At 68.0% G+C, this 55,774-nt stretch carries 53 protein-coding genes and 3 pseudogenes (1 of these 56 cut by a window edge); 14 read left to right on the top strand and 42 right to left on the bottom strand.

What is annotated here, in order from left to right; genetic code table 11:
* From ACM0PK_RS15960 to ACM0PK_RS15870, 19 genes and pseudogenes are all read right to left on the bottom strand, one after another.
* On the bottom strand, positions 1–1,044 hold the 5' portion of the coding sequence (locus tag ACM0PK_RS15960; RefSeq protein WP_414607057.1) for an NAD(P)/FAD-dependent oxidoreductase. It extends 207 nt beyond the left edge of the window; the window shows 1,044 of its 1,251 coding nt (coding positions 1–1,044); it begins with the start codon at positions 1,042–1,044; the stop codon falls past the left edge of the window.
* A 53-nt stretch (positions 1,045–1,097) separates the two neighbouring features.
* Positions 1,098–3,452 carry an MMPL family transporter gene (locus tag ACM0PK_RS15955; protein ID WP_414607058.1) on the bottom strand — a complete coding sequence of 785 codons (2,355 nt, stop codon included), beginning with the start codon at positions 3,450–3,452 and terminating at the stop codon, positions 1,098–1,100.
* On the bottom strand, positions 3,445–4,068 hold the full coding sequence (locus tag ACM0PK_RS15950; RefSeq protein ID WP_414607088.1) for a LolA family protein: 624 nt from the start codon (positions 4,066–4,068) through the stop codon (positions 3,445–3,447). Before ACM0PK_RS15950 ends, ACM0PK_RS15955 begins: the two co-directional genes overlap by 8 nt.
* Positions 4,069–4,070: 2 nt before the next feature.
* Entirely contained in the window at positions 4,071–4,502 is a 432-nt protein-coding gene (locus ACM0PK_RS15945; RefSeq protein WP_014038931.1) for an acyl-CoA thioesterase, read from the bottom strand.
* The gene (locus ACM0PK_RS15940; RefSeq protein ID WP_154351629.1) at positions 4,489–6,039 is read right to left on the bottom strand and encodes an HAL/PAL/TAL family ammonia-lyase; all 1,551 of its coding nucleotides are present in this window, start codon (positions 6,037–6,039) and stop codon (positions 4,489–4,491) included. The genes ACM0PK_RS15945 and ACM0PK_RS15940 overlap by 14 nt, the downstream gene beginning before the upstream one ends.
* Positions 6,029–6,970 (bottom strand): lysophospholipid acyltransferase family protein, encoded by a 942-nt coding sequence (locus tag ACM0PK_RS15935; protein WP_061480637.1) that lies wholly within the window; start codon positions 6,968–6,970, stop codon positions 6,029–6,031. Before ACM0PK_RS15935 ends, ACM0PK_RS15940 begins: the two co-directional genes overlap by 11 nt.
* A gap of 1 nt (position 6,971) precedes the next feature.
* A complete protein-coding gene (locus ACM0PK_RS15930; protein ID WP_053498350.1) occupies positions 6,972–7,742 on the bottom strand; it encodes a glycosyltransferase family 2 protein in 771 nt (256 codons plus the stop codon).
* Positions 7,732–9,417 carry an ApeI family dehydratase gene (locus ACM0PK_RS15925; RefSeq protein WP_414607059.1) on the bottom strand — a complete coding sequence of 562 codons (1,686 nt, stop codon included), beginning with the start codon at positions 9,415–9,417 and terminating at the stop codon, positions 7,732–7,734. Before ACM0PK_RS15925 ends, ACM0PK_RS15930 begins: the two co-directional genes overlap by 11 nt.
* Positions 9,410–9,961, bottom strand: coding sequence for a COG4648 family protein (locus ACM0PK_RS15920; RefSeq protein WP_061480643.1), 552 nt, complete (start codon positions 9,959–9,961; stop codon positions 9,410–9,412). Before ACM0PK_RS15920 ends, ACM0PK_RS15925 begins: the two co-directional genes overlap by 8 nt.
* Before the next feature lie 22 nt (positions 9,962–9,983).
* Positions 9,984–10,241 carry an acyl carrier protein gene (locus ACM0PK_RS15915; protein ID WP_414607060.1) on the bottom strand — a complete coding sequence of 86 codons (258 nt, stop codon included), beginning with the start codon at positions 10,239–10,241 and terminating at the stop codon, positions 9,984–9,986.
* A gap of 17 nt (positions 10,242–10,258) precedes the next feature.
* Complete coding sequence (locus tag ACM0PK_RS15910; protein WP_005411610.1) at positions 10,259–10,516, bottom strand: phosphopantetheine-binding protein; 258 nt, start codon at positions 10,514–10,516, stop codon at positions 10,259–10,261.
* Entirely contained in the window at positions 10,503–11,300 is a 798-nt protein-coding gene (locus tag ACM0PK_RS15905) for a lysophospholipid acyltransferase family protein (RefSeq protein WP_414607061.1), read from the bottom strand. The genes ACM0PK_RS15910 and ACM0PK_RS15905 overlap by 14 nt, the downstream gene beginning before the upstream one ends.
* Positions 11,293–12,036, bottom strand: a pseudogene (locus tag ACM0PK_RS15900) (beta-ketoacyl synthase chain length factor). Before ACM0PK_RS15900 ends, ACM0PK_RS15905 begins: the two are co-directional and overlap by 8 nt.
* A gap of 216 nt (positions 12,037–12,252) precedes the next feature.
* Positions 12,253–13,266, bottom strand: a complete 1,014-nt coding sequence (cydB, locus tag ACM0PK_RS15895) for a cytochrome d ubiquinol oxidase subunit II (RefSeq protein ID WP_414607062.1) — start codon at positions 13,264–13,266, stop codon at positions 12,253–12,255.
* A 1-nt stretch (position 13,267) separates the two neighbouring features.
* Positions 13,268–14,665 (bottom strand): cytochrome ubiquinol oxidase subunit I, encoded by a 1,398-nt coding sequence (locus tag ACM0PK_RS15890; protein WP_414607063.1) that lies wholly within the window; start codon positions 14,663–14,665, stop codon positions 13,268–13,270.
* Positions 14,666–14,878: 213 nt separating this feature from the next.
* Entirely contained in the window at positions 14,879–15,094 is a 216-nt protein-coding gene (locus ACM0PK_RS15885) for a hypothetical protein (protein ID WP_053498343.1), read from the bottom strand.
* Complete coding sequence (locus ACM0PK_RS15880; RefSeq protein WP_414607064.1) at positions 15,091–15,744, bottom strand: RNA polymerase sigma factor; 654 nt, start codon at positions 15,742–15,744, stop codon at positions 15,091–15,093. The genes ACM0PK_RS15885 and ACM0PK_RS15880 overlap by 4 nt, the downstream gene beginning before the upstream one ends.
* Positions 15,745–15,780: 36 nt before the next feature.
* Positions 15,781–16,110 carry a hypothetical protein gene (locus ACM0PK_RS15875; RefSeq protein WP_005414880.1) on the bottom strand — a complete coding sequence of 110 codons (330 nt, stop codon included), beginning with the start codon at positions 16,108–16,110 and terminating at the stop codon, positions 15,781–15,783.
* A 70-nt stretch (positions 16,111–16,180) separates the two neighbouring features.
* Positions 16,181–16,633, bottom strand: a complete 453-nt coding sequence (locus ACM0PK_RS15870) for a hypothetical protein (protein WP_414607065.1) — start codon at positions 16,631–16,633, stop codon at positions 16,181–16,183.
* A 161-nt stretch (positions 16,634–16,794) separates the two neighbouring features.
* Here ACM0PK_RS15870 and ACM0PK_RS15865 point away from each other — a divergent pair, with 161 nt between their 5' ends.
* The 5 genes from ACM0PK_RS15865 to hemF all read left to right on the top strand — a co-directional run bounded on the left by ACM0PK_RS15865 (position 16,795) and on the right by hemF (position 22,808).
* On the top strand, positions 16,795–19,164 hold the full coding sequence (locus ACM0PK_RS15865) for a S9 family peptidase (RefSeq protein WP_414607066.1): 2,370 nt from the start codon (positions 16,795–16,797) through the stop codon (positions 19,162–19,164).
* The gene (locus tag ACM0PK_RS15860) at positions 19,161–19,580 is read left to right on the top strand and encodes an NUDIX hydrolase (protein ID WP_088496995.1); all 420 of its coding nucleotides are present in this window, start codon (positions 19,161–19,163) and stop codon (positions 19,578–19,580) included. Before ACM0PK_RS15865 ends, ACM0PK_RS15860 begins: the two co-directional genes overlap by 4 nt.
* Before the next feature lie 30 nt (positions 19,581–19,610).
* Entirely contained in the window at positions 19,611–20,171 is a 561-nt protein-coding gene (locus ACM0PK_RS15855; RefSeq protein ID WP_227837048.1) for a hypothetical protein, read from the top strand.
* A gap of 387 nt (positions 20,172–20,558) precedes the next feature.
* Positions 20,559–21,857 carry a hypothetical protein gene (locus ACM0PK_RS15850; protein ID WP_414607067.1) on the top strand — a complete coding sequence of 433 codons (1,299 nt, stop codon included), beginning with the start codon at positions 20,559–20,561 and terminating at the stop codon, positions 21,855–21,857.
* A gap of 54 nt (positions 21,858–21,911) precedes the next feature.
* Positions 21,912–22,808, top strand: a complete 897-nt coding sequence (hemF, locus tag ACM0PK_RS15845) for an oxygen-dependent coproporphyrinogen oxidase (protein ID WP_049415973.1) — start codon at positions 21,912–21,914, stop codon at positions 22,806–22,808.
* A 36-nt stretch (positions 22,809–22,844) separates the two neighbouring features.
* Here the strand turns inward: hemF and ACM0PK_RS15840 are convergent.
* Both ACM0PK_RS15840 and polA read right to left on the bottom strand, forming a co-directional pair.
* Positions 22,845–23,012: pseudogene (locus ACM0PK_RS15840) on the bottom strand (YetF domain-containing protein); the annotation flags it as partial.
* A gap of 415 nt (positions 23,013–23,427) precedes the next feature.
* Positions 23,428–26,202, bottom strand: a complete 2,775-nt coding sequence (polA, locus tag ACM0PK_RS15835; protein ID WP_414607068.1) for a DNA polymerase I — start codon at positions 26,200–26,202, stop codon at positions 23,428–23,430.
* A gap of 98 nt (positions 26,203–26,300) precedes the next feature.
* Here polA and ACM0PK_RS15830 point away from each other — a divergent pair, with 98 nt between their 5' ends.
* Positions 26,301–26,585 (top strand): DUF2782 domain-containing protein, encoded by a 285-nt coding sequence (locus tag ACM0PK_RS15830; RefSeq protein ID WP_049443782.1) that lies wholly within the window; start codon positions 26,301–26,303, stop codon positions 26,583–26,585.
* Between the two features lie 147 nt (positions 26,586–26,732).
* Here ACM0PK_RS15830 and ACM0PK_RS15825 read toward each other — a convergent pair whose 3' ends face one another.
* The 3 genes from ACM0PK_RS15825 to ACM0PK_RS15815 all read right to left on the bottom strand — a co-directional run bounded on the left by ACM0PK_RS15825 (position 26,733) and on the right by ACM0PK_RS15815 (position 28,358).
* Positions 26,733–27,179, bottom strand: a complete 447-nt coding sequence (locus tag ACM0PK_RS15825; RefSeq protein WP_005420335.1) for a universal stress protein — start codon at positions 27,177–27,179, stop codon at positions 26,733–26,735.
* Between the two features lie 191 nt (positions 27,180–27,370).
* Positions 27,371–27,925 carry a hypothetical protein gene (locus ACM0PK_RS15820; RefSeq protein ID WP_414607069.1) on the bottom strand — a complete coding sequence of 185 codons (555 nt, stop codon included), beginning with the start codon at positions 27,923–27,925 and terminating at the stop codon, positions 27,371–27,373.
* Positions 27,926–28,031: 106 nt separating this feature from the next.
* Entirely contained in the window at positions 28,032–28,358 is a 327-nt protein-coding gene (locus tag ACM0PK_RS15815; protein ID WP_414607070.1) for a low molecular weight protein tyrosine phosphatase family protein, read from the bottom strand.
* Positions 28,359–28,467: 109 nt separating this feature from the next.
* Between ACM0PK_RS15815 and ACM0PK_RS15810 the strand changes: the two genes are divergently transcribed.
* Positions 28,468–29,205, top strand: a complete 738-nt coding sequence (locus tag ACM0PK_RS15810; protein ID WP_414607071.1) for a hypothetical protein — start codon at positions 28,468–28,470, stop codon at positions 29,203–29,205.
* Between the two features lie 104 nt (positions 29,206–29,309).
* Here the strand turns inward: ACM0PK_RS15810 and uvrD are convergent, their stop codons facing one another.
* The 6 genes from uvrD to rpmB all read right to left on the bottom strand — a co-directional run bounded on the left by uvrD (position 29,310) and on the right by rpmB (position 35,697).
* Positions 29,310–31,502 (bottom strand): DNA helicase II, encoded by a 2,193-nt coding sequence (gene uvrD / locus ACM0PK_RS15805; protein ID WP_414607072.1) that lies wholly within the window; start codon positions 31,500–31,502, stop codon positions 29,310–29,312.
* 9 nt (positions 31,503–31,511) lie between these two features.
* Entirely contained in the window at positions 31,512–32,933 is a 1,422-nt protein-coding gene (locus ACM0PK_RS15800; protein ID WP_414607073.1) for an FAD/NAD(P)-binding protein, read from the bottom strand.
* Positions 32,934–32,978: 45 nt separating this feature from the next.
* On the bottom strand, positions 32,979–34,397 hold the full coding sequence (gene cls, locus ACM0PK_RS15795; RefSeq protein ID WP_414607089.1) for a cardiolipin synthase: 1,419 nt from the start codon (positions 34,395–34,397) through the stop codon (positions 32,979–32,981).
* Positions 34,398–34,522: 125 nt separating this feature from the next.
* Entirely contained in the window at positions 34,523–34,771 is a 249-nt protein-coding gene (locus ACM0PK_RS15790; RefSeq protein ID WP_414607074.1) for a hypothetical protein, read from the bottom strand.
* Between the two features lie 511 nt (positions 34,772–35,282).
* Positions 35,283–35,450, bottom strand: a complete 168-nt coding sequence (gene rpmG / locus ACM0PK_RS15785; protein ID WP_169411268.1) for a 50S ribosomal protein L33 — start codon at positions 35,448–35,450, stop codon at positions 35,283–35,285.
* A 10-nt stretch (positions 35,451–35,460) separates the two neighbouring features.
* A complete protein-coding gene (gene rpmB / locus ACM0PK_RS15780) occupies positions 35,461–35,697 on the bottom strand; it encodes a 50S ribosomal protein L28 (protein ID WP_005411638.1) in 237 nt (78 codons plus the stop codon).
* Between the two features lie 281 nt (positions 35,698–35,978).
* Here rpmB and ACM0PK_RS15775 point away from each other — a divergent pair, with 281 nt between their 5' ends.
* Complete coding sequence (locus ACM0PK_RS15775) at positions 35,979–37,193, top strand: glycosyltransferase (RefSeq protein WP_414607075.1); 1,215 nt, start codon at positions 35,979–35,981, stop codon at positions 37,191–37,193.
* A gap of 13 nt (positions 37,194–37,206) precedes the next feature.
* On the opposite strand, the gene dnaQ is transcribed toward ACM0PK_RS15775, so the two are convergent.
* Positions 37,207–37,716 carry a DNA polymerase III subunit epsilon gene (gene dnaQ, locus ACM0PK_RS15770; protein WP_005420353.1) on the bottom strand — a complete coding sequence of 170 codons (510 nt, stop codon included), beginning with the start codon at positions 37,714–37,716 and terminating at the stop codon, positions 37,207–37,209.
* A 165-nt stretch (positions 37,717–37,881) separates the two neighbouring features.
* Positions 37,882–38,737: pseudogene (locus ACM0PK_RS15765) on the bottom strand (LysR family transcriptional regulator).
* Positions 38,738–38,845: 108 nt separating this feature from the next.
* On the opposite strand from ACM0PK_RS15765, the gene ACM0PK_RS15760 reads away from it, so the two are divergent.
* The 5 genes from ACM0PK_RS15760 to ACM0PK_RS15740 all read left to right on the top strand — a co-directional run bounded on the left by ACM0PK_RS15760 (position 38,846) and on the right by ACM0PK_RS15740 (position 45,473).
* Positions 38,846–39,235: a RidA family protein gene (locus ACM0PK_RS15760; protein WP_072167792.1), complete on the top strand. Its 390-nt coding sequence runs from the start codon at positions 38,846–38,848 to the stop codon at positions 39,233–39,235.
* 167 nt (positions 39,236–39,402) lie between these two features.
* Positions 39,403–39,741, top strand: a complete 339-nt coding sequence (locus tag ACM0PK_RS15755; RefSeq protein ID WP_414607076.1) for a hypothetical protein — start codon at positions 39,403–39,405, stop codon at positions 39,739–39,741.
* Positions 39,742–39,797: 56 nt separating this feature from the next.
* The gene (locus ACM0PK_RS15750) at positions 39,798–41,051 is read left to right on the top strand and encodes a TolC family protein (RefSeq protein ID WP_065185918.1); all 1,254 of its coding nucleotides are present in this window, start codon (positions 39,798–39,800) and stop codon (positions 41,049–41,051) included.
* The gene (locus ACM0PK_RS15745) at positions 41,048–42,253 is read left to right on the top strand and encodes an efflux RND transporter periplasmic adaptor subunit (RefSeq protein WP_139728012.1); all 1,206 of its coding nucleotides are present in this window, start codon (positions 41,048–41,050) and stop codon (positions 42,251–42,253) included. The genes ACM0PK_RS15750 and ACM0PK_RS15745 overlap by 4 nt, the downstream gene beginning before the upstream one ends.
* A gap of 10 nt (positions 42,254–42,263) precedes the next feature.
* Entirely contained in the window at positions 42,264–45,473 is a 3,210-nt protein-coding gene (locus tag ACM0PK_RS15740) for an efflux RND transporter permease subunit (RefSeq protein WP_414607077.1), read from the top strand.
* 95 nt (positions 45,474–45,568) lie between these two features.
* On the opposite strand, the gene ACM0PK_RS15735 is transcribed toward ACM0PK_RS15740, so the two are convergent.
* From ACM0PK_RS15735 to ACM0PK_RS15700, 8 genes are all read right to left on the bottom strand, one after another.
* Positions 45,569–47,338: a DUF885 domain-containing protein gene (locus tag ACM0PK_RS15735; protein WP_414607078.1), complete on the bottom strand. Its 1,770-nt coding sequence runs from the start codon at positions 47,336–47,338 to the stop codon at positions 45,569–45,571.
* A gap of 252 nt (positions 47,339–47,590) precedes the next feature.
* Positions 47,591–47,938, bottom strand: a complete 348-nt coding sequence (locus ACM0PK_RS15730) for a lipid-A-disaccharide synthase N-terminal domain-containing protein (protein ID WP_414607079.1) — start codon at positions 47,936–47,938, stop codon at positions 47,591–47,593.
* Complete coding sequence (locus ACM0PK_RS15725; protein ID WP_005420380.1) at positions 47,938–48,660, bottom strand: glycosyltransferase family 2 protein; 723 nt, start codon at positions 48,658–48,660, stop codon at positions 47,938–47,940. The genes ACM0PK_RS15730 and ACM0PK_RS15725 overlap by 1 nt, the downstream gene beginning before the upstream one ends.
* Positions 48,661–48,750: 90 nt before the next feature.
* On the bottom strand, positions 48,751–49,716 hold the full coding sequence (locus ACM0PK_RS15720) for an NAD-dependent epimerase/dehydratase family protein (protein WP_414607080.1): 966 nt from the start codon (positions 49,714–49,716) through the stop codon (positions 48,751–48,753).
* 85 nt (positions 49,717–49,801) lie between these two features.
* Entirely contained in the window at positions 49,802–50,725 is a 924-nt protein-coding gene (locus ACM0PK_RS15715) for a ParB/RepB/Spo0J family partition protein (RefSeq protein WP_049415931.1), read from the bottom strand.
* Complete coding sequence (locus tag ACM0PK_RS15710) at positions 50,725–51,522, bottom strand: ParA family protein (RefSeq protein ID WP_072167784.1); 798 nt, start codon at positions 51,520–51,522, stop codon at positions 50,725–50,727. The genes ACM0PK_RS15715 and ACM0PK_RS15710 overlap by 1 nt, the downstream gene beginning before the upstream one ends.
* 113 nt (positions 51,523–51,635) lie before the next feature.
* The gene (gene rsmG, locus ACM0PK_RS15705; protein WP_012481632.1) at positions 51,636–52,274 is read right to left on the bottom strand and encodes a 16S rRNA (guanine(527)-N(7))-methyltransferase RsmG; all 639 of its coding nucleotides are present in this window, start codon (positions 52,272–52,274) and stop codon (positions 51,636–51,638) included.
* A gap of 39 nt (positions 52,275–52,313) precedes the next feature.
* The gene (locus ACM0PK_RS15700; protein ID WP_061480448.1) at positions 52,314–52,913 is read right to left on the bottom strand and encodes a 4'-phosphopantetheinyl transferase family protein; all 600 of its coding nucleotides are present in this window, start codon (positions 52,911–52,913) and stop codon (positions 52,314–52,316) included.
* 84 nt (positions 52,914–52,997) lie between these two features.
* Here ACM0PK_RS15700 and ACM0PK_RS15695 point away from each other — a divergent pair, with 84 nt between their 5' ends.
* Entirely contained in the window at positions 52,998–53,249 is a 252-nt protein-coding gene (locus ACM0PK_RS15695) for a GlsB/YeaQ/YmgE family stress response membrane protein (RefSeq protein ID WP_005411656.1), read from the top strand.
* Between the two features lie 72 nt (positions 53,250–53,321).
* Here the strand turns inward: ACM0PK_RS15695 and xth are convergent, their stop codons facing one another.
* Together xth and ACM0PK_RS15685 are read right to left on the bottom strand one after the other, a co-directional pair.
* Positions 53,322–54,089 carry an exodeoxyribonuclease III gene (gene xth / locus ACM0PK_RS15690; protein ID WP_005420392.1) on the bottom strand — a complete coding sequence of 256 codons (768 nt, stop codon included), beginning with the start codon at positions 54,087–54,089 and terminating at the stop codon, positions 53,322–53,324.
* Between the two features lie 169 nt (positions 54,090–54,258).
* Positions 54,259–55,668 carry a coniferyl aldehyde dehydrogenase gene (locus tag ACM0PK_RS15685; protein ID WP_414607081.1) on the bottom strand — a complete coding sequence of 470 codons (1,410 nt, stop codon included), beginning with the start codon at positions 55,666–55,668 and terminating at the stop codon, positions 54,259–54,261.
* Between the last annotated feature and the right edge of the window lie 106 nt (positions 55,669–55,774).

Here is a 55,774-nt window from a genome sequence, read left to right as displayed (position 1 = left end):
GCGCAGCGGGATCGAGAACTCGGCCTCCCAGTCCACGGCCTGGCCGGCATAGCGGCGCTTGAGGCATTCACTGGCGAGCTGCGCGGACTTGAAGGCAATGGTCACGCCGGAGGAGAACACCGGATCGAGGAACTCGCCGGCGTTGCCCAGCAACGCGTAGCCGGGCCCCCACAGCGAACTGACGTTGGCCGAATAGCCGGTGATCCGGCGCACCGGCAGCACCGCCCATTCGGCGTTGGCCAGCAGGCGGGTCAGGTTGGGGTCCTCGCCGACGATGGCCTGCAGCTTCTGCAGGTCGTCGCCTTCGTAGCGCTCGAAGAACGACGGCTCGGCGACCACGCCCAGCGAGCAGCAGCCGTTGGAGAATGGAATCGTCCAGTACCAGACGTCGATGTGTTCGGGATGGGTGGTGATCAAGATCTTGTTGCGGTCGAAGTCGGCTTCGGCCGGAATGTTGTCGCGTACGTGGCAGAAGATCGCGCCGCGCACCGGGAAATTGGATGGCGATTCCAGCTGCAGCAGGCGCGGCAGCAGGCGCGCGAAGCCGGAGGCGTCGAGGATGAAATCGGCCTCGATGCGGTATTCGCTGCCATCCGGGCGGCGCACGCTCACCGCAGGCTGTTCACCGGGTTCGACCGACAGCACTTCATCACCGAAACGCAGCGTGGTTCCCATGCGCTCGGCGCCGCGTGCCAACACGTTGTCGAAGTCGGCGCGCTGCACCTGGTAGGTGGTACCCCAGCCCGGCGAGAACTTCTTCCGGAAGTCGAAGGCAGTACGCGCTTCACCGTGCACGAAGGCCGCGCCGTTCTTGTACTGGAAGCCGGCCTCGACCACATCCTGCAGCAGCCCGGCTGCTTCGATGTACTCCATGCTCTGCGGCAGCAGGCTTTCGCCGATGGAGAAGCGCGGGAACTGCTGGCGCTCCAGCATCAGCACCTGGCGGCCCTGCTGGCGCAGCATCGCCGCGGCCACGGAGCCGGCCGGGCCTGCGCCGATGATCAGGATTTCAGTGCGTTCGACAGCATCCACAGCAGTACTCATCGGGGCGTCCTTGTTGCTCGATCAAGTGGAAAGAAGGAAGTCGGAAAACAGGCTCAGGCCGGCGGCAGGTCATGCGGTGGCGGCCGGAACATTGGCGAGATCAGCCAGACCAGGCCGATGCCGAACAGCAGGGTCAGGCCGAACGCGCGCAACGCCGGGGTCTGCGACAGGCCCAGCAGGCCGAACGACAGCCAGGTGCTGGCCGCGCCCACGCACACGGCCAGCCATGCACTGGCGTCGCCGCGGTGCTCGATCAGGAAAATGCCGTAGTCGATGCCCATGCCCAGCAGCAGCATCAGTGCCAGCACGTTGAACAGCTGCAGCGGCTGGCCGAACAGGCCCAGCAGGCCCAAGGTCAATGCGCCGGCAATCAGGGTCGGCGCGAACACGCGCCAGGCCTGGCGGCGGTAGCGCAGCCACAGCGCGCCGAACACCAGCACGATGCCGACCAGCAGCAGCCCGCCCATCAGCTTGCGGTAGTGGCCCAGCAGCTGCGAGAAGTCGGCGGTGCGATCCACCCAGCGCACACCGGGCAGGCCCTCGGCCGCGCCGCGCAGGGTGGCCAGCGCATCCGCGCGCGACAGGTCATCGACCATCACCACGCTGATCATCTGCCCGCCGACCTCGCCCACCCACAGGTGGCGGAACGGCTGCGAGGCCGGCGAGGCCAGGAACGCCTCCGCGGTCAGCGGCGTAGCGGCGAAATCCGGGCGCGGCAGCGGTTCGCCGACCGCCTCGGACACCGCGTCCAGCACGCCGGGTTCCACCTTCGCGGTCAGCGCGGCATCGGCCTGCTGGCGCGCCGGCGACGGAAGCCAATCGCTGATCGCGCGATAGCCCCCAATGCGCTTCTGGTTGGCCAGTACGCGCAGGCGTTCGGTCAACGCTTCCTCACGCTGCAGCAACTGCGCCGCGTCGGTGCCCTGTACCAGGTAGAACTGCGCCGGGCTGGGCATGCCCAGCAGCTGGCTCAGGCGGATCTGCTGCGCCATCAGCGCGGGCGGCGACGATTGCAGGCTGCGCAGGTCGTCGTTGCTGTGCAGGCGGGCGATACCGATTGCAGCCAGTGCCAGCGTGATCACCACGAACACCGTCACCGGGCGACGGCCATGCAGGCGCGGGAAGCGCTCCAGCGTGTTGCCCAGCCACTGCGAGAAACGGGTCTGGCGGATCTCTCCGCCATCCAGCCACGGGAACCAGAAAATCACCGTAAGGAAGGCGGCGGCCAGGCCGACCACCGAGAACAATGCCATCTGGCGCAGGCCCGGGAACGGGGCCAGGCCCAGTGCCAGGTAGGCCAGCGCACTGGTCAGCAGGGCCAGCCACAGGCCGGGCAGCAGGTGCCGCAGCAGTTTCCAGCGACGATCAGCCGGTTCGGCCTGGCGCGAAGCGAACCAGTGGATGCCGTAGTCCTCGGCCACGCCCACCAGCGACGCACCAAACACCAGGGTCAGCACATGCACCTTGCCAAACACCAGCACGGTCACCGCCAGCGCCACGCCACAGCCGATCAGCAGTGAGGCGGCAACCAGCAGGATCGGTCGCAGCGAACGGAACGCCAGCCACACCAGCAGCAGCACCGCGGCCAGCGAGCCCCAGCCGATTGTGTTGATCTCCTGGTTGGCCTGCACCGCCGCCGCTTCGGCGTGCAGCGGCACACCCGCATGCAGGATTTCCAGTTCTGGCGCCGCCGCCCTGGCGGCCAGCCCGGCACGTTCCAGCAGGCCGTCGAGATGGCGCTCGCCGTCAAGCTGGAACGCCGACCCCAGCGTATCGAACTGCAGTACGGCCCAATGCCTGCCCTCGGCTTCGAGCAGGCCGTCATCGCCCAGCCGCAACCCCGACCCCTGCGCCTGCTGCTGCCACCATTGCGACCACAGCGAGAGTGGGTCTTGCCGCCAATCGGTCAGGCGCGGTGCGCCCATCGGACCGTACAGCGCAGCCAACGCCTGCTCGGCCAACGCGCCCGGCTCGCTGCCCTGCAGCTGCTCGCGCTGGGCCGGGGTCAGCAGGCGGTCGCGGTACGGCGCGTAGAACGCGCGCGCCTCGTCGAACCAGCCTTCGATCGAACCGCTGGGCACCAGCAACGCGCTGTCGGCATCCGCCGCCATCGCCGCAGCGAACGCCGCCTGTGCGCGCTTGGCGGCGGCGCCATCCTTGCTGCCCAGCAGCACCACCACCTGGCGCGAGCTGCCGTCGGCGATGCGCCGTGTGACGTCACTCAACAGGCGGTCATGCGCGTCCTGCGGCAGCAGGGCGAGGATGTCGGTGTCGATCCGCGACTGCTGGCTCCACAGGCGCCATTGCTGCGCACCCAACACCAGCAGGAGCACCAGCCAGGCGATGCCCAGCCAGTGCCACCAGCGCCGCAACCGGTCCGGCCCGTTCGATGCTGCCCCCTCACTCAAAGCGGCGTGCCTCGTCGGCGGTGAGCGTGGCCGGCGCTTCGCTCAGTGCACTGAACTGGATCTGCGTGCGGTCCTTGTTGGCCTCGACGATCTCGACCTGGCGCACGTAGCGGCCACCTTGCAGGGTCAGCGACTGGAACGCCTTGGCCAGCATCGCCGACTTCGGCGTCAGCCGCAGCCGCCAGCCCTGCCCTTCACGGCTGGCCGCCACGTTGAACTGGCCGGACAGCGCCTGAACGTCGCCACTCATCAGCGCGAACATGATCGCGTTCACCGAACGCATCGCCGGCTGCTGCCGTGCATCGAGCTCGACACGGGTGCTGCCATCGCGCTGGCGGCTGAGGATGCGGTCGGCGGTGACCACCACTTCGGAGGGGAACGGCTTGAGCGTGGTCCAGATCACGCCGTGCTGGCGCGCGACCACGAACTGGCCCTGCGAGCGCAGCGGGTTCTTGAAGCCGCTGACCTGCTTTTCCTGGCTGAACTGGCCGCGCAGCACGTCCGGCCGCGCCACCGCCTGGGTGATCGCATCGATGGCGGGGTCGGCGGCCTGCACCTGCGGTGCGGCAATGAACATCAGCGCGCACAGCAGCACGCTGGAAAGACGGGCAAGCATGTTCACGGCGCAGGCACTCCCAGGCGTTCCCACAGTACCGGCGGGCACTGGTACAGCATTTCCTTGCTGGCCGCGTCCACCGCGACCTGGATGGTCATCGCGCGGGTCAGTACCTGGCCGCTCTGCGCATCGACGATTTCGTACTCGATCTTCAGCCGGTTCTCCCATTCCACGATGCGCGCAATCACGCGCAGCGCCTGGTTGAACAGCAGCGGGCGCACGTACTTCACCCGCGCATCGACCACCGGCCACAGGTAGCCCGATTCGAGCATCTGCGGGTAGTCGTAGTCGTAGCGCCCAAGCAGCGCGCAGCGCGCGATCTCGAAGTACTTGAAGTAGTTGCCATGCCAGACCACGTTCATCGGATCGCAGTCATGGAAGGCGGGGGTCAACGCAATTTCGCCAACCCGTTCAATAGCCTCATTCACCGGCATACAGCTCCCAACGTTGCGCGCGGATCTCCACCAGCAGTTCCCGCAGTTCGCGATCCAGCGCGCGGTCTTCTTCAACCAGGGCGATGCGCTGCCCCAGGTCGGCGTACATGCCGGCCAGACTGCCATGCAGCTGCGCGTTCAGGCCAACCCGTTCGCGCAGCGCAAGGCCCTGGCGGGCGGCGATCAGCATCGCGGCCACCACCTGTTCAGTCAGCTCGATCACGCGCAGGCAGTCGCGCGCGGCGATGGTGCCCATGCTGACCTTGTCCTGGTTGTGGCACTCGGTGGAACGCGAGAACACGCTGGCCGGCAGGGTCTGCTTCAGCGCTTCGGCAGTCCAGGCCGACACGCTGATCTGCAGCGCCTTCAGGCCATGGTTGATGGCCGCGCGCGGGCCGGTGGCCGCCGACAGGTTGGCCGGCAGGCCATGGTTGTAACGGGCATCCACCACCAGCGCCAGCTGCCGGTCGAGCAGGTCGGCAACGTTGGCCACGGTGTTCTTCAGGGTGTCCATCGCCAGCGCGATGTGGCCGCCGTAGAAGTGGCCGCCATGCAGGATGCGCTCGCCGTCGGCATCGATCAGCGGATTGTCGTTGGCGCTGTTCAGTTCGGTTTCGATCAGCTGGCGCAGGAACGGCAGGCTGTCCTCCAGCACGCCGATCACGTGCGGCGCGCAGCGCAGCGAATAGCGGTCCTGCAGGCGCTGTTCATTGCGTGGCGGACGCTCGCTGTGCAGGTCGCTGCGCAGGCGCGCGGCGATGCGGCCCTGGCCCGGGTGCGGCTTGGCCGCGAACAGGGTTTCGTCGAAGTGGTGCGCGTTGCCGTCGCTGGCCAGCACGTTGAACGCGGTCAGGCGCGTGGCCATCCGTGCCAGGTAGTCGGCGCGCTGCCAGGCCAGGCAGGCCAGGCCGGTCATCACGGCGGTGCCGTTCATGATCGCCAGGCCTTCCTTCGGCCGCAGCTTCAGCGGGATCATGCCGATCTTCGCCAGCACCTCGGCAGCAGGCTGCACGCGGCCATCGTGCAGCACCTCGCGCTCGCCGCACAGCACCGCCGCCACGTAGGACAGCGGGGTCAGGTCACCACTGGCCCCCACCGAGCCTTCGGCCGGGATCATCGGCAGCACGTCGTGCTGCAGCAGCGTGGCCAGGCCTTCCAGCAGCGGCATGCTGACACCGGACATGCCACGCACCAGCGACGCCAGGCGCGCGGCCAGCACCGCACGGGTCTCGACCGGGTCCAGGTAACGGCCCAGGCCGCAGCCATGGTAGGTGTACAGGTGGTGCGGCAGTTCAGCCACCAGTGCCGGCGGGATGTTCACCGTGCACGAATCGCCATAGCCGGTGGTCACACCGTAGATCACGCCATCTTCGCGCAGCAGGCGGTCAAGGAAGTCGGCACCGCGCTGGATGTGCGCGCGGAACGCCGGCGCGTCGCTCAGTGCGGCCTCGCACTGGCGCTGGGCCAGGGCAACCACGTCTTCGATGGTCAACGGTGCATCGCCAAAGCGGCACACGGGTACGGCGTCAGTCGTCATGCGGAGCCTGATCCCAGAAGGGGAAGAAATTGAACCAGTCCAACGGGGACTGGATGACCTGGAGTTCCAGCCAGCGCGCGAAGCGCTGTGCCTGTTCGGCAAGTGCCGCGTCGCGCGAGCCACGCGGCAGCACGATGCGTTCGGCGAACTGTTCAAACGCCACGCGGTAGCCCTCGCCCTGGTGCAGGCAGGCCATGGTGTAGACCGGGCAGCCCAGCGCCGCAGCCAGCACGTAAGCGCCGATAGGGAACGGTGCGCGGTGGCCGAGGAAATCGGCGGTGACGCTGCGACCGCCCTGCACCGGCGTGCGGTCGCCGACGATGGCGACGAAGCCCCCCGCCGCCACGCGCTCGGCCAGCATCACCGCTGTGGCCGGCCCCATTCCGGTCACCTGCACCAGCTCCACCGCCGCCAGCGGGTCCAGCCGCTGCAGCAGGCGGTTGAAGCGCTGCGCATGCGCGGTGTGCACCAGCACGGTGATGCGGAACCCCGGCACCTGTTCGGCCAGCACCTGGCACAGTTCCAGGCAGCCGATGTGCGCGGTGAGGATCAGACCGCCTTCGCGGCGCGCGATCTTCTGCAGCACCAGGTCGCGGTGCAGGTGGATACGGTTGGCCGGGTAGCGCCCGCCCAGGCCGAGGATCTTGTCCAGCATCGTGTCGGCGAAGGCGAAGAAGTGGCGCAGGCTGTCGCGCCGGGTTGGCGCGCGGCCGAGCACGCCGCTGTATGCCTGCAGCCGCTGCAGGTACTGCATCGAGGCCTGTCGCCCCACACGGTTGCCCAGCCAATGGCAGGCCACCACCGGCCACGCGCACAGGCGGAATGGCCAGCGCCCGAACCAGCGGTGCACCCAGCACAGGAACAGCACGCCGGCCACCGACGTCGATTCGCCGATGTCGGCCCAGTGCGGGGCGTCCTGCGCGGTCGCCATCTCAGCGCTGCCCCTGCAGGCGGCGCCACAGCAGCCGCGGTGCGCGCCAGAGCATGCCGAAGAACAGGCGGGTGTGCATGCGGCTGATGCGCACGTTGTCGCGCCACACATCGAAGTGCGACACGCCATCGGCGGGATAGGTCACGCGCGTGGCCAGGTGCTCGACCGGCAGCTGGCGCCAGTACAGGCGCACCATCACTTCAGTATCGAAATCCATGCGCCGGCCGATGGTCTCTTCACCGATCAGGCGCAGCACCGGTGGCAGGGGATACACCCGGAAGCCGCACATGGTGTCGCGCAGGTGCAGCGACAGCGTGTTGATCCAGACCCAGACGTGGGTGGCGTAGCGGCCATACAGGCGTGCCTTGGGAACACTGGCGTCGTAGGCCGGAATGCCGCAGATCACCGCGTCGGGATGCACACGCGCGGCCTCGATGAAGCGTGGCAGGTCAGCGGTATCGTGCTGGCCGTCTGCGTCGATCTGCAGCACGTGGCTGTAGCCACGCGCGCCGGCTTCAGCAAAACCGGCCAGCATCGCCCCACCCTTGCCCTGGTTGGCGTCCAGGCGCAGCAGGTCAACGCCCTGGCGTTGTGCCAGCGTGCGCAGCACCGCCGCGCACGCGTCATGCGAACCATCGTCGACCAACAGGCAAGGCAGGCCAGCGGCCTGCACACCGTCGACCACCGCCACGATGGCGTGCTCGTGGTCGTAGACGGGAATCACCACCAGTGGCGCGAACGCGGCACCGGCAACGGCCGGGTCAGTCCGCATCGGCGAAAACCACCTTGCCGCTGGCATGCACACCGTGGCTGGAGGTATAGCGGAAGGCGAGCACGTTGCGTGCGGCATCCCAGTCCAGCTGCAGGGTCAACTCATCGCCGGGGCGGGCCACGTGCTGGAACTTCACCGCGTCCATGCGCAGGAACACGCGCGGCATCGCAAATGCCTGGCGACCGAAACGCATCGCCCAGTCCAACTGCGCCACACCGGGCAGGATCGCCGCCTGCGGGAAGTGGCCCTGGAACGGTCGCAGCGCCGGGTCGAGGGTCATGCGCAGCGTGGCGCTGGCGGCGTCGCGGCGGTCCCAGACCGGCACCGGCATCAGTGGCTGGAACAGCGCCGCCAATGCCGCCTGGGTCACCTTGCCCTGCGCGTTGATCGGCAACGCCTGCACCAGGCGCCAACGGCGCGGCCGGGTCACCGCGTCATGCGCATGCGCCAGGCGCGCGCCCAGGCGTTGGCCCAGCGCACGGCGCGCGGCGTCGCCGCCCTCCAGCAGCGCCGGATCGGCCGGAACCACCACGGCGGCCAGCTGCTCGCGCTGCCCGGGCAGCACCAGCACGCGCACGTCATCCACTTCGGTGTCTTCGCGCAGCGCGCGTTCCAGCGCATCCAGCGAGACGCGGCGCTCTTCGATCTTGACGATGCGGTCGGCGCGGCCCAGCAGCCGGAAACGGCCATCGGCCAAGGCTTCCACGCGGTCCTGGGTGCGCCACCAGCCGGGAGTTTCCAGATGCGCCGAGGCCACCGCCAGGCAGCCGTCGTCGTTCCGCCATTGCACACCCGGCAGCGGCTGCCACGGCGGCAGGTCGGTGTCCCAGCGGCGCCAGGCGATACCGCCGGTCTCGCTGCTGCCATAGACCTCGGTCGGCGCCACGCCCAACCACTGCCGCACCTGTCGCGCCGCGTCCTCCGGCAGCGGGCCACCGGAGGAGAACACCGCGCGCAGGCGGCCATGCAGGCTGGCCCAGTCGAGCTGCTCGGGCAGGCGCTTGAGATGGGCCGGCGTCGCCACCAGCACCGTGTCGGTACCGGCCAGCGCACCCACCAGGTCTTCGTGGAAGAACCGGCGCGGATGGATCAGGCGGCCGGCGGCCAGCGGCCACAGCACCCGGAACAGCAGCCCGTAGATGTGCTGGTGGGACACCGTGCCGTGCACCTGCGCGCCCTCCAGCTGCGCGCCGAACGCGGCCTGCAGCGCTTCCACCTCGCGCGCCAGCTGGTCCAGGCGCTTGCCGATCGCACTGGGCTGGCCGGTGCTGCCGGAGGTGAACACGCACAGCTCGCAGGCGCGCTCGTCCAGCGCCTGCAGTTCGTCGTCCAGTGCGGCGTCCAGCGCCGCCAGCGGGCGGTAGTCGGCCGGCACGTCGCCCGCGAAACCGCTCACCTGCGGCTGCAGCGCCTGCAGCGTGGCCGGCAGGTTGTCAGCAGCCAGGAACACCCGCTTGCCGGCATGCCAGGCGCCGAACAGCGCCGCAGCGAAGGCCACGGCGTCATCGAAATACAGGGCCAAGTCGCGGCCTTCGGCCGCCGCAAAGGCGGCGCGCCAGCCCAGCACGCGCTGGCGGAAGCAGGCGTGGTCAACCATGTCTCCGTCGCACAGGCCGACGCTGCGCTGCGGCCGCGCCTCCAGCAGCAGCCGGTCCAGGGCAATCCACTCAGCCATGCGCGTGCGCCGCCTTCACCCGCCGCCGCACCAGCCACTCACCTGCGAACAACACGCCCATCATCACGTACGCCAACAGTCCGTTGTAGAGCATCCAGGCCCGGTCCGACGCGTACAGCGCGGTCAGCAGGGCCAGGCTGCCGTTGAGAACGAAGAAGCCGCTCCACACCTGGGTGACGCGGCGGGTATAGGCCACCGCAAACGGGGGCAGGTCCGGCTCCTGCAGCCGCGCCAGGCGCTCCACCAGCGGCGGCCCGAAACGCAGGCTGGTGCCGAACACCGCCAGCATCACCGCATTGACCAGCACCGGGTACAGCTTCAGCGGCAGGGCCTGGTTGAGCACGGTGGCCAGCACCGCCAGCAGGCCGGTGCCGGCGGCGGCGGCCCACCACAATGGCTGGCGAGTGCTCAGCGCACGCAGCAGGGCCAGGGTGAACAGCAGCAGCGACAGCCAGCGCGGCTCGAAGCGGCCCATCGCCAGGTACACCAGCAGCGGGTAGGCGAGCGAGATCGCTGCCACCACGACGGTACGTGCGCGAGCCATGGCGAAGCCGCCGGCGCTGCGGTCAGGCGGCTGCCTGGTCCGGCAGCAGTCCATGCACGACATCAACGATGTCCTGCACGGTGCGCACGGCCTTGAACGCTTGCGGCTGCAGGTTGCGGCCGAGCAGTGGCTTGAGCTGCACGATCAGGTCGACCGCATCGATGCTGTCGATGTCCAGGTCGTCATACAGGCGGGCCTCGGGGGTGATCCGGGCGGTTTCAATCTCGAAGCTGTCGGTCAGGATGCTGACGATGCGTTCGAACAGTTCATTCTTGGTCATGGCTATTCCTGGCGCCGTTACGACTGGCGGGCGGCGACGAACTCGCCGAGCGCGCGCACGCTGGAGAAATGGCGACGGGTTTCTTCCGAATCGGCCGAGAGGCTGACACCGTACTTCTTCTGCAGCGCCAGGCCCAGCTCCAGCGCGTCGATCGAATCCAGGCCCAGGCCCTCGACGAACAGCGGCGCGGTCGGATCGATGTCCTCCGGCGTGATGTCCTCCAGCGAAAGGGAGGAAATGATCAATTCCTTGATCTCGTGCTCAAGTGCTTGCACGGGGCGGATCTCCAGACAGGTCGAAATAACGAGAAAGGTGCTCGGTGACGCGGCGGGCTGCCAAGGCATCCCCCCTTGGCGAGTCGTCATCGGCCAGGAAGGGCGCGATCGGGATATCTTCGCCGATCTGCAGCCGAACGTGAAAGCGACGTGAGGGGACACGATACCACTTCTGTCCCTTGGTCAACGTGGGCGGGGTGCAGGTGATCCGCACCGGGGTGATGTCCAGCCGGCCGCGGACGGCGATGTTGGCGGCCCCGCGCTGCAGCCGCGGCGGCTGGCCCGGCACGCTGCGGGTGCCTTCGGGGAAGATCACCAGGGTGCCGCCGGCGCGCACCGCCGCCACGCAGTCATCGACCAGGCCAGCGCCATCGTCATTGGAGATGTAGCCGGCCGCCCGCACCGGACCGCGCATGAACGGGTTGCGGGCCACGGCGCGTTTCACCACGCAATCGGCGTTGGGCAGCAGCGAGATCAGGCAGACCACGTCGATCAGGGTCGGGTGATTGGCCAGGACCAGCAAACCGTCGCGCTGCAGGCGTTCACCGCCCTCGATCTGGTAGGTCATCACCCCCAGCGCGCGCATCAGGCGCAGATGGCTGGCAAAGGCAACCGGAACCACGCGGCGCGCCCGGCGGCGACGGACCACCGGGTCGCGCATCAGCAGCAGCACCGGCATCACCAGCACGCCCAGCAACAGGCCACCCATGCCGAATGCGGCAAAGCTCAGGCCGGTGCCGAGCACCCGCCAGGCATGATCGAGACGGCGCAGCGCCTCAGCCACGGCGCCCCCAGCGCCAGCGCTGGCCCTGGGCCACGTGCTCCAGCGCCGGCGCACCGGACAGCAGGAAGCGGTGCAGGTCCAGCGCGTGCGGCAGCGCGCCCGGGGCGGTGGCAGTGGCCTCCGGCGCCGCCTCCCACTGCAGGGAGAGGGTCGGCTGGCCCGGCGTCGGCGCCGTCAAACGCCAACACCAGGCAAAGAACGGGTCGGGTTCGTCGGCGAACGTCGCGTAAATCTCGGGAAGGCGCGACTAATACACCACCACCCGCACTTCGCGGGCGCCATCGGCGAGCAGACCGGCCGCTTCCAGGCAGGCGGTTTCGACCGTAGCCTGGCCGGCGGCCAGCGCCAGGTAGTTGCCACGGTGGCCGCGCGCGATCGAGTACAACGCAGCGATCGCGTTGTGCACCGACAGGCCGAACCCCGTCGGTGACAAGGGCTGATCGTTGGACAGCGCCCCCAGCAGCTCCATCGAACGGGCCACGTCGCCGTGGCGGCTGGCGAACACCAGCGGGACCTGGCTGTCTGCCCCCTGCCCCTCCTCGCACCAGCAGGCGGCTTGGATCGCCATCCGGCCCAGCCGCTCGATGCGGCGGCGCTGCATTGCCGGGATCTCGGCCAGCGCCGGCGTGTCTTCGCCAACCGGCGGATACGGCGCATCGGCCCAGCCCAGCCACTGGCTACGCTCGCTCAGGCCGGGCGCCCAGGCAGCCCAGTCGACGATGGAGAATTCGATCATTTAGCGAAGGTGCTTCAACGGGAGAACGATAGGCACGAGCCATTACGGCGACGCGCGGCGGCCCCCCAGTCCTGCAGCCGTGCGTCCGTCCAGGACGTCGCCGGCTGCCCCCCTGGCTGCCGGAAAGGAGCGCACGCTAGCACGTCCTGCACGGGGTGTGCAGGTTTCACATTCCCCAACACGGGAGCCGGCACTGGCGGCCCCCGCTTCAAACGATCAGTGGTAACCGGTATCGGCGTGCACCTTGCCACGGAACACCCGGTACGACCACGCCGTGTAACCGAGGATGACCGGCAGCAGAATGACCAGGCCAACCAAGGTAAAGCCCAGCGAGGAGGCCGGCGCGGCGGCCTGCCACAGGGTCATCGACGGTGGCAGCAGGTAGGGCCACATGCCCAGTACCAGGCCGAGGAAGCCGAGCACGAACAGGGCCAGGCTGAGCAGGAACGGCGGCAGGTCACGGCGCGGGTGGGTGGCACTGCGCCACAGCGCGGCGGCTACCGCCAGGGTCAGCAGCGGCACCGGCGACAGCCACCAGAAGTTGCCGTCGCTGAACCAGCGATCCATCAACCGCGAGTCGAGGAACGGCAGCCAGCTGCTGACCAGGCCCATCGCCGCGATCACCGCCACCACCAGCGGCCGGGTCATCTGCCGCGCCAGCGCCTGCACGCGTCCCTCTGTCTTCAGGATCAGCCAGGTGCTGCCCAGCAGCGCATAGCCGGCCACCAGCGCGGCACCGGTCAGCATCGCGAACGGGCTGAACCAGGCGAACGGCCCGCCCTGATAGACACCGTCCACCAGCGGGATGCCCTGCACCAGCGTGCCCAGGATCACGCCCTGGGCGAACGTCGCCAGCAGCGAACCGAGGCCGAACGCCACGCTCCACAGCCGGCGTGACCGATGTGCCTTGAAGCGGAATTCAAAGGCCACGCCACGGAACACCAGCGCCACCACCAGCACCAGCACCGGCAGGTACAGCGCCGACAACAGCACCGCATAGGCCTTGGGGAAGGCCGCCAGCAGGCCGGCCCCCCCCAGCACCAGCCAGGTCTCGTTGCCGTCCCAGATCGGCGCGGCGGTGTTCATCATCAGGTCCAGCTGCTCCTCGTCCTCGGCGAACGGGGCGAGGATGCCGATGCCAAGCACGAAGCCGTCCAGCACCACGTACATCAGCACGCCGAAGCCGATCACCGCGAACCACGCCACCGGCAGCCAGGTCATCAGGTCCATGTCAGCGCTCCTCCAGCGGTTCGTCGGCTGCCGACAGCGGGCGCGCCGGGGTGTGGCTGCCGTGGTCCAGCGACGGCCCTTCGGCGTAGGGCTGCGGTCCGTGGCGCAGGATCTTCACCAGGTACCAGATGCCCCAGCCGAACACGAAGGCGTAGCCGACCACGTAGACGCCCAGCGACAGCGCGGTCATCCACGCGCTCTGCGGGCCGACCGCATCGGCGGTGCGCAGCAGGCCATACACCACCCACGGCTGGCGCCCCATCTCGGTGACGAACCACCCCGACAGCAGCGCGATGAAACCGCTGGGCAGCATCCAGTTCCAGCCGCGCAGCAGCCACGGCGAATCCAGCAGCTTCCTGCGCCACAGCTGGAACGCTGACACCCAGGCCAGCAGCAGCATCAGCGTGCCCAGCCCGACCATGATGCGGAAGGCAAAGAACACCGGCGTCACCGGCGGCCGCTCGCTGGCCGGTACCGAGGTCAGCGGGTCGAAGGTGCCGTCCAGGCTGTGGGTCAGGATCACGCTGCCCAGCTTCGGGATGGCCACTTCGAAATCGTTGCGCTCCTCCTTCTCGTTGGGCAGCGCGAACACCACCAGCGGTACGCCCTCGCCTTCCCGGGTCTCATGCCAATGCGCTTCCACCGCCGCGATCTTCATCGGCTGGTGCTTGAGCGTGTTCAGGCCGTGCATGTCGCCGACGAAGATCTGCACCGGCACGGTCAGCGCAGCGAATGCCACGGCGGCGATCAGCATGCGCCGGCCCGCTTCCACGTGCGTGCCCTTGCGCAGGTACCACGCGCCCACGCCACCAATCACGAAACAGGTGGTGATGAACGAGCCCAGCGCCATGTGCGCGAGGCGGTAGGGGAACGAGGGATTGAACACCACCTGCCACCAGTCCACCGGATGCACGATGCCGTTGACCATCTCGTAGCCGGCCGGCGTGTGCAGCCAGCTGTTGGACGACAGGATCCAGAACGTGGAGAACAGCGTGCCCAGCGCAACCATGCAGGTGGACAGGAAATGCAGGCGCGGCGAGACCCGGCCCCAGCCGAACATCATCACGCCGAGGAAGCTGGCTTCCAGGAAGAACGCGGTCAGCACCTCGTAGGTCAGCAGCGGGCCGATGACCGTGCCGGCCACCTCGCTCAGCCGCGGCCAGTTGGTACCGAACTGGAAGGCCATGACGATGCCGCTGACCACGCCCATGCCGAACGACACCGCGAAGATCTTCTGCCAGAAGAAGTACAGCTCGCGCCACACGGGCAGCCTCGTGCGCAGCCAGCGCCACTCGATGAAGGCCAGCCAGCTGGCCGTACCGATGGTGAAGGCTGGGAACAGCACGTGGAAACTGATGACGAATCCGAACTGGATCCGGGACAACAACAACGCGTCCAAGGGACGCCTCCTGCCTGCGACCGGTGGGATACCGGACCACTTTAGGAGGATTTCGTTAAGACGGGATGCGACCGGGTGACGCGCTGCTTCACTTTGTCGCAGGGGTCAACCGTTCTGGTAGCTGCCAACCTTGGTTGGCACACACGCCCAAACGCCGACCCAGGTCGGCCTCTACCCACCGCGATTGGAGCGGCCCCTTGCCCGGCGGGTGCCTCAGTGCCAGAAATACCAGGCCGCCGCAGCCAGCAGGGCGCCAAACAACAGCACCTGCACCACCACATAACCCACGCCACCGTCGCGCGACTCAGCGGCAATGCGCTTCTGCAGCGCCTCGCTCACATCCGGCGTGTCTTCCTGCTGTGCCTGCTCACGCAACGCCTGTGCCAGCGCGCGCGCTTCCGCATCGCGAGGGTCGGTCGGTGGATTCACAGCAGCTCTCCGGCGGTGGCATGCCGCGTCAGTTCCTGCTTCAGGATCTGGCGCGCGCGGTGCAGATGGCTCTTGATGGTACCGCGCGCCAGCCCGGTCACCTGTTCGATCTCGGCCAGATCGAAATCCTCCAGGTAATGCAGGCCGACGATCAGGCGCTGCGGCGGACTCAGCCGTTCCAGTGCCGCGCCGAGCTGGCGCCCGGCCTGCAGCGCCTCGCTCAACTCGGCCGGCCCGGGGCCTTCATCGCCGATCCCCAGATCCTCCGGCACCTCCACCGCCACCATCCACTGCGCCTCCAGCCGCCGCCGGCGCAGGTGCTGCAACGCCGTGGTGTAGGCGATCCGGGAAACCCAGGTGCGCAGCGAGCATTCAAAACGAAACCGATGCAGCTGGCGGAACACGGCAAGGAAAGCTTCCTGCAGCAGGTCGGCGACCTGGTCGCGGTCGCCCACCATGCGTCCGATCACATGCGCGCAGGTGCGCTGGTGGGTCTCCACCAGCTGCGCGAAGGCCGACTGCGAGCCATCGATGATGGCCCGCACCAGAGCCTGGTCCGCGTCCAGCGCTTTGGCGGGGGCCGCCGTCGCCGCCGTATCCTCGCGGCGACGGCCCCGCAGTGCCGACAGCGCTTCGCCGAGCAGGCTCATGCGCGGGGCGCCCCCTGTGCCCGTGGCATGCCTGCCTCAGCCCTTGCGCGCGGCAGGCCGGGTGAAGTGCCAGGCCAGCAGCTGGCCGAGGCCGGCACTGCCGACCAGCGCGGCGGCGGCGCCAAAGGTCAGGTCACGGGCCCCGATGGCTTCCAGCAGGGCCATGGCCAGGGCCAGGCAGACCAGGCTGATGCCCCAGCGCAACGCACCCTGGCGGCGGCGCTCTTCTTCCAGCACGGCCAGCGAGCGGATCACTTCCTCCGGTACGTGCGGGGCCACCAGCTTGCTGCGCGCGCGCGCATCTGCAATGGCATGGATCGCGTAGGCGATGCAGATGAAGAGGGTGATCGGGATCAGTTCCTGCATGGTCGGGCTCCTGTTCGATGGATGATGCGGGTTCAGGAGAATGGATGCGCGACCACGGCAACCGGTTGCACTAGCTGTCCGCCGACGTTTCGCTGGCGCCGGTCGTGTCCGTCGGGTCGGGGAAATAGGTCTCCACCTGAAAATCCAGCTGCAGGTCCGCCATCAGCCGCAGCAACTGCGGATCCAGCTCGAAACCCGCCCATGCCGTCTTTCCAAAGATGCCAACACGCAGGCCGATCCCGGCCCCCTCATGCAGCAGTTCCCTGATCACGTCGGTGCGTGCCCGCAGGAGATCGACCAACGCCGGCCAGGCATCCATCAGCCAGCCGTCCTTGCCCCTCTCCAGTACGAACACCACGCGGGTCGCCGCATGAACCCGGATCAAGGTACCGTCGCGATCCCGATATCCGGTCCCGACATCACGGGAAAACGCCGGTTCCAGATCCAGCCGGGCGGCAATTCCGGCGCCGGCCTCTGTCGGATGCTGCACGCCCAGAGAGATCCTGTAGTCGTAGCGGTACATATCGGTTCCATCCGAACGGAATGACCATCATGCCGCACACGCCGTCGCAGCAACCCGGGCGGTGCCGTTTTGCCGATTCCGCTGCCATGACCTGTGGCCCCTGCCCCCGGCCCGGACGGCTGCTACCCTTGCCCGGTTTCCTCTTCTGGTGCCGTCCGCCCATGTCCCGAGTGCTGCCCCTGTCCCTCCTGCTGTCGGCCGTGCTGGCCGCACCGGCTGCGCATGCCGCGCCGACGCCGATCACCATCGAACAGGCCATGGCCGACCCGGACTGGATCGGCCCGCCGGTCGAGAAGGCCTGGTGGTCGTGGAACAGCCAGCAGGTGGAATACCAGCTCAAGCGCAACGGCAGCCCGGTGCGCGACACCTTCCGCCAGCCGGTGGCCGGCGGCGTGGCCGCGCAGGTGGCCGATGACCAGCGCGGCACCCTGGACGTCGCCGATCCGGTCTACGACCGCAGCCGCAGCCGCAGCGCCTTCGTGCGCAATGGCGATGTGTTCGTGCGCGACCTGCGCAGCGGCGCGCTGACCCAGCTGACCCGCAGCAACGAGCGCGCGGGCAACGTGAACTTTGCCGCGGACAACGGCGTGATCTGGCGCGTCGGCCAGAACTGGTTCCACTGGACCGCCGCCAGCGGCGTGCAGCAGGTGGCCAGCCTGAAGGCCGAAAAGGACCCGCGCACGCCGCCGAAGGCCGACGTGCTGCGCGACCAGCAGCTGCGCACGCTGGAAACCCTGCGCCGCGACCGCGAGCAGCGCGAGGCATTGAAGGACCAGGACCAGCGCTGGCGCCAGGCGGATCCGACCCGCGCACCGGGCCCGGTCTACCTGGGCGCCGACGTCGAGATCGGTGACAGCGTGCTGTCGCCGGACCTGACCCACCTGATCGTGGTGACCAAGCCGAAGGACTTCGACGACGGCCGCACCAGCAAGATGCCGCTGTACGTGACCGAGTCGGGCTACGAGGAAACCGAGGACACCCGCACCCGCGTCGGCCGTAACGGCTTCGAGCCACACACCCTGTGGTACGTGGACGTGCGCAACGGCAAGGCCGAGAAGGTCTCGCTGTCCGGCCTGCCGGGCATCAGCACCGACCCGCTGGCCGAACTGCGCCGCAAGGCCGGCAAGGATGCGCTGAAGGGCGAGCGCAGCGTGCAGGTGATGAGCGACTTCATGGGCGGCGGCATCCGCTGGAGCGCCGACGGCCAGCAGGCCGCGGTGATGCTGCGCGCCAACGACAACAAGGACCGCTGGATCATCAGCGTCAATGCTGCCGACGGCCGCGTGCAGAACCGCCACCGCCTGACCGACAACGCCTGGATCAACTGGGGCTTCAACGATTTCGGCTGGATGGCCGATGGCCGCACGCTGTGGCTGTTGTCCGAGGAATCGGGCTTCTCGCACCTGTACACCCAGGCCGGCACCGCCAAGCCGCAGGCGCTGACCAGCGGCAAATGGGAAACCTCGGCGCCGGTGCCGTCGGCCGATGGCAAGGGCTTCTACTTCCTGTGCAACCAGCAGGCGCCGCATGACTACGAAGTCTGCGCGGTCGACACCGGCAGCCGCCAGGTGCGCGAGCTGACCAGCCTCAACGGCGTGGAGGATTTCTCGCTGTCGCCCGACGGCCAGCAGCTGCTGGTGCGCTACTCCGGCGCCTACCTGCCGCCGCAGCTGGCGGTACTGCCCAGTGCCGGTGGCCAGGCGCGCGTGCTGACCGACACCCGCACCGCCGACTACAAGGCACGCCAGTGGATCCAGCCGAAGCTGGTGGCAGTGCCGTCCAAGCATGGTGCCGGCGTGGTCTGGGCCAAGTACTACGAACCGGAAAACAAGGAACCGGGCCGCAAGTATCCGATCGTGATGTTCGTGCACGGCGCCGGCTACCTTCAGAACGTGCACCAGCGCTACCCGGCCTATTTCCGCGAGCAGATGTTCCACAACCTGCTGGTGCAGAAGGGCTACATCGTGCTGGACATGGACTACCGCGGCAGCGAGGGCTACGGCCGCGACTGGCGCACGGCCATCTACCGCAACATGGGCCACCCGGAACTGGAAGACTACAAGGACGGCCTGGACTGGCTGGTCGACACCCAGCAGGGTGACCGCGACCACGCCGGCATCTACGGCGGTTCCTATGGCGGCTTCATGACCTTCATGGCGCTGTTCCGTGCGCCGGGCACCTTCAAGGCCGGCGCCGCGCTGCGCCCGGTGGTGGACTGGCACAACTACAACCACGGCTACACCAGCAACATCCTCAACACCCCGGACATCGACCCGGAGGCGTACCGCGTGTCCTCGCCGATCGAGTACGCGCAGAACCTGCAGGACAACCTGCTGATCGCCCACGGCATGATGGATGACAACGTGTTCTTCCAGGATTCGGTGAACCTCACCCAGCGCCTGATCGAACTGCACAAGGACAACTGGTCGATCGCCCCGTACCCGCTGGAACGCCACGGCTATGTGCGTGCCGATTCCTGGCTGGACCAGTACAAGCGCATCCTCAAGCTGTTCGAGCAGAACCTGAAGTGAGCAACGCCGCAGCCACGATCCGGATCGTGGCTGCGGTCATCCTGGATGACCGCGGCCGGGCGCTGGTGGTGCGCAAGCAGGGTGCGCGCCGCTTCATCCAGCCCGGTGGCAAGCCCGAACCCGGCGAGGCGCCCCTGCAGGCGCTGGCCCGCGAGCTGGACGAGGAACTGGGCGTGCAGCTGCGCGCCGATGCCGCCATCGCGCTGGGCACGTTCGAGGACTGGGCGGTGAACGAGCCCGGCCACCGCGTGCAGGCACAGGCGTGGTGGGTGCAGGTGGACGGCACGCCGCAGGCGCGCGCCGAAATTGCCGAACTGGCCTGGGTGCCGCTGCAACCGCCGCATGGCCTGCCCTTGGCACCCTTGAGCGAACACCATATCCTGCCGGCCGTCGCCACCCGGGCGACGGCCCGCTGAGCAGGCGGGCGCCGACTGCAAGGACATCGGATGTCAATGTCGATCCCGTCGATCCCCTCGCCGCTTTCCCCGGCCTATCACGCCTGGGTGCGCCCGGTCGCACAGGCTTCGTTCTGGCTGTCACTGCTGCTGACGATCTACTTCGTGCTGCAGGGACTGGTGCTGTGGCCGCTGCAGAACCTCACGCTGTGGCGCTTGGTGGAAAGCGAAGTGCAGCTCCAGCAGATGCACAGCCTGGTCTGGCTGCTGGCGCACCCGGTGGCCGCGTCAATGATCGTCGCGCTGTTGTGCCTGGCCTCGACCGTGTCCAGTTGGGGCCTGCTGCGTGAACGTCGCTGGGGCCTGTGGAGCTTCGTGGTACTGCTGCTGCTGAGTGCCCTGACCAACTTCGCAGCCGCCTGGTGGCTGGACCTGTTCATGGGCGACTTCATTCCGTTGCTGGCCGATGACCCGGCCCTGCTGCAGGAACTGCAGCTGAAACGCTGGCTGATCACGCTGACCGTGGTCGGCATGTCGTTCGTGCTTCTCGGCCTGCAGGGCTGGCTGGCCTGGCGCCTGCTGCGCCCCGACGTGCGCGCGCGCTTCCACTGAGTTCTTCCGGGCGTGGACCAGGGCCTCCGGCAGCACCCGGCGTTTTGCCTTTGATCGTCAAGGAGACGACATGCTCTCACTCGCACCGTACCGCCACTGGCTGGCCTGGGCGTTGCTGCTGGCCACGCCGGTGGCCGCGGCACAGTCACCGCAATGCGGCCTGTTCAAGGCCGACGAAGGCAGCAGCACGCTGCGCGTCAGCTCATCCAACCGTGGCGAGCAGAAGCACTTCGGCAGCGCACCGACCCCGGTCGCGTTCCAGCAGATCGAAGGCAAGCTGCAGCTGGTGAATCTGGAATATGGCCTGCCCAGCGCGCTGCAGGTGCGCGACCGTGGCCGCACCCTCGAGGTGGACGGCACGGTCTACACCCTGCAGGCCCCTGCACAGTGCGCCGCAGCCGCCGCGCCGGCTGCGGGCAGCTCTGCCTGGCCGATGCGGCGGCCTGCCTGGACAACCGCCACGAGGCGACCCCCACCGCGCTGGCAGCGGCGTGCCGGGAAGGCGTGCCCGGCATGTGCCTGCAGCTGGCCGATCGCTGGCATGACGAGGCCAGGGCGCCGGCCACGCCGGATGAGGCGCAGCAACAGGCCATCCTCGATACCGCACTGGCCGGCATCGAACTGCCTGTGCCGTGCCGGAATGGCGGCTTCAGCAACGAGACACCGGCCTGTGCAGCGGCGCTGGAAGCGGATCCGGCGCTGCAGGAGCAGATCGTCAAGGCCGCGATGGGTGCGGCGATGGTCGAAGCCGTGAGCTCCGTGCTGTCACCCTCCACGCCGGTGGTGGTGCCGGCCGCGCAGCGCCAGCAGCTGTTGCAGTTGTGCCAGCAGGTCGGCCATGGCGGCTTCTGCAGCCGCGTGGCCGAGCTCTCGTGGGAATCCGGCGACCCCTTGCAGGCGGTGCAGGCACTGGCCACAGCGTGCGCGCCCGGCAATGACAGCGCCGCCTGTGAGCGCCTGCCTGCGTTGCAGGCGCTGGGCGCCTCGTTGCGGCCGCAGCCGGCTACGGCGCTGCCCTGCGGCACCTTCCGCGCCGCAGGTGGCCTGATGGATACGCTGGACTTCGGCGATGCAGGACGGGTCGGCATCGGCTGGGACAGCCAGCTGCGTGCCCGTGTCGAAGACGGCGACGTCCGCATCCGCCACGACAAGGGCGGCGACTTCGTGCTGCGGCCGTTGCCCGGGGGCCAGCTGCTGGGCCTGGACACGTGGACACGCTTCCAGGTGTTCGTGCCGACCGGCGAGGGCGCGAGCACCTGCAGCCCGCCGAAACACTACACGGTGCTACCGCTGCCGCAGGACTGCCCGCAAGCGCTGGCCAGCGGCGGTGCCGAAGCCTGCTGCGCGCAGGGCAAGCTGCAGGGCTGCAACATTCTTGGCAACCGTCTTGCGCTGTCCGGCCAGTGGCGACAGGCGGCAGAGCACTACACCACCGTGTGCCGTGCCGGCGTGCGCGAGGGCTGCGAGAACCTGGTCGCAGCGCAGGGCCGCAGCAGCGACGTCGACGCCCATGCGACGCTGGAGCGGCTGTGCGCCGCCGACCGCAGCGGGCGCCACGTCGCCTGCGATGTGCTGGACACCGGAAACTGGAGCGCCCTGGAGCTGGGTCGCGTCCTGCAGGAGGCGGTGGACGAAGCGACGGCCGAGGACGCTCCGGCGCCGCGCACTTCCAATCGCAAGCGCTGAGCCTGCCAGGGCCTGTCCGCAGCGTTGGCCGGGCCCTGCGGTAAAGTACGCGCCATGAACGAATTCGAGCGCGTTCGCGCCTACCTCACCGAGCTGCAGGACCGCATCTGTGCGGCGATCGAGGCCGTCGATGGCCGGGCCCGCTTCCAGGAAGACCTGTGGCAGCGTGCCGAGGGCGGTGGCGGGCGTACCCGCGTGCTGCGCGACGGCGCAGTGTTCGAGCAGGCCGGCATCGGCTTCTCCGACGTCGCTGGCAGCCGCCTGCCGCCGTCGGCCTCGGCCAACCGCCCGGAACTGGCGGGCGCCTCCTGGCGCGCCACCGGCGTGTCGCTGGTGTTCCACCCGCTCAACCCGTACGTGCCGACCACCCATGCCAACGTGCGCTTCTTCCAGGCGCAGCGCGACGGTGAAGTGGTAGCCAGCTGGTTCGGCGGCGGCTTCGACCTGACCCCGTTCTATCCGTTCGACGAGGACGTGCAGCACTGGCACCGGGTCGCACGCGATCTGTGTGCGCCGTTCGGCGACGAACGCTACGCCGCGCACAAGCGCTGGTGCGACGAATACTTCTTCCTGCGTCATCGCAACGAAACGCGCGGCGTCGGCGGTCTGTTCTTCGACGACCTGCACGGCGATTTCGAGCGCGATTTCGATTATCTGCGCGCGGTCGGCGACGGCTTCCTCGATGCGTACCTGCCGATCGTGCAGCAGCGCAAGGACACACCACATGGCGAACGCGAACGCGAGTTCCAGCTGTACCGCCGCGGCCGCTACGTGGAATTCAACCTGGTCTACGACCGCGGCACCCTGTTCGGGCTGCAGAGCGGTGGCCGCAGCGAAAGCATCCTGATGAGCCTGCCGCCGCGGGTGCGCTGGGAATACGGCTTCTCGCCCGAACCAGGCAGCCCCGAATCGCGCCTGGCCGACTACCTGGTGCCGCGCGACTGGCTCTGAGGGGTGTCGTCGCGCGGGACGTGGGCTCGGCGCTGGTCAGCTGCCCTTCCGCGCGATGATGGTGATGTGCCCTGTCGTCTCCAGCAGGGCAATCTGCACGTCTTCAATCTGCAGCCCGCCCTGCTGGCGGAGCGCGGCATCGAAGTCGGCGCGGCTGATCAGCTCGCGGCGAAATACCGCCTCGAACAGGCGACCACCGCGCGCAGGATGAATTCCCACCACGGCATGGCCAGCGCGAACAGGTCGGGCATGGTCTTCCCCTGCTGGACAGTGGCCCATCCTGGCACCTGGGGTCAGATCCCTTTGCCCGGTGGGCAAAGGGATCTGACCCCATCTGCGGTTCCGGCAGTACAAATAAAAAGCCCCGCTGACCAGGGGGAGGTCAACGGGGCCGGGGAACGGGCACTTGGGGAGGAGTCCCCGTTCCGAGATCTGCTCCAGGGGATGGGAGAGATCCACAACAGGCATTGCGCCTGTCGGGAGTTATAGAAGCACTCCGAACACTAACGGTTCGTGAAGGGGCCCCATTTAATGAAATTCAATCGGGGCAACATTCATGGTCGAGTCAGAAACCCCCGACTCATGAACACATTCACGTCGTTTTCGGCCTGAAATGCCGTCAGTGCGCCTCATCCCAGTTGCTGCCGACGCCGGTATCGACCACCAGCGGCACCCGCAGTTTGGCCGCTTGCGACATGCGCTCCACCACCTGCAAACGCAGGTCTTCAACGAAACTGCTTTCGGTTTCGAAGACCAGTTCATCGTGTACCTGCAGGATCATCCGCGCTGGTGCCCCGCTGTCGCGCAGCCACTGGTCCACATCCACCATTGCACGCTTGATGATGTCGGCGGCGGTGCCCTGCATCGGCGCGTTGATCGCCGCGCGTTCGGCACCGGCGCGCAGGCCCTGGTTACGTGCATGAATGTCGTTCAGGTACAGGCGACGACCAAACAGGGTTTCCACATAGCCCTGGTCGCGGGCCTGCTGGCGCATCCGCTCCATGAAATCGCGCACGCCCGGGTAGCGGCTGAAGTACAGCGCCACGTAGTCCTGCGCCTGGCCACGGTCGATGCCCAGGTTGCGGGCCAGGCCGAAGGCGCTCATGCCGTACATCAGCCCGAAGTTGATCGCCTTGGCGGCGCGGCGCTCGTTCGGGGTCACTTCCTCCAGCGTGCGCCCGAACACCTCGGCGGCGGTGGCACGGTGCACGTCGGCGCCCTGCTCGAAGGCACGCACCAGGCCCGGGTCCTCGGACAGGTGGGCCATGATCCGCAGTTCGATCTGCGAATAGTCGGCCGCCAGCAGCTGGAAGCCCTCCGGGGCGATGAACGCGCGGCGGATGCGGCGACCATCCTCGGTGCGGATCGGGATGTTCTGCAGGTTCGGGTCCGACGAGGACAGGCGGCCGGTGGCGGCACCAGACTGGTGGTAACTGGTATGCACCCGGCCGGTGTCCGGGTTGACCATCTCCGGCAGCTTGTCGGTGTAGGTGCTGCGCAGCTTGGCCAACCCGCGGTAGTCGAGGATCACCCGTGGCAGCTCGTGCTGGTCGGCGATTGCCTCCAGTGCCTCTTCATTGGTGCTGGGCTGGCCCTTCGGGGTCTTCACCACCGCCGGCAGCTTCAGCTCGTCGAACAGCACCGCCTGCAGCTGCTTGGGCGAATCCAGGTTGAAGCTGCGGCCGGCCAGCTCGGTGGCCTTCTGCTGCGCGGCCAGCATGCGCGAGGACAGGTCCTGGCTCTGGCGGCGCAGTTCGTCGGTGTCGATCCGCACGCCGTTGGCTTCAATGCTGGTCAGCACCGGCACCAGCGGCATCTCGATGTCGCGGTACACGCTGTCCAGCGCCGGCTCGGCCAGCAGCTGCGGCTGCAGCGCGCGATGGAGGCGCAGGGTAATGTCGGCGTCCTCGGCCGCATAGCGGCTGGCTTCGTCGATGCCCACCTGCGAGAACGGAATCTGCTTGGCGCCCTTGCCGGCCACGTCCTCGAACTTGAGGGTGGTGTAGCCCAGGTAACGCAGGGCCAGCGAATCCATGTCGTGGCGGGTGGCGGTGGAGTTGAGCACGAAGCTCTCGAGCATGGTGTCGTCGTGGTAGCCCTGCACCTCCACGCCGTGGCGGCGCAGCACATGCAGGTCGTACTTGCCGTGCTGGCCCAGTTTCTTCTTCGCCGGGTCCTGCAGCACCGGGCGCAGTGCATCCAGCACCTGCTGCATCGGCAGCTGGGCCGGCGCACCCGGGTAATCGTGGCCGACCGGAATGTAGGCCGCCCTGCCCGGCTCGACAGCCAGGCTGACGCCAACCAGGCGCGCGCGCATCGCGTCCAGCGCATCGGTTTCAGTATCGAAGCTGATCAGCTCGGCCTGCTGCAGGCGCTCGACCCAGGCCTGCAGCTGCCCGCTGGTCAGCACGGTCTCGTATTCACCCGGCGCGGACAGTGCCGGATCCAGCGTGCCGGCGGCGGGCGCCTCGACGCTGCCACGCGCGAAGCCGGCCGCAGTGCCGCGCAGGCTCGGGGTCGCCTCGCTGGCGGCCACCGGTGCCGGCACAGGCGCGCCCAGCTCCTTCAGCGCCTGGGTGAAACCATAGCGCGTATACAGCTCGGTCAGCGCCGGAACATCCTGCTCGCGCAGCGCCAGCGTGGTCGGGCTGGCCTCCAGTTCCACATCGGTGCGGATCGTCACCAATTCGCGGTTCAGCGGCAGGCGTTCCAGCGCAGCGCGCAGGTTCTCGCCGATCTTGCCCTTCATGGTCGGCGCGGCCGCCATCACCCCGTCCAGGTGCTGGTACTCGGCCAGCCACTTGGCAGCGGTCTTCGGCCCGCACTTCTCCACACCCGGCACGTTGTCGACCGCGTCGCCCATCAGCGCCAGCAGGTCGATGATCTGATCGGCGCGCACGCCGAACTTGTCCATCACCGCCGCGTCGGAATCCATGCGGCTGCCGGTCATGGTGTTGACCAGCTCGATGCCCGGCCGCACCAGCTGGGCGAAGTCCTTGTCACCGGTGGAAATGGTCACCTTCAGGTCCTGCGCCAGGCCCTGCAGCGCAAGCGTGCCGATCACATCGTCGGCTTCCACGCCGGGGATGCGCAGGATGCTGATGCCCAGCGCTTCGACGATGCGGCACATCGGCTCGACCTGGCTGCGCAGCTCATCGGGCATCGGCGGGCGGTTGGCCTTGTACTGGTCGTACAGGTCATCACGGAAGGTCTTGCCGGGCGCATCGACCACGAACGCGACGTAGGCCGGGCGCTCCTTCAGCGTCGAACGCAGCATGTTGACCACGCCGAACAGCGCGCCGGTGGGTTCACCCTGTGCATTGGACAGGGGCGGCAGCGCGTGGAACGCGCGGTACAGGTAACTGGACCCGTCGATCAGGACTAATCTGCTCATGCGCTGATTCTACGCGCCCGTGCCTGCACCGCGGCGACACGGCGCGCACACCGCGATGGGGCATAATCAGGGCTCTTTCCAGGCAAAGGCCCCCGCCGATGAAGACCCTGATGCTGGCTTCCCTGCTCCTGCTCGCTGGCTGCGCCAGCATGGGTGGCGCGGGTGCTCCCCCGGTGGACGTCAAGGGCGCGGATGTGTCCAGGCGTACCATGGACAACGGCGATGTCATCGAGGAATACCGTGTGTCCGGCCAGCTGCGCATGGTCAAGGTGACCCCGTCGCGCGGTGCCCCGTTCTACATGTACGACAAGAACGGCGATGGCCGATTCGACAACGACAAGGATGGCGTGTCGCCGGTCTACTGGAAGCTGTACAGCTGGTGAGGTGACCGGGTCGGATCCCTGCGATCCAGTAGATCCACGCCATGCGTGGATTCACCCCAGCCCCCCACAAAAAACAACGCCGGCGCGCATCCTGCGCACCGGCGTCGGGTCCCCTCCCCGGGGAACGCTTCAATCAGCGGGTGTGGATCAGCGGATGACCAGTACCGGCAGCGTGCTGCGCGCCAGCACCTCGGCAGTCTGGCTGCCCAGCAGTACACGGGTCACGCCACGGCGGCCGTGCGAGGTCATCACGATCAGGTCGCTGTTGCGCTCGGCCGCCGTCTCGATGATGCCGTCGGCCGCGTAGCGGTCCAGCACGTGCACCGGGTTGGCCGTGATGCCCTGCTCGGCGGCCTTGGCCAGCGCCGGCTGCAGCACCTTCTGCGCGCCCTCCTCGCGGTCGGCCTTGTATTCCGGGCTGTTCATGTAGCCCACGCTCCAGCCCATGGCGTCGTACATGCCGACGGCCCACGGCTCGGAGACAGTCACGATATCGACCTCGGCGTTGAGGTCCTTGGCCAGCTCCAGGCCCTTGGCCAGGCCCTTGTCGGCCAGCTCGGACCCGTCGGTGGCAATCAGGATGCGCTTGTACATGGTGGGGCTCCGTGGCGGTCTGCCAGATGGGAACGCCACCATTGCACACCGGATGTGGAGGCGGCGCCTTGAGCAGGATCAATCCGGCGCTGTGCAGGGGCCCGTGCGCACCGTCACGTGGTCCGAGGGACGCGCTCGGCCGGCCCCCTTCTGTAGAGCCGAGCCCATGCTCGGCTCTACAACAATGTCGCTCAGGCGATCTGCACCACGCGTGCGTTCTGGCACAGGGGGTAGCTGCCCACGAATTCAGCGATTGCATCGCGCATCGCCTCGAACGATTGGCCGTACATGTACAGCGCGGTCTCGCTCGGGCCCTGCCACCAGCTGCAGATCTCGCCCAGGCCGTCGATGTTCTCCGACAGCTGCTCGAACACGTGGTTGGAATCGCACTGTTCGTAGACCTCGTCCGGCAGGTTCAGGCCATCCAGGTAGATGCCCAGGCCCTCGGTCACGCCGAAGCTGCGATCGGCTTCACCCGCGCCCTGGATCTTCGAGCCCTTCGGTGCACCCAGCTGTTCCAGCAGATCGATCAGCTTGGGCACGCCATCGGCATCGACCAGCGCCACTTCGATATCGCCGTATTCGACCTCACCCAGGTCGGACATCGCGGTGCCGCCGCCGGTGATCTCGCCGACATTGGCCGCCTGCAGCAGCGCATCGAGTGGGTCCTCGAACAGTTCGTGGCGATGGTCGGGCTGCAGCCGGGCATTCAACGTCACGGTGACGTGCAGCACGGGTTCGGTCATGGGAGCGTTCCTGAAAGAAGTGCCGCCTATTGTAGAGCCGAGCCCATGCTCGGCTGCTTTTCCCGCCAGAAGCAGCCGAGCATGGGCTCGGCTCTACAACAGCCCGTCAACGCGGGAACGGCGGCACTTTCCGTTTCAGCAGCTCCACCAGCACCGGGTCCATGTACTCGTAGTCATCCGGGATATCCAGGCAGATCACTCGCTTGCCGTTCAACCACGCCTTGTAGCGGCTGGACAGCCGGTTGCGGTGGGCGCGCTCCATCACGAACACCAGGTCGGCCCACTGCAGCAGCTCGGGGCTGAGCACTTCCTCGGCATCGGCCAGCAACCCGGCCGAGGCGGTCTCGATACCCGGCCAATCGGCGAAGACCTGCTCGGCCGTCGGGCTGCGCAGGCGGTTCTGACTGCAGAGGAAGAGCACGTTGCGGGTCATGCGCGAAGCCTAATCGGGGCCGGATCCCTTTTCCAACGGAAAAGGGCTCTGACCCCACTCAGGTACATTCGGACAAGTTGCATGGCCGGAAAACACTCGAAAGACCATCATGGGCCTTTCCACCGTCCAGATGCCCATGATCACCAAGGATGACCTGTTAACGACGTTCGCAGAGGTAGCCGAGGCGCACGACTGCTACTTCAGCAAGTACGTAGTCGCGACGTACGTGCTCTATTGCTGCATCAGAAATGCCAAGGAACATGACCTCGCGATCGCGTCCAAAAATGTCGATGATCCGGAGTTCGCCGCCAGCGTTGTGCTGAACGCGCCGCCCCGTCTTTCACATGATGGGCCAACGATCTTTGAAATTCCTTCCAACGCCTATGGGTTCACTCATGCGATGGCGGTTCCCAGCACTTATCACGGGCTTCTGAATGGGATCGAGAAGCGCACGGGTCTGTTCCTGTGCCTGCCGATCTTCCGGTGTGAGTTCAACGGCAACGAATCAGCAGAGGATTTCAGGTGGTCCACACATCACATCGTTGACGTCAACAACTGGCATAGGACCAGGCAGCCGAAGATCAGCGTGTACTTCGACAATCCCCGCACTGGTGGCGGCACGGACAAGGACGGTGCCGTTGTGAGCCTGAAGACATTGATAGCGGAGATCGACAACGTTAGCGGAGTGGGCAACGGCTTCATCGAGATCACCAACTACCGCGGCGAAGTGATCGAGGTGTTGTCGCCGGCGGAAGGCCACTACGCGCTGATCCGCAACCGCCAGGATGAAGAAGCGATGGAGCGCGCCGGGTTGGTGGCAGCCGTAGAGAAGTTCACCATCGGCTGATAGCCGACCGCTGTTGTAGAGCCGAGCCATGCTCGGCTGGTTTTCCCGCCTGAAGCAGCCGAGCATGGCTCGGCTCTACAGGAATTCCCGCCCCCTGACGGTGATCAGATCACCGTCAGGTTGGCATACGCCATCACCAGCCACTTGCTGCCGGCGTCGGCAAACTCGACCTGCACGCGGGCGTGGGCGCCGTTGCCTTCGTAGTCGGTCACCATGCCTTCGCCGAACTTGGGATGGGTGACCAGTGCGCCAAGCTTGACCGGCGGTGCCTCGATCGAGGCATGGCCCATCACCCGGCTGCTGCCCAGCGAGGCCGGACGCGAGACCTGCACCTTCGGGCGCACTTCGTGCAGCAGCTCGCGCGGAATCTCGCGCAGGAAGCGCGATGGCAGGCTGTAGTTGTCCTGGCCGTGGATGCGGCGCGATTCGGCATAACTCAGCACCAGTTTCTGGCGCGCGCGGGTAATGCCCACGTAGGCCAGCCGACGCTCTTCTTCCAGACGCCCACTTTCCTCCAGCGAACGTGCGCTGGGGAACAGGCCTTCCTCCAGGCCGGCCAGGAACACCAGCGGGAATTCCAGGCCCTTGGCCGAGTGCAGGGTCATCAGCTGCACGCCGTCCTCGCCCGCCTGCGCCTGGCCTTCACCGGCCTCCAGCGCGGCATAGGCCAGGAACGCGACCAGCTCGTCCATGTCCTCGCCCACTTCCTCGATGTCGTCGGCGCGGCGCACGAAGCGCGACGCCACCGAGACCAGTTCGTCGAGGTTGTCGGTACGCGATTCCGAATCCAGCGAATTGCGGCTTTCCTTGCTCCAGTGCTCGCGCAGCTGCGAGCGGGCCAGCACGTGGTCCACGCGCTCGGCCAGGGTCATGTGCACGGTCTGGGCCTGCAGCTCGTTGACCAGCCCCAGGAAGCCGGCCAGTGCATTGCGCGCACGTGCGGCCAGCGCGCTGCCCTGGGTGACCAGCATCGTCGCTTCCCACAACGAAATGCCCTGCGCGCGCGCCTCGCGGCGCACTTCGTCCAGCGTGCGGTCGCCGATGCCCCGGGTGGGCGTGTTGACCGCGCGCTCGAAAGCGGCGTCATCATTGCGGTTGGACAGCAGGCGCAGGTAGGCCAGCGCGTCCTTGATTTCGGCACGCTCGAAGAAGCGCATGCCGCCATACACGCGGTACGGCACCTGCTCGCTCAGCAGCGCTTCTTCCAGCGCGCGCGACTGCGCGTTGCTGCGATAGAGCACGGCCACTTCGGTGTAACTGCCACCGTCGCGCACCCACTGGCGGGCGCGCTCGACGATGTAGCGCGCCTCGTCCATCTCGTTGTACGCCGCATACAGGTCGATCGGCTCGCCGTCGCCGCTGTCGGTCCACAGCTGCTTGCCGATGCGATCCGGGTTGTGCGCGATCACCGCGTTGGCGGCGCCGAGGATGTTGGCGGTGGAGCGGTAGTTCTGCTCCAGGCGGATGGTCTGCGCACCCGGAAAGTCGCGCAGGAAGCCCTGCACGTTCTCGACCTTGGCACCGCGCCAGCCGTAGATGGCCTGGTCATCGTCGCCGACCACGAACACGTGGCCGGAATCGCCGGCCAGCACGCGCACGAAGGCGTACTGGATGGCGTTGGTGTCCTGGAACTCGTCCACCAGGATTTCGCGGAAGCGGGCGCGGTAATGCGCCAGCAGGGCCGGGTTGTCGCGCAGCAGTTCATGCGCGCGCAGCAGCAGCTCGGCGAAGTCGACCAGGCCGGCGCGGTCGCAGCGCGCCTGGTATTCGATGTAGGCCTGGCGCATGGTTTCCAGCCACGCGTCGTGCGGTTCGGGCTGGATGTGCTGCGGGCGGCGGCCCTCGTCCTTCTGCGCGTTGATCCACCACGCGATCTGCTTGGGCGGGTACTTGCCGTCGTCCAGCTCCAGCGCCTGCACCACGCGCTTGACCAGCCGCAGCTGGTCGTCCGAGTCCATCACCTGGAAGCCTTCTGGCAGCTTGGCGTCCTGCCAGTGCAGGCGCAGCAGGCGGTTGGCCAGTCCGTGGAAGGTACCGATCCACATGCCATGGCTGCCATGGGGCAGCTGGGCGTCGATGCGGTGGCGCATTTCGCCGGCCGCCTTGTTGGTGAAGGTCACCGCGAAAATGCCGTGGGTCGGCACGCCATCGACTTCATGCAGCCAGGCGATGCGGTGGGTGAGTACGCGGGTCTTGCCGGAACCGGCACCGGCCAGCACCAGGTGGTGGCCGGGGGGAGCGGAGACGGCTTCGCGCTGGGCCGGGTTCAGGCCATCAAGCAGGTGGGAGACATCCATGCCTCCATTTTACGGCATCGCCGTCGCGGCTCCTGCGACCACCTGACTGGCCAGCGCCTGCGCCTGCTGACGCAGTTCAGGCACCGCCAGGCTTTCCCACAGGCTGCCGATGCGCAGGCTGCCGAGCACGCCCAGCCGTGCCTGCGGCTGGCCACTGGCGCTGCGCAGGCGGTCGCCCGGCACCGTGCTGTCCAGGCCCAGCCCATGCGGCCCGGGGCGGGCCAGGCCCTCGGCCTGCAGCTGCTGCAGCAACGGATTGCGCAGCGCACTGGCGCGGGTTTCCACGCCGGTGGCGTTGACAACGCCGCTGATCGTCCAGTGCTGTTCATTGCCGTTGGCATCGCGACCCGACAGCCGCAGGGCATCGCCTTCGCGGCCGACGCGTTGCAGGCGGGACCGGTGAATGCGCAGTTGGCCGCTTTCGATCAGCGCCTGCAGCTGTGCGTCGACCTCTTCGGCGATGCGGTGGCGATGCACGTCCCAGTAGCGCACCACATGGCGCAGGAAGCGGCGCTGGTCGGCCGCGTCGAGGCTGCACCACAGCGCCTGTCCGTGGGGACGGATGCGGTCCATCACGCCCTGCCACGGCAGCCCGTCGGCCTGCGCCTGGCGAGCGAACCCGCGCAAGGCGCGCAGGCGCTGGCGCAGGCGCATCGGAAGCAGCGTGGCAGGGTCGAACGTGGGCAGGCCGCCATGCGCATGCGGTAGCGGTAGCAGGCCATGGCGCGAGATCACATGCAGCGGGCCGGTGTGGCCGGCGGCAACCAGCGCCAGCACGGTGTCGGCCATGCTCAGGCCGGAGCCGACGATGGCCACGGCCTGCTCACCGGCCAGGGTACGCACGCCGTCGTAGTCCCAAGCCTCGATCACATCATCGGCGGGCAGTGCCTCGGCACCGGCCACCGGCAGCGGTCGCATGCTGTTGCCGGTGGCGAGCACCGCCTGCACGGCGTGCAGCGTCTGGCCATCGCCGAGTGCCAGCCGGTAGCCATGGTCATCCGGCTGCAGGTCCAGCACCGGCTGCGCGATCACCTGCAGCTGTGCCGGGCTGGCCGCAGCGGCCTCCTGCAGGCGCTGCTGCAGGTAGGCCGCAAAGTAGTGGCGGCATACGTAACGCTCGCCCAGCACCTCGCGCGCCTGGCCCGGGTAGGCGTTGGCGGCCATCAGGTAGTCGAGGAAATCGCCGGGCTGGTCGGCAAACGCACTCATCTTCGCCGCCGGCACGTTCAGCAGGTGCTCCGGCCACGGCGTGGCATAGGCGATGCCCTGGGCCAGCTGCGAAGCCGGTTCGAGAATGGCCAACGCCAGTGGCGCCTTGGCTTGGCGCAGCACCTGGATCGCCACCAGCACCCCGGCCGCACCACCGCCGATGATTGCCAGGTCCAGTTCGCCATTACGCGGTGAATCAGTCATGCGCCGATTGTAGGCCATCGGCGATGACGGGCCGGGTTGCCGAAGCGGGCGATTGCCGCCATCTCACATCAACGCATCGGCCAGACGTGCGATGCCTTCGCGGCTGCGCCGCCACGTGGGGCGGCTGCGCCATTGCTGCAGGTCCAGCTGCCGCGACTCGCGCAGGTAGCCATCCTCGATCGCACACAGCTGCTGCACCAGCGCGCGGTCGTAGCAGACCAGGCCGATTTCGGCATTCAGCGCGAATGAGCGGATGTCCATGTTGATCGAGCCGAGCACGGCGATGTCCTCGTCCACGCTCATGTGCTTGGCATGCAGGAACTGCGGCTCGTACAGCGCGATGCGCACGCCACAGCGCAGCAGCTCGTCGTAGTAGGCCTCCTGCGCCCACGACGTCAGCCGCTGGTTGTTGCTGGTCGAGAGGATCAGCTGCACCTGCACGCCGGACAAGGCCGCAATGCGCAACGCACTGAGCGTGGCTTCGTCGGGCACGAAATACGGCGTGACCATCACCAGCCGTCGCCGTGCCAGGTGGATCAGCGCCGCCACCGCATCACGCGCGTTGCTGTACGGATAGGCCGGGCCGCTGGGCAGCAGCTGGGTGGCGATGTCGTCGCTGCACTCGGGCACATCGGCGATGACGTCCAGGCGCTGGCCGGTTTCCATGTACCAGTCGCTGGCGAACACCGCTTCCAAATGCGCCACGGCCGGGCCACGCACGCGCGCCACCAGCTCGCGGTTCGGGTGGCCGGGCACGAACTGCGGGCCGGCCAGGTTCTGCGAACCGACATAGGCCACTTCGTTGTCGATCACCGCGATCTTGCGATGGTTGCGCAGATCCATGCGCCCGCTGCGGCGCCAGCGCAGGCCACCGGGCAGCATCGCGCGTACCTCGATGTCGCGCGCCTGCAGGCGCTTGCGATAGGCGCGCAGGCCGCGCTTGGCACCCACCGCATCCAGCAGCACGCGGCACTGCACGCCACGTGCAGCTGCACGCTGCAGCGCCTCGACCACCGCCTCGCCCACTGCGTCGTCGAACATCAGGTAGTACAGCAGGTGCACGCGGTCTTCGGCCTGGTCGATGTCGGCGATCAGCGTGTGCAGCGATTCGTCGTAGTCGGTCAGCAGGTCGACGGCGTTGCCGTGCACCGGCATGAAATCGCCCTGGCGCTGCACCAGCGGCACGATTTCGGCGCTGGCGGTGTCCGGCTGCGGTGTCCAGCGCAGGCGATGCTGCAGCGCCTGTTCCTCGCGGATGACCTGCGAGGCCTCGGCCTGGCGGCGGATGCGCTCGCGCGACAGCCACGGGTGGCCGAACAGCAGGTACAACGGCAGCCCCAGCAGCGGCACGAAGCCGACCAGCAGCAGCCAGCTGCGCGCCGCCCCCGGCGTGGTGCGGGTGGGAATCCAGCACAGCGCGACCAGCCGGATCAGCCAGTCGATCAGCAGCAGGTAGGAACCCAGCAACCACTCGAACAGCATCGTGTCGTCCGTCGGGAGGTGATGGGCCATTCTGCCCAGCGGCCTTTGTAGAGTCGAGCCATGCTCGACTGCCTTTCGGCCCGACCGCAGAGCAGCCGAGCGTGGGCTCGGCTCTACAGAATGGCTCAGTGCCGCACCGGCACCTCGCACAGCTGGCGTACCGAATCGGCATGGCGGCGGCCGTTGAGCGCCATGCAGGCAATGGCCTGCGCGGCCCGCTCCAGCTGCGCCTCCGGCAGCGGCGACGGTGCACCGTTGGCCAGTGCCAGATGGTGGTCGCACAGCAGCAGCGCCATGCCCTCGATGCCTTCCAGCACGCGCTGCAGGCGCAGCCAGCCCAGTTCCAGGTCCTGCCGGTGTGACGGGGTGTTCATGCAACCTCCTTCAACGGATCTGGCCACCGTGAAGGTGGCGGACGATGCGTGGTTGCAATACCGGGGAACAAGCAACGGAAACCAAACCGGCGGGCACGCGGCCCCCACGCACCGCCCGCCATAAGGCAGAGCGGGTCGCCAGCCGCTGCACACGCAGAGACAGCGGCTGGCGAATTTACCGTTACTCGATTCCTCGGGATTGCAAGCCCGACCGCTGCAACCGCAGCGGCTCGCCATCATGGGCACGGCCACGCCCGTCGTTCCAATCGATTTGAACAGCGCGAGGCGCCGGAACCAGTAGGAAGAATCACTTATCGCAATCGGCCCTTCGCTCCAGCCATGGCGCCATTGGCGACAGCGTGCGCAGGGACTGCCCAGTGCCGACCAACGGTCGGCACCCACCACCACCACAGCAGCATCGGAACGGTCGGTATCCACCAGGTAAACGCAGGGCATGAAAAAACCCGCCACAAGGGCGGGTTTCTTCGCGGGGACCAGCAATCCGTGCGGATTACTTGATCTTGCCTTCCTTGTACAGGACGTGCTTGCGCACGACCGGATCGTACTTCAGGAATTCCATCTTCCCCGGGGTGTTCTTCTTGTTCTTGTCCGTGGTGTAGAAGTGGCCGGTACCGGCCGAGGAAATCATACGGACCTTATCGCGCTTGCCTGCCATGATGCTTTACTCCTCAGACCTTTTCGCCGCGCGCACGCAGCTCAGCCAGAACGGAATCAATGCCGTTCTTGTCGATGGTGCGCAGTGCATGCGCGGAAACACGAAGCTTGACCCAGCGGTTCTCGCTGGCCACCCAGAAACGGCGCTCGTGCAGATTCGGCAGGAAACGACGACGGGTCTTGTTGTTGGCGTGCGAGACGTTGTTACCCGTCTGCACTCGCTTGCCGGAAACCTGGCATACGCGGGACATTGCGCACCTCGATAGTAGTAGTTGTCAGCCCGTAGCCCGGGAGACGGCGGCCTCGATGGTTGCCCACCACACGTCAAGAGAATCAAAGGGTTACGCTGGCGTTGGGCGGCCGGGGACGTGCTCCCGGGGACGCCGCCCGGTAGAAAACCGGACACAGCGAGCCGCGCATTATGCACCGGTTCAAGCACTTGCGCAAGTTACCCACAGGCGGGGACTGAACCGGCAGGACCGGGGGCACTCCGCCAACCGGCATACTGGCCCGGACCACTGCGGAGCTTCCCATGCGGCTGCTGGCCCTGACCTACGGAACCGAAGGCGACACACGTCCCCTGGCCATGCTCTGCCATGGGCTGATCGGCGCGGGCCACGAGGTGACGCTACTGGCCGATGGCGGCACCTTGGGCAGCGCGCAGGCCCTGGATGTGCCCCACGCGGCCCTTGAGGGTGACATCCATGACGACGTGGTCGCCCTGGTCTCGCGTGGCAACGGCGTTGCCGCCGCCAGTACCGGCCTGGCACGGATGGCGCTGCAGCATGTCAGCAGCTGGATGCGCCAAGCCGATGCCGCCGCCGAAGGCTGCGATGCGATTCTGACCGGTGGCCTGGCGGCCTTCGTCGGCATGAGCGTGGGCGAACGCCGCAGGATTCCCGTCATCGGCAGCGGCATGATTCCGCTGACCCCGACGCGGGCCTTCCGCTCTCCGTTCCTGCCACCGGGACGCTCGCCGGGCTGGTTGAACCGCGCCAGCTATGGGCTGGTCAACGGCCTGATCTGGCGCCAGTTCCGCCGGCCGATCAACGCGGCACGCCAGCAGTTGGGGCAATCGCCGCGCCGCGCGCTGTGGTCCGGCCTGCCGATGCTCTATGGCATCTCACCGCAGCTGCTGCCGCTACCGGCGGACTGGCCGGCCGACCACATGGTCTGTGGCCAATGGCGGCTTCCTGATGCGCCCTGGACGCCCCCGGCCGATCTACGGGTCTTCCTTGATGCCGGCCCGCCGCCGGTCTACCTGGGCTTCGGCAGCATGACCGGCTTTGATCGCGAACGCGTGCTGCCGGCCCTGCTGCAGGCGCTGGCGCCACGCCGGGTGCTGCTGTTTACTGGCTGGGTGGGACTGCCTGCGATGCGCTTGCCCGATTCGGTCTTCGTACTGGGGCCGACCCCACACGAAGCGCTGTTCCCGCGTTGCGCACTCGCCATCCACCACGGTGGCAGCGGCACCACGCATTCGGCCTGCCGGGCCGGCATTCCCTCGCTGGTGATGCCGTTCGCTGCGGATCAGTTCTTCTGGGCCGATCGCCTGTGTCGGTTGGGCGTGGCACCGGCACCGTTGTCACCGAAGCGACTGGATGCAGCAACGCTGGCAGCAGCCATCACCTTCGCAGAAGCCGACGCAGTACGCGCACGCGCGGCGGCCCTGGGCGTGGCGATGAGCGATGAAGACGGGGTGGCCTGTGGCGTGGCGATGATCGAGCGCTGGTTACGGCCGATGTAACAGCGGGCAAGCCTCAGCGCAGGTGCGGAATCACCTGGGCCAGCAGATGGGCATCCTTGAGCGCACCGTGCAGGCCCCGGTTGCCGGGGATGCGCAGGCGCTGCAGCACATCGTCCAACTTGTTGCCCTGGCCGGGCCAGCGCCCGCGCGCCAGCTTCAGGCTGCAGGTGATGCGGCAGTGCTGGGCCAGCGTGCCGGGAATGCCGGCCAGGCGCAGCTCGTTGTCCAGGAAACCCACGTCGAAGGTGGCGTTGTGCGCGACCATCTCGCTGCCGCGCAGGAAGTCCAGCAGTTCAGCGGCCTTGCTGGAGAACAGCGGTTTGCCCACCAGCATTGCATCGCTGATGCCATGCACGCGCTGTGCGCCCCAGTCCACCTTGCGCTGCGGCTGCAGGTAGGTGTGGAACTGGCGGCCGCTGAGCTGGCCGTCGATCAGTTCGACGGCGCCGATTTCGATCACGCGGTGCCCCAGGCGGTGGGAGATGCCGGTGGTTTCGGTGTCCAGTGCGACGATGCGATTCATGCGTGGCGATGTTTCCTGTTGCGTGCCGCGATGATTTTCGCATGCCTGCAGCAGGAAGCCCTCCCTGTAGCCGAACCCGTGCTCGGCTCACGCGCGAAGCGCGGGCCTTGAGCGTTGGAGCGAGAAGCAGCCGAGCGTGGGCTCGGCTCTACAGGTGCGTGTGCATCACCCCAACGCTTCCACCACCCAATCGATGAACACCCGCAGCCGCTGGCTCATGTGCCGGTTCGGCGGGAACATCACATGCATCGGCATGGGTGGAAGCTGCCAGTCCTGCAGCAGCGGCAGCAATTCGCCGCGCGCCACGTGCGGCGCGGCCATGTAGCTGGGCAGCGCGACCACGCCCAGCCCCGCCAGCGCCGCCGCCAGATAGGCGTTGCCGTCGTCGAAACCGACCGTGTAGCGGCCCTGCACCTCGATGCGCTCATCGCCACGTTGCGCGCTGAACACGCGTGCGCGACCACTGCGCGGGCTGAGGAAGCCGACCATGTGGTGGTCCGGCCCTTCCAGCGCGCGCGGGTCGGTCGGCACGCCGAAACGCTTCACATAGCGGCCGCGCGACCAGTGCCGGGTCGGCCGGGGTGCCGCCGCGGATCACGCAGTCGACGTTGTCGGCGATGACGTCGACCTCGCGGTCACTGACGCCGATATCCAGCTGGATCTCCGGGTAGCGCGCCTGAAACTCCGGCAGCGCCGGTACCAGCCGCAGCCGCGCGTAAGGCCCCGGCACATCCACCCGCAGGCGGCCGCGCGGCTGGCTGGCTGCGTCACCCAGCCCGCCCTCCACCTCTTCCAGCTCGGCCAGCAGGCGGGCGATGCGCGGGTAGTAGGCCGCACCGTCGGCGGTGACGCTGACCCGGCGCGTGGTGCGGTTGAGCAGGCGCAGCCGCAGGTGTGCCTCCAGCTGCTGCACCAGCTGGGTGGCCGTGGTGCGGCTGATCTGCAGGGTCTGCGCCGCACGGGTGAAGCTGCCAGTCTCCACCACCCGGGCAAACGCCCGCATCGCCTCGAAACGGTCCATGGCTGGCCGTGATTGTTTGGAATTGGCAATCAATCTAGGCCGATCATCGCGGTTTATCCAGACACCGCTGGCGGGGAGGATGGCGTCCTCTCCCACGGGATCTTCCCCATGTCACAGCGTGATGTCGTTTTCCCCGCCGGCCGCCAGGCCCTGTACGAGCGCAACCGCTACTCGCCGGCGATCCGATCCAACGGTTTCCTGTTCGTCTCCGGCCAGGTCGGCAGCCGCGAGGACGGCTCGCCCGAGCCGGACTTCGAAATGCAGGTGCGCCGCGCCTTCGAGAATCTCAATGTGGTGTTGGCTGCCGCAGGCTGCACGTTCGATGACGTGATCGACGTGACCGTGTTCCTGGTCGATCCGGAGAAGAACTTCGAGAAGGCCTGGGCGATCGTGCCCGAGTACTGGGGCCAGGCGCCGCACCCGACCCTGACCGGCATCGGTGTGACCTGGCTGTACGGGTTCCAGTTCGAGATCAAGGTGATCGCGAAGCTGCCGTGACCCGGGTAGTGCCGGCCGCTGGCCGGCAACGCGGTGGGGTCAGAGCCCTTTCCGGAGGAAAGGGATCCGACCCCGCGCCCGGTCCACCTGAACGGGAGATTCCGACGAATTCCCGAGGCGGCCATTGATATTGTATCCGGCGAAAATCGCTTGCTAGCCTCCCTTCCATGCGCCGGATCACCCGCCAACTGCGTACGTACCTGATGATGCTGCTGATGGCGGCGTTCGTGGTCGTGCCGGTGGCCGACGTGCTGGCCTGCGCGGTCGAACCGCACGACACCACTGTGGTGCACGTGGAAAGCAACGCCAACGATGCCGAGGGTGACAGTGACGGCAAGCACACCGGTGCCTGCAGCCACAACCACTGCCACCACTCCAACCTGAGCCTGCCGGCCAGCACCCTCGCCGCCTTCGGTGCGCCGCTGCCGGCGCGCTGGATGAATGCCGGCGACGCGGCGACCTATGCGGTCGCCCAGGATGAATTGACGCGTCCCCCCCGGGCGTGAGTTGAGCGCGTCCCGCGATTGCGGGCTCCCGTTTCACTCACAACCGGAATCCCCCTATGTCGATCCTGACACCTCGGTCGCTGCGTGCGGCCGGGCGGGTCGTCGCCGTGTTGCTGGGCCTGGCCCCGGCGGCATCGGTGATGGCGCAAGCCGCCCCTTCCTACGACACCTTGCTTGAACGCCTGGACCAGCTGCCCGGCACCCGCGTCGGTGCGGCGCTGGCCGAGGCCGCCGACGCGCGCGCCGACCAGGCCCGCGCACTGCCCAACCCTTCCCTGTCCTGGTCGGCCGAGAATGCCTGGGGCACCGGCTCCTATGGCGGCATGGGCAAGGCCGACAGCGTGCTTACCCTGTCCCAGCCATTGGAGGTCTGGGGCCAGCGCGGCGCGCGCGTCCGTGCGGCCCGCGCCGAGGCACAGGCGGCCAACCTGCGTGGCACGCAGAGCCGCAGCGATGTGGCCAGCCAGCTGGCGGTGGTCTACGCACAGGCGGAAAGTGCACTGCGCCGCTACACCCTGGCCGAAGAGGCACTGAGCCTCACCCGCGATGACGCCAACGCCGTCAACGCGATGGTCAAGCAGGGCCGCGAACCGCAACTGCGCGCGGTGCAGGCGCAGAGCGAAGTGGCCAACGCCAACGCCGCGCTGGATGAAGCGCAGGCCTTCCGCGATGCCGCGCTGGCCCGCCTGGCCGGTGCTGCACTGCTGGATGCGCCGGTGCAGTCGATCGGCGACAGCCTGCTCGACCGTGCGCCGCCGCTGCCACGCGGCGCCACCGATACCGCACTGGCGGTGCGCATCGCTGAAGCCGAAGCCGATGCGGCGGGCAAACTGGTCGAGGTGGAACGCAAGCGCGCCCTGCCCGACCTAAGCGTCACCGCCGCGCAGACCCGCTTCCGAGAGGGCGGCGAGCGTGCCTACAACCTCGGGCTCAGCCTCAGCATCCCGCTGTTTGACCGCAACCGCGGTGGCATCCGCGCCGCCAATGCCGACCAGCGCGCGGCCGAAGCGCGCCTGGACCAGCAGCGCCGCGACAGCGAGGCGGCACGCCTCTCCGCCGTGGCCGGTTTGAAGGCCGCCGGCAGCCGAACCCGCGCCGCCGATGAAAGCGTGGTCGCCGCCGAAGAGGCGTATCGCCTGGCCCGCATCGGCTTCGACGCCGGACGCATCTCGCAGCTGGAACTGCGCAGCACGCGCAGCGCTCTTATCGCCGCCCGCGCCGCCGCCGTGGATGCGCGCCTGTCGCGCGTCGGCGCGGAAATCGATCTTGCCCGCCTTGAAGGGCGCGCACCCTTTGTGGAGGCCCCATGACTCTCTCCCGTACTTTTCCGCTGATCGGCGGCATGCTGCTGACTGTGCTGCTGGCCGGCTGCGCTGGCAACGCGCAGACACCTGCCAATGAAGACCCCGCTGCGACCAAGGCCGGCACCGACGACAGCCATGGCCACGCGCCCGGCAGCAAGGAAGCCAAGGCCGAATCCGCGAAGACGCCGGCAGACACCGATGAAGGCGTGGTACCGCTGACCCCTGAGCAGATCAAGGCGTCCGGTATCGAAGTGGTTGCCGTCGGTCACGGCGGTGGCGGTTCCACCCGCCTCGCCGGTCGGGTGGAACCCTCGGTCGGTGCCCGTGCCTCGGTGGCCTCGACCGTGACCGGCCGCGTCGAGCGCGTACTGGTCGCGCCGGGCACGGCGGTGAAACAGAACCAGGCGCTGGCCATCGTGGTCAGTGGCGAGGCAGCGGTGTTCCGCGCCAATGCGCTGGCCGCATCCGCCGAAGCCGAGGCCGCACGCCTGGCCTATGGCCGCGACAAGGCCCTGGTCGACCAGGGCGTGGTCGCCCGCCAGGAGCTGGAAGCCTCGCGTGCGCGTTCGCTGGCGGCACAGGCCCAGGCCGCTGCCGCACAGGCACAGGCCGCCGCCAACGGTGCGCCCGATGCCAGTGGACGCGTGCGCATCACCAGCCCGGTGGCCGGCATCGTCGGCAACGTGCAGGTCACGCCGGGCGGTGTGGTCGCCGCCGGCAGTGCGGTGGCCGACGTCGCCGACCCGTCGATGAACGAGCTGGTGTTCACCGCACCGCCAGCGCTGGCTGCACAGGTCATGCCCGGCATGAAGCTGGAAGTGAGCGTGCCGGGTGGCAGCTTCACCGCTACCGTCACCGGTTCGGCCGCCGATGTACGGCAGCAGGGCGGCGTCGCAGTGATCCGCGCCACGCCGGTGGATGCATCGCTGCCGCCGGCCGGTTCGCCGGTATCGGCCGTGGTGGTCACCGAAGGCCAGGACGGCTCGCTCAGCGTGCCCGCCGATGCGGTGCAGAACGTCGATGGAAGCAGCGCGGTGTTCGTCGCCGTCGAAGGTGGCTTCAAGGCGCAGCCAGTGCTGGCCGGGCGCCGTGCCGGTGACCGCATCGAGATCCTCGGTGGCCTGAGTGGCAACGAGCGCATCGTCGGTGCCAACGCCTTCCTGCTCAAGGCCGAGCTGGCCAAGGGCGAAGCCGAGCACGGCCACTGAGGAGGCGATCATGTTCAAGCTGATCATTGAAACAGCGGTGCGCCACCGCTGGCTGGTGGTGTTCATGGCGGCGCTGATCGCCGCCGTGGGCCTGTTCCAGCTGGGCAAGCTGCCGATCGACGCCGTGCCGGACATCACCAACCGCCAGGTGCAGATCAACACGGTGGCCCCGGCGCTGACCCCGGAGCAGATCGAACGGCAGGTGACCTATCCGCTGGAAACCGCGCTGGCCGGCATTCCCGGCCTGACCACCACGCGTTCGCTGTCGCGCAATGGCTTCTCGCAGGTCACCGCGATCTTCACCGATGCCACCGACATCTACTTCGCCCGCCAACAGGTGGCCGAACGCATGCGCGAGGCATCGGAAGACCTGCCCGATGGTGCGTCGCCGATGCTGTCGCCGGTCACCACCGGCCTCGGCGAGGTGCTGATGTGGACGGTGGACTTCACCGCGTTCGATCCGACCAGGCTGGCCAAGCCCGGTGAAGCCGGCTGGCAGGCCGGCGAGGTCTACCGCACGCCGGAAGGCAACCTGCTGCGCACGCCGGAAGAGCGCGCGACCTACCTGCGCACCGTGCAGGACTGGATCATCGCGCCGCAGATGCGCTCCAGCCCGGGGCTGGCCGGTGTCGATACGGTCGGCGGCTACGTCAAGGAATACGGCGTGCATCCGGACAGCGCCAAACTGGCCGCGCATGGCCTCGGCCTGGCCGACCTGGTTACCGCGCTGCAGCGCTCCAACGTGCAGGCCGGCGCCGGCTTCGTGCAGCGGGCCGGTGAAGGCCTGGTGGTGCGTGCCGATGGCCTGGCGCTGACCACCGAGGATCTTGCACAGGCGCCGGTGGCCACCCGCAATGGCGTGGTGGTGCGCGTGGCCGATGTAGCCACCGTGGAACTGAGCCGCGCGCCGCGCCTGGGTGCAGCCAGCCGCAACGGCCACGAGGCCGTGCTGGGCACCGCGCTGATGATTGCCGGTGGCAACAGCCGCACCGTGGCGCAGGCCGCAGCCGCACGTCTGGAACAGGTGAACACGTCGCTGCCGGCCGACATCGTGGCCGCACCGGTGCTGGACCGCAGTGTGCTGGTCAATTCCACCATCAAGACCGTGGCCCGGAACCTCACCGAGGGCGCGCTGCTGGTGGTGGTGGTGCTGTTCCTGCTGCTGGGCAACCTGCGCGCGGCCACCATCACCGCGCTGGTGATTCCGCTGTCGTTCCTGTTCGCGGTGATCGGCATGAACCGCTTCGGCATCAGCGGCAACCTGATGAGCCTGGGTGCACTGGACTTCGGCATCCTGGTGGACGGTGCGGTGATCGTGGTCGAGTCGACGCTGCTGATGCTGGGCCAGCGCCGCGCCGAACTGGGCCGGGCGCTGACCGCGATGGAACGGCTGCGCGTGGCCGCCGATTCCGCGCTGAAGATGGCGCGCCCGGCGGCGTTCGGCCAGCTGATCATCCTGCTGGTGTTCGCGCCGATCCTCACCCTGGAAGGTGTGGAGGGCAAGACGTTCCACCCGATGGCGGCGACCTTCATGCTGGCCCTGGTCGGTGCCTTCCTGTTCTCCTTCACCTTCGTGCCGGCGATGACGGCGCTGCTGGTGCGCGAGCCGAAGCCGAAGGACGCAGATGCACATGCGGACGACGGCGAGCACGAGACCAGGCTGATACGCGTGCTGCGCGCGCGCATCGAGCCGGTGATCCGCAAGGCCGTGGCGCATCCGCGCACGGTAGTGGCCAGTGCGGTGATGATGGTGGTGGTGGGCATCGGCTCGTTCTCGATGCTGGGCCGCGAGTTCATGCCGACGCTGGACGAAGGCAACGTGGCGATGCAGGCGTTGCGCGTGCCGTCGACGTCGCTGGAGCAGTCACTGGCCATGCAACTGGCGTTGGAAAAGGTGATTGCCAAGCAGCCGGAAGTGGAGACCGTGTTCTCGCGTACCGGTACCGCCGAGGCGGCGATCGATCCGATGCCGACCAACATCTCCGACAGCGTGATCGTGCTGAAGCCACGCAAGGACTGGCCCGATCCGAAGTTGGCCAAGGACGCGCTGGTGGCCCGTTTCGAAAAGCTGGCCGGGCAGCAGCTGGGCAACAGTTTCGAGTTCAGCCAGCCGATCGAGCTGCGCTTCAACGAGCTGATTTCCGGCGTGCGTACCGACCTGGCCGTAATGATCTTTGGCGATGACTTCGGCCAGCTGCAGAAGGTGGCCGACCAGGTGGCGCTGAAGCTGCGTGCGGTGGATGGCGCGGCCGACGTGCGGGTGGAACAGATCTCCGGCCTGCCCACGCTGAACGTGGCGATCGATCATGTGGCGGCGGCGCAGTATGGGCTGACTGCGGCGGATGTGAGTGATGCACTGTCCACCGGCATCGGCGGTACTGCGGCGGGCAAGATCTTCGAAGGCGACCGCCGCTTCAACGTGGTGGTGCGCCTGGACGATGCCGCGCGCAACGATCCGGACCAGCTGGCCTCGCTGCCGATCGCCACGCCGTCGGGGTTGGTGATTCCGCTGTCGTCGGTTGCGCGCATCACGGTCAGCGAAGGGCCGAACCAGATCAGCCGCAACAACGGCAGCCGCCGCGTGGTGGTGCAGGCCAACGTGCGTGGCCGCGACCTGGGCGGCTTCGTCGGCGAAGCGCAGGCCGCGGTAGCCGACGTGGCACTGCCGCCGGGTGCCTACCTGACCTGGGGTGGCCAGTTCGAGAACCTGCAGCGCGCGGAAAAGCGGCTGGCGACGGTGGTACCGGTAGTGTTCCTGCTGATCGGCAGCCTGCTGTTCATGGCCCTGCGCAGCGGCAAGGAAGCCATTCTGGTGTTCAGCTGCGTGCCGTTGGCGTTGGTCGGCGGCATCCTCGCGCTGCTGCTGCGGGGCATGCCGTTCTCGGTATCGGCAGCGGTCGGCTTCATCGCCGTGTCCGGCGTGGCGACCTTGAATGGCCTGGTGCTGATGCAGGCGATCCGCGAACGCCTGGATGCCGGCGACCTGCCGCTGCAGGCGGCGATCAACGGTGCCTCCAGCCGCATCCGCGCGGTGCTGACCACGGCGCTTGTGGCGATCGTCGGCTTCATTCCGATGGCGATCGCCAGCGGTTCCGGCGCGGAAGTGCAGAAACCGCTGGCGACGGTGGTGATCGGTGGCCTGATCACCGCCACCGTGCTGACCCTGCTGGTGCTGCCGACCTTCGCAGCACGGGTGGCCAGGCCGCGGGCGGTAGGCTGAGGTGAGAGGGGGTCGGAGCCCTTTCCACGGGAAAGGGATCCGACCCCGTGACCGGGTCGGATTGCCGGCCAGCGGCCGGCACTACCCGGTAACGGTCAGGCCTTCTTGCGCTCGGCGATGTAGGCCTGGATCTGCTGTTCCAGCACCGGCAGCGGCACCGAGCCCTGCTTCAGCAGGGTGTCGTGGAAGCCCTTGATGTCGAACTTGTCGCCCAGTTCCTTCTCGGCCTGCGCACGCAGGCGCACGATGGCGATCTCGCCCAGCTTGTAGCTCAGCGCCTGGCCCGGCCAGGAAATGTAGCGGTCCACTTCAGTGGTCACTTCATGCTCGCTCAGCGCGGTGTGGTCACGCAGGTAGGCCAACGCCTGCTCGCGGGTCCAGCCCTTGCTGTGCACGCCGGTGTCGATCACCAGGCGCGCGGCGCGCCACATCTCGTAGGTCAGGCGGCCGAAATCCTCGTACGGGGTTTCGTAGATACCCATCTCCACGCCCAGCTTCTCGCAGTACAGTGCCCAGCCTTCGCCATAGGCGGAGATGTAGGCATTGCGGCGGAACTCCGGCAGGTTCTTCTGCTCGGCGGCGATCGCGCCCTGCAGCGAATGGCCCGGATCGGATTCATGCAGGGTGAGCGCCGGCAGGTTGTACAGCGGGCGCGACGGCAGGTTGTAGGTGTTGAGCCAGTAGGTGCCCATGCCACCGCGGCCGGCAGTCCAGAACGGTGCGATGTCCGGCGGCACCGGCACGATGGTGAAGCGCGCGCGCGGCAACGTCATGTACTTGCCCAGCTGGCCATCGGCGCGCTTGGAGATCCACGCGGCGCGCGACAGCAGCTCTTCCGGCGTTTTCGCATAGAACTGCGGATCGGTACGCAGGAAGGTCAGGAACTCGGCGAAGCTGCCCTTGAACTTCACCTGCTTGATGATGGCGTTCATCTCGCCCTGGATGCGTGCGACTTCCTCCAGGCCGATGCGATGGATCTCGTCCGGCGACAGGTCCAGCGTGGTGTACTCGTGGATCTGCTGCCTGTAGTACGCCTTGCCATCGGGCATCGCTTCGGCGGCCAGGGTGGTGCGCGCCTGCGGCACGTACTCGTTGACGAAGAAGGTGCGCAGCTGCTGGAACGCCGGCACTACCTTGCCGCTGATCGCTTCACGCGCCTGCGCCTGCAGCCTGGCCTGTTCGGCGGCCGGGATGGTGTTGGGCAGCTTCTTGAACGGCGCGTACAGCGGCGATTCGGTCGGGTCCTTCAGCTCGGCGACGGTGGCGATGGACACTTCGCGGCCATCCAGCACCGCGCGCGGCACGCTGAAGCCGCGCTTCAGGCCGGCGCGCATGTTCTCGGTCTGCTGGCCGAAGTAACGCGGCACGTCGTTCAGCCGTGCGATGTAGTTCTGGTAGTCCTGCACGGTCTTCATCTCGCGCCGGGCCATGAAGGACAGGTTGGACCAGAACGAGGAATCGGCGTTGAATGGCATTTCGTAGCCGCGCAGGCGCGTCTCTTCGGCCAGGTTGAACACCTGGTCGCGATAGATCGCGTAGTTGACCTGGTTGTCCGGCGACAGGGTCTTCGGGTCGATCTTCTTCAGCGCGGCCAGGGTCTCGTCCCACACCTTCAGGCGTGCCTGCTGCGCGGCCGGGCCGACGTCGGGCATGCGGGTGGCGTTGGCCGGGGCGTCTTCGTCCTCGCTGGCTTCACCACCGCCCTGCTGGCGCCACTTCCATTCCTTCTCGTACAGCGCGCGGAAGGCGGCATCTGCAGGCGATTCGGTGGCCACGCTGGCGGGCGCGGCGGTGGGCGCAGCGGCCAAGGCCACGGTGGGGGCGGACAGGGCGAGCAGCAGGGCAACGGCAAGACGGGTTTTCACGAGCACAGGTTCCCGGGAAGGCAGGCCCCGATGATGGCACCGCCCACGGCCCGTGGCATGGGACGAAGGTCCTGCCTGCAGCGCAGGCAGGACCGGGAACCGGCCGCAGGCCGGGGCCCCAGCGCCGAAGGCGCGTGGTAGAGCCGACTGTTAGTCGGCTGCTCTTCGGCCAGACGTGGCAAAGCCCGCGCTCCGCGCGAAAGTCGACTGACAGTCGACTCTACCCACGGCAGACCGCATCCCGGCGCAGCCTCAGTGGCTGGCCTTGTCGCGCTTCCAGCCGCGGTGCTTGATATCCAGGTGCAGGCTGTACAGGGCGGTGAACGCCGGGAACAGATTCTGCAGCACGCCCACCGAGTCCTGCTTGGCCGAGAACAGGAAGTAGCTCAGGGTCATCAGGCTGCCGATCACGCTCATGTACCAGAACAGGCGCGGGATGACCGGCTTGCCGGCACGCTTGGAGGCAAAGAACTGGACCAGCCAGCGGCCGCCGAACATCAGTGCGCCGGTGTAGCCGATCAGCTTCCAGCCGGTCACATGCAGGCCGGTCCAGTACAGCCAGGTCAGGGGCTGATCCAGCCAGTGCAGCTCCAGATCCATCAGCGCTCCTCCACCGCGGTGCGCTTGCTTCGGGTGATCAGCCAGGCCACGCCACGCAGGTCGCGGATGCCGACCAGCGCACGGCCGAGGTTGTTGTACTTGGACACGCCAGCGGTGCGGTGGCGGTGGTTGACCGGCACGCTGGTGGTCTTCCAGCCGGCACGCTGCATCAGCGCCGGCAGGTAGCGATGCATGTGGTCGAAGTACGGCAGGTCGAGGAACGCGCTGCGTTCGAACAGCTTGATGCCGCAACCGGTGTCGGGCGTGTCGTCGCGCAGCATGCGCGCACGGATGGCGTTGGCCCACTTGCTGGCCCAGCGCTTGCTGCCGCTGTCCTGGCGGTTGACGCGCCAGCCGGCGAACAGCTTCACCTGCGCCTCGGCGGCGTCGCGTGCGGCGAGCAGCTTGGGAATATCGGCCGGATCATTCTGGCCGTCGCCATCCAGGGTCGCGATCCACGGCGCCCGCGCGTGCTTGACGCCGGTGCGCACCGCCGTGCTCTGCCCGCTCTGGTTCACGTGGTGCAGCACCCGCAGTTCCGGCGTGGTCGCCTTCAGTCCCTGCAGCACCGCCAGGGTGTCATCGCGCGAGTGATCGTCGATGTAGACGATCTCGAACGGCAGCCGGCCACGCAGCGCAGCGGTGATTTCGGCGACCAGCGGGGCGACATTGTCGCGCTCGTTGAATACCGGGACGACAACGGAAAGCTCGGGTTGGCTCATAAGGCACTCGGCCAAAGGGGGGACAAAGACCGCGCATTCTCCGAAACCGAGGTTATCCGAAGATGAACCCGGCGGCGTGAGGATCCATTCTCAGGCGCGATCACCAAAATACTCGCGGCACCACTGCACCACAGGCGGCAGGCCTTGTTCGATCGGGGTCACCGCATCGAAGCCGAAAGCGTCATGTGCGCGCCGGGTATCGGCCATCGTGCGCACCATGTCGCCGGGCTGCATGGGCTTGTAGACCTTCTGCGCAGGGCGGCCGGCGGCCTGCTCGATCACGCTGATGAAGCGCTCCAGCTCGACCGGTGTATGGTTGCCGAGGTTGAACACCCGGTGCGGCACCGGACCGTCGGCCGGATGCGCGAGGGCGCCGAGGATACCGGATACGATGTCGGAGACATGTGTGAAATCGCGCTGCATGCGGCCTTCGTTGAACACGTCGATCGGCCGACCGGCCAGCACCGCGCGCGAGAACAGCAGCGGTGCCATGTCCGGCCGGCCCCACGGGCCATACACGGTGAAGAAGCGCAGCCCGGTGGCATGCAGGCCGTACAGCTGCGCGTAGGTGTAGGCCATCAGCTCGTTGGCGGCCTTGGTCGCCGCGTACAGCGAGCGCGGCTGGTCCACGCGCTGGTCTTCGGAGAACGGCGGCGCGGCCGAATCGCCGTAGACCGAACTGCTGGAGGCGTACACCAGGTGCTGCACGCCACGGTGGCGGCACAGCTCGAGCATGTGGACGAAGCCGACCAGGTTGCTGTCGACGTAGGCATGCGGGTTTTCCAGCGAATAGCGCACGCCGGCCTGCGCGGCCAGGTGGATCACCGCGGTCGGCTGCACCTCGTCGAACAGCGCGGCCAGGCCCTGCTGGTCGGTCAGGTCCAGGGTGCGCAGGTCCAGCGCCGGACACAGCGCGGCCACGCGGTCACGCTTGATCTGCGGGTCGTAGTAATCGTTGAAGTTGTCCAGGCCGACCACGGCCCGGCCGGCCTCCAGCAGCGCGCGGGCGGTGTAGGCACCGATGAAGCCGGCAGCGCCGGTGAGCAGGATGGTCATCGCGGGTCTCGATCAAAGCACCCCGCTGCCATCGGCGTGGCCGACGTCGCGGGGATGCGTCGGCCGGCGTGATGTGGCGCCGGGCTCAGCCCTGGCGCGTGCGCAGTTTTTCCAGCACGCCGTCCAGGGTGTCCAGGTCGGTGTAGTGGATGATCAGCTTGCCCTTGCCGCCACGGCCGTGGCTGATCGCCACCTTGGCGCCGAGCGCTTCGGACAGCTCGGTTTCCAGCGAGGCGATGTCGGCCTGCTGCACCTTCGGCGTGGCCACCGGACGGCTGCTCGGCACCTTGCCGGCGGCGAAAGCCTGCGCGCGCCGCTCGACCTCGCGTACCGACCAGCCTTCGTCGGCCGCTTCCTGGGCCAGCTTGCCGGCCAGTTCGGGGGCCAGGGTCAGCAGCGCACGGGCATGCCCCATTTCCAGGCGGCGGGTTTCCAGCAGCAGGCGGATCGCCACCGGCAGTTCCAGCAGGCGCAGCAGGTTGGACACCGCCGCGCGCGAGCGGCCGACGGCCTCGGCGGCCTCGGCATGGGTGAGGGTGAACTCGCTGATCAGGCGCTGCAGCGCTTCGGCTTCTTCCAGCGGGTTGAGGTCTTCGCGCTGGATGTTCTCGATCAGCGCCATCGCGATGACGGTGCGGTCTTCCAGCTCGCGCACCACCACCGGCACTTCGTCCAGCCCGGCCAGCTGCGATGCGCGCCAGCGGCGTTCACCGGCGACGATTTCGTAGTTGCCCGCCGGCAGCTGGCGCACCAGGATCGGCTGGATCACGCCCTGCGACTTGATCGAGTCGGCCAGCTCGGACAGCTTGCCCTCGTCCATCTCGCGGCGCGGCTGGTATTTGCCCGGCTGCAGCTGGCCGACCGGCAACTTGCGCAGCACTTCCCCCGGCAGCGGCTCGATCACCGCCGTGGTGGCCTGCACCTGGCTGACCGCGCCCTTCGGGCCCAGCAGCGCGTCCAGGCCACGGCCGAGGCCTCGCTTCTTGGCTGCCGGCTTGCTGCTGGTCATCAGACGGTCTCCACGGCCTTGGTGGCCTTGTTGCGTTCGTTGTTGCGGCGGATGATCTCGCCGGCCAGGCCCAGGTAGGCCACGCCACCGCGCGAGGCGCGGTCGTAGCCGACGATGCTCTGGCCATGGCTGGGTGCCTCGGCCAGGCGCACGTTGCGCGGCACGATGGTGCGGAACACGCGATCGCCGAAGTGCTCGGTGAGCTCGGCCGACACCGCGTTGGCCAGGTTGTTGCGCACATCGAACATGGTGCGCAGCACGCCTTCGATCTCCAGCGCCGGATTGAGGTCGGCACGCAGCGCTTCGATGGTTTCCACCAGCGCGCTCAGGCCTTCCAGGGCGTAGTACTCGCACTGCATCGGCACGATCACCGAATCGGCGGCGGCCAGCGCGTTGAGCGTCAGCAGCGACAGCGCCGGCGGGCAGTCGATCAGGATGTAGTCGTACTCGTCGCGGATCGGTGCCAGCGCGCGCTTCAGCCGCTGCTCGCGCTCGCTCTGCGCCATCAGCTGGATCTCGGCGGCGGTCAGGTCGATGTTGCCGGGCAACAGGTCGTAGCCTTCGGCGGTCTGCACGCGCACGTCGGCGGCGCTGTTCTCGCCCAGCAGCAGATCGTAGGTGGAGGCGGCCAGCTCACGCTTGTCCACGCCGCTGCCCATGGTCGCGTTGCCCTGCGAATCGAGGTCGACCAGCAGCACACGCTTGGGTGCGTTGGCCAGGGAAGCGGCCAGGTTGACGGCGGTCGTGGTCTTGCCGACGCCACCCTTCTGGTTGGCGATGGCGATGATGCGGGCCATGCGGGTGTGCCTCGTCGACGGATGGTTGGGACCGGTCATTATGCGTACAACCGGCCCCTTGCGGAAATCGTGGATCGCCAACCCGTTGTTCCACAAAGGGCTGGCGGCGGGAATCAGGGACCTGTAACGGTGACCAGGTGGCGTTCGCCGGCCAGGCCGGGCACGCTCAGCGGGGTCACCTCGCGCACCTGCCAGCCCGCCGGCAGTTCCGCGATCTCCTCATGCGGGTAGACGCCCTTCATGGCCAGCAGCACGCCACCGGGGCGCAGCAGATGGCCACCGACGCGGACGATGCCGGCCAGGGTATCCATTGCGCGCGCGGTCAGCTGGTCGTAACGGCCGGCCTCGTCCAGCGCCTCGGCGCGCGATTCGGCCACGCGGGCATTGCCCAGGCCGAGCTGGCGCACGGCCTCGCGCATGAAGCGCGCCTTCTTGCCATTGCTCTCGACCAGGGTCACCTGCAGGCCCGGGCAGGCGATGGCCAGCGGGATGCCGGGCAGCCCGGGCCCGGTGCCGAGGTCGGCCAGGCTGCCATCGGCCACGAACGGCTGCATCGCCAGCGAGTCGAGCAGGTGGCGGGTGACCATCTCCTGCGGGTCGCGGATGGCGGTGAGGTTGTAGGTGCCGTTCCAGCGGTGCAGCAGGGCCAGGTAGCGCAGCAGCGGCGGCGCCAGCGCGGCATCCAGGCCCATGCTGGCCAGGCCCTGTTCCAGCGTGGCAGCCACGCTGGCGGGAAGTGGGTGTTCGCTCATGCCGGCATTATCGCCGGTTTTGCGCGCTGATTCCCCGCCTCAGTGCGGATACCAGGCCAACGCCGCCCGGAACTGACCGGTGGCCTGCCATTCGTGCAGGTGCCAGCGCGCGGCCTCGCCCAGTTCCGGGTCGCACCAGCGCAGGTGCAGGGCGCCATCGGCCCCCGGCGCCAGCTGCAGGCGGTGCAGGCCGAACGAGATACCCTGGCCGTGCGCCTTCAGCATCGCTTCCTTGGCGCACCACACGCGGAAGAACCAGTGTTCGCGGTCGGCCTGGTCCAGGCTTTCCAGCCACGCCACCTCCTCCGGGTGGAAGAAGCGCTGCACGATCTCCAGCAGGCGGGCGCGCGGCCGCAGCAGTTCCAGGTCCACGCCCAGCCGCACGCCTTCGCCCAGCGCCACCAGCAGCACCTCGCCGCTGTGGCTCCAGCCAGTGCCGTAGTGGGCCAATGCGCCGCTCAGTTCCGGCCGGCCCTTGTCATCGCGGACCAGCGGCAGCGTCTCCGGATCGGCCCCGAGGGCCTGCGCCAGCACCTGCCGTGCCTGCGGTTCGCCGCGATGGCCGGGCACGTGCGGGCGCCGCCAGACCGTCACCGGACCAAAGCGCCACGGGCCGTCGAGGGTGGCTGGCAGGCTCATGCGCACGCGCCCGTCACACGATTGCACGACGGGTTCACGGCCGTGCGCGTCAACTGGTCACCGTTCCCCACCGGAGGTTCGATCATGGGCATCATCATCTGGCTGATCGTCGGCGGCATCGTAGGCTGGCTGGCCAGCATCATCATGAAGCGCGATGCCCAGCAGGGCATCATCCTCAACATCGTGGTCGGCATCGTCGGCGCGCTGATTTCCGGCTGGCTGTTCGGCGGCGGCATCAACGAAGCGATCACCATTCGAACCTTCCTGTTCTCGCTGATCGGTGCGGTGATCCTGCTGGCGATCGTCAACCTGTTCACCCGCAAGAGCATACGCTGACGCGGCGGTAACGCCGGCCGCTGGCCGGCGGGCCTTTCAGAACGGGCCCGGCAATCGCCGGGCCTCGTTCATTCAACCGATCTGTACCCACGCCGGCGCATGGTCGCTCGGGCGTTCCCAGGTGCGCGGCTCGCGGTCGATGCCCGAGGCCACCGCACCGCTCTTCAGCGCATCGGAGACCAGGGTCAGGTCGATGCGCAGGCCCAGGTTGCGACGGAAGCCGGCGGCGCGGTAATCCCACCAGCTGAAGGTGCCCGCCTCGTCGTTGTGCAGGCGGAAGCCATCGTGCAGGCCCAGCTGCAGCAGCTTGTTCAATGCGCCGCGCTCGGCGGTGGAGGTCAGGATGTGGTTGTCGTTCCACACCTCCGGGTCGTGCACGTCGCGTGCGTCCGGGGCAATGTTGAAGTCCCCCATCACGATCAGCTTCGGGTGGCGCTGCAGTTCTTCGGCGATCCAGGCATGCACCGCCTCAAGCCAGCGCAGCTTGTACTCGTACTTGTCGGTACCGATGTCCTGGCCGTTGACCACGTACAGGTTGATCACCCGCAGGTCGCCGAAGGTACCGGCGATGACGCGCTTCTGTTCGTCCTCGAAGCCGGGAATGCCGATCTGCACGTCCTGTGCAGGCTCACGCGACAGCAGCGCCACGCCGTTGTAGGTCTTCTGGCCGGCGAACACGCTGCGGTAGCCGGCGGCGATCAGCGCAGAGTCGGGGAACTTGTGGTCCTCCAGCTTGGTTTCCTGGATACCGACGATGTCCGGGCCGAACGCCTTGAGCCACTGCTCCAGGTGCGGCAGGCGGACATTGAGCGAATTGACGTTCCACGAGGCGATTTTCATGCGGGCATTCTACCCGGGTGGCCGGGATGGGGGCGGCCCGGATTCCCGTGTAGAGCCGAGCCCACGCTCGGCTGCATTGACCAGGCACCCAGCCAGGAGCAGCCGAGCGTGGGCTCGGCTCTACAGAAGAATCGGGCCCTGATTCAGTAGTGCCACGCCCTGCCTGGGTTCACCGCAGCAGCAGCTTCAACAAACCCGCAATCTTCGAATACGGCGGGCGCAGCCGGTCGCTGGCCGCCCAGCGCGACTGCCACAGCACCGGCAGCCGCTTGCTCATCGCATCGAACCCGGCCCGGCCGTGGTACGCGCCCATACCGCTGGCCCCCACCCCGCCAAACGGCAGGCCATCGGCGGCGAAGTGCAGCAGCGTGTCATTCACCGTCACCCCGCCCGCCACCACCTGGCCGAGGATGCGCTCCACCGTGGTCGTGTCATGGCTGAAGGGATACAGCGCCAGCGGCCGGTCGCGGGACAGCACGTCGGCCAGCGCGGCATCCAGATCCGGATAGGCCCGCACCGGCAGGATCGGGCCGAAGATCTCCTCGCGCATCAGGTCCAGATCGTCGGGCGGGTCCAGCACCACGGTCGGCACCAGCAGACGCTCGCGGTCGGCGCGCGCCTCGTCGACCTGCGCCAGCGGAATCACCGGCACGCCGCGTTGCCGCGCCTGTGCCAGATAGCCCTGCAAGCGCCGGTACTGGCCTTCATTGATGATGCGGGTGTAATCTTCGGCATCGCTGAAGTCGCCATAGCGTTCGCGCACCTGCTGCTGCAGCGCCTGTACGAACTCGCGCTGGCGGACCGTATCGATCAGCACATAATCCGGCGCGATGCAGGTCTGGCCCGCGTTGAACCACTTGCCGGTGGCCAGCCGCGCGGCGGCTTTGCCCAGCGGAAAATCGCGGCAGACGATGGCCGGCGACTTGCCGCCCAGCTCCAGCGTGACCGGCACCAGATGCTCGGCGGCGGCGGCCATCACCTTGCGGCCCACGGCCGTCGAGCCGGTGAACAGCAGATGGTCCAGCGGCAGCGAGGACACCGCCGCGGCCACATCCGCCCCGCCCTGCACCACCGCCACCCGATCGGGCGGGAACACGCTGGCCAGCAGATCGGCCAGGAACGCGCTGGTGCGCGGCGTGTGTTCCGAAGGCTTCAGCAGTACGTGGTTGCCCGCAGCGATGGCGGTGGCCAGCGGCACCAGCGCCAGCGTGACCGGGTAGTTCCAGGGCGAGATCACCCCGACCACGCCCAGCGGCGTCGGCCGCAGCTGCGCGCGCGCTGGCCACAGCTTCCAGCCCGCCGATGCCCGCTGCGGCTTCGACCAGCGCCGCAGGTGGCGGCGCAGGTGGTCGATGGCCGACAGCACGCTCATGCCATCGGCCAGTTTCGATTCAACGTGGGCGCGATGGCCGAAGTCTTCGGCGATGGCCGTGGCCATTTCGTCCAGGCGTGGCTTCAGCGCCTCGCGCAGGCGGCGCAGGTCGGCCTCGCGCTGGTGCAGCGATGGGCGCTGCGACTGCCAGGCGCTGCGCAGGGAGTGCAGGATGGCGGGAAGGTCGGCTGGGGCGGTGATGGTCATGGGCCGACTATACGGGGTGCTGCGCAACGCCATGGTAGTGCCGGCCGCTGGCCGGCAATAGGTTCATGTCTGCGAAGATTCATGGGGTTGCCGGCCAGCGGCCGGC

The organism is Stenotrophomonas sp. FR010 (genome assembly GCF_047520755.2).
Taxonomy (GTDB): Bacteria; Pseudomonadota; Gammaproteobacteria; order Xanthomonadales; family Xanthomonadaceae; genus Stenotrophomonas; species Stenotrophomonas sepilia.
The sequence above is the reverse complement of the archived record's forward strand: the minus strand, read 5'-3'. Positions and strand labels throughout refer to the sequence as shown.

What these genes read in the sequence shown, in the direction of transcription:
- ACM0PK_RS15710 (WP_072167784.1), bottom strand. Translation starts at nt 51,522, where the DNA reads ATGGCCCGCATCATCGCCATCGCCAACCAGAAGGGTGGCGTCGGCAAG.
- ACM0PK_RS15935 (WP_061480637.1), bottom strand. Translation starts at nt 6,970, where the DNA reads ATGGCGACCGCGCAGGACGCCCCGCACTGGGCCGACATCGGCGAATCG.
- ACM0PK_RS15875 (WP_005414880.1), bottom strand. Translation starts at nt 16,110, where the DNA reads ATGCAGGAACTGATCCCGATCACCCTCTTCATCTGCATCGCCTACGCG.
- cydB (WP_414607062.1), bottom strand. Translation starts at nt 13,266, where the DNA reads ATGGACCTGATGACCTGGCTGCCGGTGGCGTGGTTCGCGGTGATCGGC.
- ACM0PK_RS15945 (WP_014038931.1), bottom strand. Translation starts at nt 4,502, where the DNA reads ATGCCGGTGAATGAGGCTATTGAACGGGTTGGCGAAATTGCGTTGACC.
- ACM0PK_RS15880 (WP_414607064.1), bottom strand. Translation starts at nt 15,744, where the DNA reads ATGAGCCTGCTCGGCGAAGCGCTGTCGGCACTGCGGGGCCGTCGCCGC.
- ACM0PK_RS15730 (WP_414607079.1), bottom strand. Translation starts at nt 47,938, where the DNA reads ATGGATCTGGAGCTGCACTGGCTGGATCAGCCCCTGACCTGGCTGTAC.
- cls (WP_414607089.1), bottom strand. Translation starts at nt 34,397, where the DNA reads ATGCTGTTCGAGTGGTTGCTGGGTTCCTACCTGCTGCTGATCGACTGG.
- ACM0PK_RS15950 (WP_414607088.1), bottom strand. Translation starts at nt 4,068, where the DNA reads ATGCTTGCCCGTCTTTCCAGCGTGCTGCTGTGCGCGCTGATGTTCATT.
- ACM0PK_RS15920 (WP_061480643.1), bottom strand. Translation starts at nt 9,961, where the DNA reads ATGGCTCGCGCACGTACCGTCGTGGTGGCAGCGATCTCGCTCGCCTAC.
- ACM0PK_RS15700 (WP_061480448.1), bottom strand. Translation starts at nt 52,913, where the DNA reads ATGAGCCTGCCAGCCACCCTCGACGGCCCGTGGCGCTTTGGTCCGGTG.
- hemF (WP_049415973.1), top strand. Translation starts at nt 21,912, where the DNA reads ATGAACGAATTCGAGCGCGTTCGCGCCTACCTCACCGAGCTGCAGGAC.
- ACM0PK_RS15715 (WP_049415931.1), bottom strand. Translation starts at nt 50,725, where the DNA reads ATGACCAGCAGCAAGCCGGCAGCCAAGAAGCGAGGCCTCGGCCGTGGC.
- ACM0PK_RS15725 (WP_005420380.1), bottom strand. Translation starts at nt 48,660, where the DNA reads ATGAGCCAACCCGAGCTTTCCGTTGTCGTCCCGGTATTCAACGAGCGC.
- ACM0PK_RS15685 (WP_414607081.1), bottom strand. Translation starts at nt 55,668, where the DNA reads ATGACCATCACCGCCCCAGCCGACCTTCCCGCCATCCTGCACTCCCTG.
- ACM0PK_RS15720 (WP_414607080.1), bottom strand. Translation starts at nt 49,716, where the DNA reads ATGACCATCCTGCTCACCGGCGCTGCCGGCTTCATCGGTGCCTACACC.
- ACM0PK_RS15830 (WP_049443782.1), top strand. Translation starts at nt 26,301, where the DNA reads ATGAAGACCCTGATGCTGGCTTCCCTGCTCCTGCTCGCTGGCTGCGCC.
- uvrD (WP_414607072.1), bottom strand. Translation starts at nt 31,502, where the DNA reads ATGGATGTCTCCCACCTGCTTGATGGCCTGAACCCGGCCCAGCGCGAA.
- ACM0PK_RS15760 (WP_072167792.1), top strand. Translation starts at nt 38,846, where the DNA reads ATGTCACAGCGTGATGTCGTTTTCCCCGCCGGCCGCCAGGCCCTGTAC.
- dnaQ (WP_005420353.1), bottom strand. Translation starts at nt 37,716, where the DNA reads ATGAATCGCATCGTCGCACTGGACACCGAAACCACCGGCATCTCCCAC.
- ACM0PK_RS15745 (WP_139728012.1), top strand. Translation starts at nt 41,048, where the DNA reads ATGACTCTCTCCCGTACTTTTCCGCTGATCGGCGGCATGCTGCTGACT.
- ACM0PK_RS15855 (WP_227837048.1), top strand. Translation starts at nt 19,611, where the DNA reads ATGTCAATGTCGATCCCGTCGATCCCCTCGCCGCTTTCCCCGGCCTAT.
- ACM0PK_RS15940 (WP_154351629.1), bottom strand. Translation starts at nt 6,039, where the DNA reads ATGACGACTGACGCCGTACCCGTGTGCCGCTTTGGCGATGCACCGTTG.
- polA (WP_414607068.1), bottom strand. Translation starts at nt 26,202, where the DNA reads ATGAGCAGATTAGTCCTGATCGACGGGTCCAGTTACCTGTACCGCGCG.
- ACM0PK_RS15925 (WP_414607059.1), bottom strand. Translation starts at nt 9,417, where the DNA reads ATGGCTGAGTGGATTGCCCTGGACCGGCTGCTGCTGGAGGCGCGGCCG.
- ACM0PK_RS15930 (WP_053498350.1), bottom strand. Translation starts at nt 7,742, where the DNA reads ATGCGGACTGACCCGGCCGTTGCCGGTGCCGCGTTCGCGCCACTGGTG.
- rpmB (WP_005411638.1), bottom strand. Translation starts at nt 35,697, where the DNA reads ATGTCCCGCGTATGCCAGGTTTCCGGCAAGCGAGTGCAGACGGGTAAC.
- ACM0PK_RS15750 (WP_065185918.1), top strand. Translation starts at nt 39,798, where the DNA reads ATGTCGATCCTGACACCTCGGTCGCTGCGTGCGGCCGGGCGGGTCGTC.
- ACM0PK_RS15865 (WP_414607066.1), top strand. Translation starts at nt 16,795, where the DNA reads ATGTCCCGAGTGCTGCCCCTGTCCCTCCTGCTGTCGGCCGTGCTGGCC.
- rsmG (WP_012481632.1), bottom strand. Translation starts at nt 52,274, where the DNA reads ATGAGCGAACACCCACTTCCCGCCAGCGTGGCTGCCACGCTGGAACAG.
- ACM0PK_RS15755 (WP_414607076.1), top strand. Translation starts at nt 39,403, where the DNA reads ATGCGCCGGATCACCCGCCAACTGCGTACGTACCTGATGATGCTGCTG.
- ACM0PK_RS15775 (WP_414607075.1), top strand. Translation starts at nt 35,979, where the DNA reads ATGCGGCTGCTGGCCCTGACCTACGGAACCGAAGGCGACACACGTCCC.
- ACM0PK_RS15740 (WP_414607077.1), top strand. Translation starts at nt 42,264, where the DNA reads ATGTTCAAGCTGATCATTGAAACAGCGGTGCGCCACCGCTGGCTGGTG.
- ACM0PK_RS15915 (WP_414607060.1), bottom strand. Translation starts at nt 10,241, where the DNA reads ATGACCAAGAATGAACTGTTCGAACGCATCGTCAGCATCCTGACCGAC.
- ACM0PK_RS15790 (WP_414607074.1), bottom strand. Translation starts at nt 34,771, where the DNA reads ATGAACACCCCGTCACACCGGCAGGACCTGGAACTGGGCTGGCTGCGC.
- ACM0PK_RS15815 (WP_414607070.1), bottom strand. Translation starts at nt 28,358, where the DNA reads ATGACCCGCAACGTGCTCTTCCTCTGCAGTCAGAACCGCCTGCGCAGC.
- ACM0PK_RS15870 (WP_414607065.1), bottom strand. Translation starts at nt 16,633, where the DNA reads ATGTACCGCTACGACTACAGGATCTCTCTGGGCGTGCAGCATCCGACA.
- ACM0PK_RS15820 (WP_414607069.1), bottom strand. Translation starts at nt 27,925, where the DNA reads ATGACCGAACCCGTGCTGCACGTCACCGTGACGTTGAATGCCCGGCTG.
- ACM0PK_RS15695 (WP_005411656.1), top strand. Translation starts at nt 52,998, where the DNA reads ATGGGCATCATCATCTGGCTGATCGTCGGCGGCATCGTAGGCTGGCTG.
- ACM0PK_RS15800 (WP_414607073.1), bottom strand. Translation starts at nt 32,933, where the DNA reads ATGGCCTACAATCGGCGCATGACTGATTCACCGCGTAATGGCGAACTG.
- ACM0PK_RS15810 (WP_414607071.1), top strand. Translation starts at nt 28,468, where the DNA reads ATGGGCCTTTCCACCGTCCAGATGCCCATGATCACCAAGGATGACCTG.
- xth (WP_005420392.1), bottom strand. Translation starts at nt 54,089, where the DNA reads ATGAAAATCGCCTCGTGGAACGTCAATTCGCTCAATGTCCGCCTGCCG.
- ACM0PK_RS15825 (WP_005420335.1), bottom strand. Translation starts at nt 27,179, where the DNA reads ATGTACAAGCGCATCCTGATTGCCACCGACGGGTCCGAGCTGGCCGAC.